Annotated in this window: 64 protein-coding genes (1 of these 64 only partly in view); 56 read left to right on the forward strand and 8 right to left on the reverse strand. The window is 70.2% G+C overall.

The annotated features are described in order from the left end of the window. Positions 1–222: 222 nt before the first annotated feature. The gene (locus ACQRUO_RS07445) at positions 223–843 is read left to right on the forward strand and encodes a response regulator (RefSeq protein WP_428315007.1); all 621 of its coding nucleotides are present in this window, start codon (positions 223–225) and stop codon (positions 841–843) included. A 64-nt stretch (positions 844–907) separates the two neighbouring features. Here ACQRUO_RS07445 and ACQRUO_RS07450 read toward each other — a convergent pair whose 3' ends face one another. Further along, the gene (locus tag ACQRUO_RS07450; RefSeq protein ID WP_428314948.1) at positions 908–2,698 is read right to left on the reverse strand and encodes a vWA domain-containing protein; all 1,791 of its coding nucleotides are present in this window, start codon (positions 2,696–2,698) and stop codon (positions 908–910) included. Further along, on the reverse strand, positions 2,695–3,759 hold the full coding sequence (locus ACQRUO_RS07455; protein ID WP_428314949.1) for an ATP-binding protein: 1,065 nt from the start codon (positions 3,757–3,759) through the stop codon (positions 2,695–2,697). The genes ACQRUO_RS07450 and ACQRUO_RS07455 overlap by 4 nt, the downstream gene beginning before the upstream one ends. Before the next feature lie 204 nt (positions 3,760–3,963). Here ACQRUO_RS07455 and galE point away from each other — a divergent pair, with 204 nt between their 5' ends. The 5 genes from galE (at position 3,964) to ACQRUO_RS07480 (ending at position 9,111) form a co-directional block, all read left to right on the forward strand. Next, positions 3,964–4,983 (forward strand): UDP-glucose 4-epimerase GalE, encoded by a 1,020-nt coding sequence (galE, locus tag ACQRUO_RS07460; protein WP_428314950.1) that lies wholly within the window; start codon positions 3,964–3,966, stop codon positions 4,981–4,983. Between the two features lie 204 nt (positions 4,984–5,187). Next, complete coding sequence (locus ACQRUO_RS07465) at positions 5,188–5,910, forward strand: SIR2 family NAD-dependent protein deacylase (protein WP_428314951.1); 723 nt, start codon at positions 5,188–5,190, stop codon at positions 5,908–5,910. Continuing rightward, a complete protein-coding gene (locus ACQRUO_RS07470; RefSeq protein ID WP_428314952.1) occupies positions 5,907–7,112 on the forward strand; it encodes a cytochrome P450 in 1,206 nt (401 codons plus the stop codon). The genes ACQRUO_RS07465 and ACQRUO_RS07470 overlap by 4 nt, the downstream gene beginning before the upstream one ends. Next, positions 7,109–8,110, forward strand: a complete 1,002-nt coding sequence (locus tag ACQRUO_RS07475; RefSeq protein WP_428314953.1) for an ADP-ribosylglycohydrolase family protein — start codon at positions 7,109–7,111, stop codon at positions 8,108–8,110. The genes ACQRUO_RS07470 and ACQRUO_RS07475 overlap by 4 nt, the downstream gene beginning before the upstream one ends. Before the next feature lie 23 nt (positions 8,111–8,133). Then, the gene (locus ACQRUO_RS07480; protein WP_428315008.1) at positions 8,134–9,111 is read left to right on the forward strand and encodes an ADP-ribosylglycohydrolase family protein; all 978 of its coding nucleotides are present in this window, start codon (positions 8,134–8,136) and stop codon (positions 9,109–9,111) included. Between the two features lie 38 nt (positions 9,112–9,149). On the opposite strand, the gene ACQRUO_RS07485 is transcribed toward ACQRUO_RS07480, so the two are convergent. After that, entirely contained in the window at positions 9,150–10,463 is a 1,314-nt protein-coding gene (locus tag ACQRUO_RS07485; protein ID WP_428315009.1) for a DUF2786 domain-containing protein, read from the reverse strand. 126 nt (positions 10,464–10,589) lie between these two features. Between ACQRUO_RS07485 and ACQRUO_RS07490 the strand changes: the two genes are divergently transcribed. The 5 genes from ACQRUO_RS07490 to tuf all read left to right on the forward strand — a co-directional run bounded on the left by ACQRUO_RS07490 (position 10,590) and on the right by tuf (position 15,970). Further along, a complete protein-coding gene (locus ACQRUO_RS07490; protein WP_428314954.1) occupies positions 10,590–11,195 on the forward strand; it encodes a DUF4190 domain-containing protein in 606 nt (201 codons plus the stop codon). A gap of 391 nt (positions 11,196–11,586) precedes the next feature. After that, complete coding sequence (gene rpsL / locus ACQRUO_RS07495) at positions 11,587–11,958, forward strand: 30S ribosomal protein S12 (protein ID WP_014144289.1); 372 nt, start codon at positions 11,587–11,589, stop codon at positions 11,956–11,958. Positions 11,959–11,960: 2 nt separating this feature from the next. Further along, positions 11,961–12,431 (forward strand): 30S ribosomal protein S7, encoded by a 471-nt coding sequence (gene rpsG, locus ACQRUO_RS07500; protein ID WP_035848142.1) that lies wholly within the window; start codon positions 11,961–11,963, stop codon positions 12,429–12,431. Between the two features lie 39 nt (positions 12,432–12,470). Then, positions 12,471–14,576, forward strand: a complete 2,106-nt coding sequence (gene fusA, locus ACQRUO_RS07505; RefSeq protein WP_428314955.1) for an elongation factor G — start codon at positions 12,471–12,473, stop codon at positions 14,574–14,576. A gap of 200 nt (positions 14,577–14,776) precedes the next feature. After that, complete coding sequence (gene tuf, locus ACQRUO_RS07510; RefSeq protein ID WP_030457430.1) at positions 14,777–15,970, forward strand: elongation factor Tu; 1,194 nt, start codon at positions 14,777–14,779, stop codon at positions 15,968–15,970. A 223-nt stretch (positions 15,971–16,193) separates the two neighbouring features. Here the strand turns inward: tuf and ACQRUO_RS07515 are convergent, their stop codons facing one another. Beyond that, a complete protein-coding gene (locus tag ACQRUO_RS07515) occupies positions 16,194–17,792 on the reverse strand; it encodes a DUF2142 domain-containing protein (protein WP_428314956.1) in 1,599 nt (532 codons plus the stop codon). A 76-nt stretch (positions 17,793–17,868) separates the two neighbouring features. Here ACQRUO_RS07515 and ACQRUO_RS07520 point away from each other — a divergent pair, with 76 nt between their 5' ends. Beyond that, positions 17,869–18,315 (forward strand): GtrA family protein, encoded by a 447-nt coding sequence (locus ACQRUO_RS07520; protein ID WP_428314957.1) that lies wholly within the window; start codon positions 17,869–17,871, stop codon positions 18,313–18,315. A 103-nt stretch (positions 18,316–18,418) separates the two neighbouring features. Here ACQRUO_RS07520 and rfbC read toward each other — a convergent pair whose 3' ends face one another. Both rfbC and rfbA read right to left on the reverse strand, forming a co-directional pair. Beyond that, positions 18,419–19,024 (reverse strand): dTDP-4-dehydrorhamnose 3,5-epimerase, encoded by a 606-nt coding sequence (rfbC, locus tag ACQRUO_RS07525; RefSeq protein WP_428314958.1) that lies wholly within the window; start codon positions 19,022–19,024, stop codon positions 18,419–18,421. Beyond that, positions 19,021–19,896 (reverse strand): glucose-1-phosphate thymidylyltransferase RfbA, encoded by an 876-nt coding sequence (gene rfbA, locus ACQRUO_RS07530; protein ID WP_428314959.1) that lies wholly within the window; start codon positions 19,894–19,896, stop codon positions 19,021–19,023. The genes rfbC and rfbA overlap by 4 nt, the downstream gene beginning before the upstream one ends. A gap of 81 nt (positions 19,897–19,977) precedes the next feature. On the opposite strand from rfbA, the gene rfbB reads away from it, so the two are divergent. The 6 genes from rfbB to ACQRUO_RS07560 all read left to right on the forward strand — a co-directional run bounded on the left by rfbB (position 19,978) and on the right by ACQRUO_RS07560 (position 25,486). Continuing rightward, positions 19,978–20,955: a dTDP-glucose 4,6-dehydratase gene (rfbB, locus tag ACQRUO_RS07535; RefSeq protein WP_428314960.1), complete on the forward strand. Its 978-nt coding sequence runs from the start codon at positions 19,978–19,980 to the stop codon at positions 20,953–20,955. Then, entirely contained in the window at positions 20,952–21,860 is a 909-nt protein-coding gene (rfbD, locus tag ACQRUO_RS07540) for a dTDP-4-dehydrorhamnose reductase (RefSeq protein WP_428314961.1), read from the forward strand. Before rfbB ends, rfbD begins: the two co-directional genes overlap by 4 nt. Positions 21,861–22,021: 161 nt before the next feature. Then, entirely contained in the window at positions 22,022–22,420 is a 399-nt protein-coding gene (locus ACQRUO_RS07545; protein WP_428314962.1) for a DUF2304 domain-containing protein, read from the forward strand. Next, on the forward strand, positions 22,417–23,223 hold the full coding sequence (locus tag ACQRUO_RS07550; RefSeq protein ID WP_428314963.1) for a glycosyltransferase family 2 protein: 807 nt from the start codon (positions 22,417–22,419) through the stop codon (positions 23,221–23,223). Before ACQRUO_RS07545 ends, ACQRUO_RS07550 begins: the two co-directional genes overlap by 4 nt. Positions 23,224–23,235: 12 nt before the next feature. Next, positions 23,236–24,126: a glycosyltransferase family 2 protein gene (locus tag ACQRUO_RS07555; RefSeq protein ID WP_428314964.1), complete on the forward strand. Its 891-nt coding sequence runs from the start codon at positions 23,236–23,238 to the stop codon at positions 24,124–24,126. A 25-nt stretch (positions 24,127–24,151) separates the two neighbouring features. Next, on the forward strand, positions 24,152–25,486 hold the full coding sequence (locus ACQRUO_RS07560) for a lipopolysaccharide biosynthesis protein (RefSeq protein WP_428315010.1): 1,335 nt from the start codon (positions 24,152–24,154) through the stop codon (positions 25,484–25,486). A 103-nt stretch (positions 25,487–25,589) separates the two neighbouring features. On the opposite strand, the gene ACQRUO_RS07565 is transcribed toward ACQRUO_RS07560, so the two are convergent. Beyond that, positions 25,590–26,792 carry an acyltransferase family protein gene (locus tag ACQRUO_RS07565; RefSeq protein WP_428314965.1) on the reverse strand — a complete coding sequence of 401 codons (1,203 nt, stop codon included), beginning with the start codon at positions 26,790–26,792 and terminating at the stop codon, positions 25,590–25,592. Between the two features lie 383 nt (positions 26,793–27,175). Between ACQRUO_RS07565 and ACQRUO_RS07570 the strand changes: the two genes are divergently transcribed. The 37 genes from ACQRUO_RS07570 (at position 27,176) to glmM (ending at position 52,007) form a co-directional block, all read left to right on the forward strand. Beyond that, on the forward strand, positions 27,176–29,011 hold the full coding sequence (locus tag ACQRUO_RS07570; protein ID WP_428314966.1) for an ArnT family glycosyltransferase: 1,836 nt from the start codon (positions 27,176–27,178) through the stop codon (positions 29,009–29,011). 505 nt (positions 29,012–29,516) lie between these two features. Beyond that, positions 29,517–29,825: a 30S ribosomal protein S10 gene (gene rpsJ / locus ACQRUO_RS07575; protein WP_012785157.1), complete on the forward strand. Its 309-nt coding sequence runs from the start codon at positions 29,517–29,519 to the stop codon at positions 29,823–29,825. A gap of 14 nt (positions 29,826–29,839) precedes the next feature. After that, positions 29,840–30,487 carry a 50S ribosomal protein L3 gene (rplC, locus tag ACQRUO_RS07580; RefSeq protein ID WP_110670513.1) on the forward strand — a complete coding sequence of 216 codons (648 nt, stop codon included), beginning with the start codon at positions 29,840–29,842 and terminating at the stop codon, positions 30,485–30,487. 4 nt (positions 30,488–30,491) lie between these two features. Further along, positions 30,492–31,169: a 50S ribosomal protein L4 gene (rplD, locus tag ACQRUO_RS07585; RefSeq protein WP_428314967.1), complete on the forward strand. Its 678-nt coding sequence runs from the start codon at positions 30,492–30,494 to the stop codon at positions 31,167–31,169. Next, on the forward strand, positions 31,169–31,489 hold the full coding sequence (gene rplW / locus ACQRUO_RS07590) for a 50S ribosomal protein L23 (RefSeq protein WP_428314968.1): 321 nt from the start codon (positions 31,169–31,171) through the stop codon (positions 31,487–31,489). The genes rplD and rplW overlap by 1 nt, the downstream gene beginning before the upstream one ends. A 40-nt stretch (positions 31,490–31,529) precedes the next feature. Then, positions 31,530–32,366 (forward strand): 50S ribosomal protein L2, encoded by an 837-nt coding sequence (gene rplB, locus ACQRUO_RS07595; RefSeq protein ID WP_428314969.1) that lies wholly within the window; start codon positions 31,530–31,532, stop codon positions 32,364–32,366. A gap of 11 nt (positions 32,367–32,377) precedes the next feature. Then, entirely contained in the window at positions 32,378–32,659 is a 282-nt protein-coding gene (gene rpsS / locus ACQRUO_RS07600; protein ID WP_110670521.1) for a 30S ribosomal protein S19, read from the forward strand. A 60-nt stretch (positions 32,660–32,719) separates the two neighbouring features. Then, entirely contained in the window at positions 32,720–33,067 is a 348-nt protein-coding gene (gene rplV, locus ACQRUO_RS07605; RefSeq protein ID WP_428314970.1) for a 50S ribosomal protein L22, read from the forward strand. After that, the gene (rpsC, locus tag ACQRUO_RS07610; RefSeq protein ID WP_184937216.1) at positions 33,067–33,900 is read left to right on the forward strand and encodes a 30S ribosomal protein S3; all 834 of its coding nucleotides are present in this window, start codon (positions 33,067–33,069) and stop codon (positions 33,898–33,900) included. Before rplV ends, rpsC begins: the two co-directional genes overlap by 1 nt. A gap of 4 nt (positions 33,901–33,904) precedes the next feature. Further along, a complete protein-coding gene (rplP, locus tag ACQRUO_RS07615; RefSeq protein ID WP_030232476.1) occupies positions 33,905–34,324 on the forward strand; it encodes a 50S ribosomal protein L16 in 420 nt (139 codons plus the stop codon). Next, the gene (rpmC, locus tag ACQRUO_RS07620; RefSeq protein ID WP_035848170.1) at positions 34,324–34,548 is read left to right on the forward strand and encodes a 50S ribosomal protein L29; all 225 of its coding nucleotides are present in this window, start codon (positions 34,324–34,326) and stop codon (positions 34,546–34,548) included. The genes rplP and rpmC overlap by 1 nt, the downstream gene beginning before the upstream one ends. Next, positions 34,548–34,820, forward strand: coding sequence for a 30S ribosomal protein S17 (rpsQ, locus tag ACQRUO_RS07625; protein ID WP_014136278.1), 273 nt, complete (start codon positions 34,548–34,550; stop codon positions 34,818–34,820). The genes rpmC and rpsQ overlap by 1 nt, the downstream gene beginning before the upstream one ends. Positions 34,821–34,925: 105 nt before the next feature. Further along, complete coding sequence (gene rplN / locus ACQRUO_RS07630) at positions 34,926–35,297, forward strand: 50S ribosomal protein L14 (protein ID WP_030300391.1); 372 nt, start codon at positions 34,926–34,928, stop codon at positions 35,295–35,297. Between the two features lie 15 nt (positions 35,298–35,312). Continuing rightward, positions 35,313–35,624, forward strand: coding sequence for a 50S ribosomal protein L24 (rplX, locus tag ACQRUO_RS07635; protein WP_428315011.1), 312 nt, complete (start codon positions 35,313–35,315; stop codon positions 35,622–35,624). Further along, the gene (rplE, locus tag ACQRUO_RS07640) at positions 35,624–36,193 is read left to right on the forward strand and encodes a 50S ribosomal protein L5 (RefSeq protein ID WP_428314971.1); all 570 of its coding nucleotides are present in this window, start codon (positions 35,624–35,626) and stop codon (positions 36,191–36,193) included. Before rplX ends, rplE begins: the two co-directional genes overlap by 1 nt. Before the next feature lie 4 nt (positions 36,194–36,197). After that, complete coding sequence (locus ACQRUO_RS07645) at positions 36,198–36,383, forward strand: type Z 30S ribosomal protein S14 (protein ID WP_030393303.1); 186 nt, start codon at positions 36,198–36,200, stop codon at positions 36,381–36,383. 282 nt (positions 36,384–36,665) lie between these two features. Next, on the forward strand, positions 36,666–37,073 hold the full coding sequence (rpsH, locus tag ACQRUO_RS07650; protein ID WP_428314972.1) for a 30S ribosomal protein S8: 408 nt from the start codon (positions 36,666–36,668) through the stop codon (positions 37,071–37,073). Between the two features lie 22 nt (positions 37,074–37,095). Beyond that, the gene (gene rplF / locus ACQRUO_RS07655; protein ID WP_428314973.1) at positions 37,096–37,635 is read left to right on the forward strand and encodes a 50S ribosomal protein L6; all 540 of its coding nucleotides are present in this window, start codon (positions 37,096–37,098) and stop codon (positions 37,633–37,635) included. A 3-nt stretch (positions 37,636–37,638) separates the two neighbouring features. Then, positions 37,639–38,022, forward strand: a complete 384-nt coding sequence (gene rplR / locus ACQRUO_RS07660) for a 50S ribosomal protein L18 (RefSeq protein WP_101381392.1) — start codon at positions 37,639–37,641, stop codon at positions 38,020–38,022. A gap of 48 nt (positions 38,023–38,070) precedes the next feature. Then, positions 38,071–38,715 (forward strand): 30S ribosomal protein S5, encoded by a 645-nt coding sequence (gene rpsE, locus ACQRUO_RS07665; protein WP_428314974.1) that lies wholly within the window; start codon positions 38,071–38,073, stop codon positions 38,713–38,715. Continuing rightward, complete coding sequence (gene rpmD / locus ACQRUO_RS07670; protein WP_030300409.1) at positions 38,715–38,897, forward strand: 50S ribosomal protein L30; 183 nt, start codon at positions 38,715–38,717, stop codon at positions 38,895–38,897. Before rpsE ends, rpmD begins: the two co-directional genes overlap by 1 nt. A 2-nt stretch (positions 38,898–38,899) precedes the next feature. Next, on the forward strand, positions 38,900–39,352 hold the full coding sequence (rplO, locus tag ACQRUO_RS07675) for a 50S ribosomal protein L15 (RefSeq protein ID WP_428314975.1): 453 nt from the start codon (positions 38,900–38,902) through the stop codon (positions 39,350–39,352). Positions 39,353–39,673: 321 nt separating this feature from the next. Beyond that, positions 39,674–40,981, forward strand: coding sequence for a preprotein translocase subunit SecY (gene secY, locus ACQRUO_RS07680; protein ID WP_428314976.1), 1,308 nt, complete (start codon positions 39,674–39,676; stop codon positions 40,979–40,981). Then, positions 40,981–41,640 carry an adenylate kinase gene (locus ACQRUO_RS07685; RefSeq protein WP_428314977.1) on the forward strand — a complete coding sequence of 220 codons (660 nt, stop codon included), beginning with the start codon at positions 40,981–40,983 and terminating at the stop codon, positions 41,638–41,640. Before secY ends, ACQRUO_RS07685 begins: the two co-directional genes overlap by 1 nt. A gap of 139 nt (positions 41,641–41,779) precedes the next feature. Then, positions 41,780–42,619 carry a type I methionyl aminopeptidase gene (gene map / locus ACQRUO_RS07690; protein ID WP_428314978.1) on the forward strand — a complete coding sequence of 280 codons (840 nt, stop codon included), beginning with the start codon at positions 41,780–41,782 and terminating at the stop codon, positions 42,617–42,619. A gap of 65 nt (positions 42,620–42,684) precedes the next feature. After that, on the forward strand, positions 42,685–43,119 hold the full coding sequence (gene mscL, locus ACQRUO_RS07695; RefSeq protein WP_428314979.1) for a large conductance mechanosensitive channel protein MscL: 435 nt from the start codon (positions 42,685–42,687) through the stop codon (positions 43,117–43,119). A gap of 166 nt (positions 43,120–43,285) precedes the next feature. After that, positions 43,286–43,507 carry a translation initiation factor IF-1 gene (gene infA, locus ACQRUO_RS07700; protein ID WP_003956442.1) on the forward strand — a complete coding sequence of 74 codons (222 nt, stop codon included), beginning with the start codon at positions 43,286–43,288 and terminating at the stop codon, positions 43,505–43,507. 37 nt (positions 43,508–43,544) lie between these two features. After that, complete coding sequence (gene rpmJ / locus ACQRUO_RS07705) at positions 43,545–43,658, forward strand: 50S ribosomal protein L36 (RefSeq protein ID WP_003956441.1); 114 nt, start codon at positions 43,545–43,547, stop codon at positions 43,656–43,658. Between the two features lie 176 nt (positions 43,659–43,834). Further along, a complete protein-coding gene (gene rpsM / locus ACQRUO_RS07710; protein WP_428314980.1) occupies positions 43,835–44,215 on the forward strand; it encodes a 30S ribosomal protein S13 in 381 nt (126 codons plus the stop codon). Between the two features lie 73 nt (positions 44,216–44,288). Then, the gene (gene rpsK, locus ACQRUO_RS07715; protein ID WP_014136257.1) at positions 44,289–44,696 is read left to right on the forward strand and encodes a 30S ribosomal protein S11; all 408 of its coding nucleotides are present in this window, start codon (positions 44,289–44,291) and stop codon (positions 44,694–44,696) included. A gap of 126 nt (positions 44,697–44,822) precedes the next feature. Beyond that, complete coding sequence (locus ACQRUO_RS07720; protein WP_101381400.1) at positions 44,823–45,845, forward strand: DNA-directed RNA polymerase subunit alpha; 1,023 nt, start codon at positions 44,823–44,825, stop codon at positions 45,843–45,845. A 134-nt stretch (positions 45,846–45,979) separates the two neighbouring features. Beyond that, complete coding sequence (rplQ, locus tag ACQRUO_RS07725; RefSeq protein ID WP_428314981.1) at positions 45,980–46,462, forward strand: 50S ribosomal protein L17; 483 nt, start codon at positions 45,980–45,982, stop codon at positions 46,460–46,462. Positions 46,463–46,622: 160 nt separating this feature from the next. Next, complete coding sequence (gene truA / locus ACQRUO_RS07730; protein ID WP_428314982.1) at positions 46,623–47,534, forward strand: tRNA pseudouridine(38-40) synthase TruA; 912 nt, start codon at positions 46,623–46,625, stop codon at positions 47,532–47,534. A 42-nt stretch (positions 47,535–47,576) separates the two neighbouring features. Then, positions 47,577–49,241, forward strand: coding sequence for an ABC-F family ATP-binding cassette domain-containing protein (locus ACQRUO_RS07735; RefSeq protein WP_428314983.1), 1,665 nt, complete (start codon positions 47,577–47,579; stop codon positions 49,239–49,241). Positions 49,242–49,463: 222 nt separating this feature from the next. Further along, positions 49,464–49,907: a 50S ribosomal protein L13 gene (gene rplM, locus ACQRUO_RS07740; protein WP_428314984.1), complete on the forward strand. Its 444-nt coding sequence runs from the start codon at positions 49,464–49,466 to the stop codon at positions 49,905–49,907. A 42-nt stretch (positions 49,908–49,949) separates the two neighbouring features. Further along, entirely contained in the window at positions 49,950–50,465 is a 516-nt protein-coding gene (gene rpsI / locus ACQRUO_RS07745; protein WP_428314985.1) for a 30S ribosomal protein S9, read from the forward strand. A 177-nt stretch (positions 50,466–50,642) separates the two neighbouring features. Then, the gene (gene glmM, locus ACQRUO_RS07750) at positions 50,643–52,007 is read left to right on the forward strand and encodes a phosphoglucosamine mutase (RefSeq protein WP_428314986.1); all 1,365 of its coding nucleotides are present in this window, start codon (positions 50,643–50,645) and stop codon (positions 52,005–52,007) included. 74 nt (positions 52,008–52,081) lie between these two features. Here the strand turns inward: glmM and coaA are convergent, their stop codons facing one another. Continuing rightward, on the reverse strand, positions 52,082–53,080 hold the full coding sequence (gene coaA / locus ACQRUO_RS07755; RefSeq protein WP_428314987.1) for a type I pantothenate kinase: 999 nt from the start codon (positions 53,078–53,080) through the stop codon (positions 52,082–52,084). A 120-nt stretch (positions 53,081–53,200) separates the two neighbouring features. Here coaA and glmS point away from each other — a divergent pair, with 120 nt between their 5' ends. Next, a protein-coding gene (gene glmS / locus ACQRUO_RS07760; protein ID WP_428314988.1) for a glutamine--fructose-6-phosphate transaminase (isomerizing) crosses the window boundary here: on the forward strand, positions 53,201–54,291 show its 5' portion. It continues 766 nt past the right edge of the window; only the first 1,091 of its 1,857 coding nucleotides appear in the window; its start codon is at positions 53,201–53,203; the stop codon falls past the right edge of the window.

The raw sequence follows: 54,291 nt of genomic DNA on the forward strand, positions 1-54,291 counted from the left end.
GGCCTGCGGCGGGCGCGCGGCGGCCGGGCCGGGGCCGGACGGACGGGGCTTCGAGGTGACCGCCCGGCTGCCGATCGGCGCCGGGAGCCGGTGAGGCCGGCCCGGCCGGCGGTCGGGTGCGCGCGGGGCCGGGCAGCAGAACGGGACGACAGGTAGGGGAGTGGGTTCGTGATCCGTGTGGTGGTGGCCGACGACCAGGAGCTGGTGCGGGCCGGGTTCGGGATGATCCTGGACGCCCAGCCGGACATCGAGGTGGTGGCCGAGGCGGCCGACGGCGCGGCGGCGATCGAGGCGGTGGCCGAGCACCGCCCGGACGTGGTGCTGCTGGACGTCCGGATGCCGGTGCTGGACGGCCTGGGGGCCGCGCGCCGGATCTGCGCCGAGTACCCGGAGACCAAGGTGATCATGCTGACCACCTTCGACATCGACGACTACGTCTACGACGCGCTCTACGCCGGGGCCAGCGGCTTCCTGCTCAAGGACGTGCGCCGGGACGACCTGGCGCACGGGGTGCGGCTGGTCGCGGCCGGCGAGGCGCTGCTCGCGCCGTCCGTCACCAGGCGGCTGATCGGCGAGTTCGCCGCGCGCCGGCCGGCCGGTCCGAGCGCGGCGCTGCGGGCGCCGGCCAAGCTGCTGGAGCAGCTCACCGGGCGCGAGCAGGAGACCCTGCGGCTGCTCGCCCGCGGGCTGTCCAATGCCGAGATCGCCGCCGAGCTGACGGTGAGCGAACACACCGTCAAGACGCACGTCAGCAACGTGCTGAGCAAGCTCCAGCTGCGCGACCGGGTGCACGCCGTGGTCTTCGCCTACGAGGCCGGCGCGGTGGTGGCCGGCGAGGCCTGAGCGGTCCGCCCGGCGGCCAGGAAGCCCGGCGGCCAGGAAGCGCGGCGATCAGGCCGCCCGGCGGTCAGGTCACCCGGAAGACCGGGCCGCGCGCGGTGAACGGCAACGAGCCGCCGCGCGGCAGCAGGTAGGCGTGCTCGCGGCGGATGCGCAGCACGTCGCAGTCGCCGTCGGTGATCAGCAGGATCGGCGCCCCGGCCGGGAAGTCCTCGGCCCGCTCCAGCAGGTCCACGCCCGGCTGCAGCACCGTGCCGCCACGGCCGCGCACCCGTACCCGCCCGGCGATCTGCTCCGGCGGCAGGTAGCCGGCGTCGTAGGCGGCCGCGTCGCAGTAGACCACCCGGGCGGCCGGTACGTCCCGGGCCGCCGCGTAGGAGGCGATCGCCCCGAGCGCCTTGCCGAGCAGCCGGCCGTCCATCGAGCCGGAGGTGTCCAGCACCACGCCGAAGGTGCAGCGGGCCACCTCCTCGGGCGGGGTGTAGCGCCCGGCGCGCGGGATGTCGGGGGTGGCGGCCTGCCGCCGGGCGGGCCGCGCGTAGCTGCGCACCGGCACCGGCGAGGGGACGAACTCGTCGAACCAGCGGGCCAGTCGGGCGTCCCAGGGGAGCGGCGGGTGGGCCAGCGCGCGGATCTCCTCCTCCAGCCCGGCCGGCAGCAGACCGCGCTCGCGCCGGTGCAGCTCGAAGCCCTGCTGGAGACCGCGCCGGTAGAACTCGTCCAGGTCCACCGAGTCGCGCACCCGACCGATCGGTTCGCCCAGCACGTCGGGGCGACCCTTGCCGGCCAGCGTGGCCAGCCGGCGGATCCGGCGCTGGTCCCGGACGATCCGGTCGTACACCTCCTCGGTCGACAGGCCGGCCAACGCCGGGTCGTACAGCAGCCCTTCGGGCATCGCCCCGACGTCCATCGCGACCAGCCAGCCGTTGATCACGAAGTCGGCGGCGACGTTGAACAGGTACGGATCGCGGCCCCCGCAGCGGTCGCCGTGCCGCAGCGCGGCGTGCAGCATCTCGTGGGCCAGGATGAAGCGCCACTCCTCGTCGCTGAACCGCAGCAGCGGGTTGAGGTAGATCTCCCCGGCCGCCGCGTCCACCGCCGCGATCGCGATGCCGTGCGCCCGGGCCAGCTCGGCGTCGGCCACCAGGGTCAGCCCGGCCGCGATGCCGCCGAGCAGCGGGTAGCTGGAGACGAACCAGTTGAGCGCGCGGTCCCACGGCCGCTGCGGCAGCCGCGGGCCGGTCAGCACCTCGCGGCGGCCGCCGGCCAGGTCCATCGCGGCCGACATGGTGCGGGTCAGCGCGGCGGCGAAGGCCACCGTCCAGTCCTCGGGGGTCTTCTGGTACTTGCCGCAGCGGTGCAGGTCCGACTCCCAGCCGGCGGTGCCGGCCACCTCGGGCAGGCCGTCGCGGCGCCAGCGGGCGGCCAACTCCTCCTCGTCCCCGCCGACGTGGGTCGGCGGCAGCTCGAACGGGCTGCGGCCGACCGGGAAGGTGGCCAGGAAGCGGTTCACCACGTGGCAGCGGGCGGCGCGCCGGTACGGGTCGGGCTCCTCGCGCGGGCCGTCCAGGTGGCCCAGGCCCAGGTGCAGCAGGCCGTGCGCGAGCACCCAGGCCCAGGCCTCCGGCTCGGCGCGGCGCTGCCCGTCCACGTGCAGCACGCCGTTGGAGTCCACCAGCGCCCAGCCGCCCGGCGGCACGCAGCCGGGCTCCCGGCAGAGCGTCACGTCCAGCGCGGCGAGCGCGGTGTTGCGGCGCAGCAGCGCCAGGCCCTCGGCGAGCGCCGCGGCCGCCGGATCGACGCCCGCGGCGGCGCCGCCCGGCTGGCCGGCCGCACCCCGGCGGGCCGCCCGGCTCACCGCCGGGCCTCGACCAGCCGGGGCATGTCCCGGGCCGCCTCGACCAGGAACCAGGAGGGCAGCACCGGGTTGCCGTCCGCACCGTCCGCGATCACCGTCTGGGCCACCTCCACCGAGATCTCGGCCAGCTGCACCAGCAGCGACTTGGCCCGGTAGGCGGTCTGCCGCAGGTGGTCCGAGGCGTGCTCCTTGCGGGCCGGCAACTCCTTGACCAGCCGGCCGCGGAAGGCGTCGGCCAGGTAGTAGAGCAGGTCGCGGTCCTCCACCCGGTGCGGCCAGCGGGCGTCGCCCTTGAGGATCGCGTCCAGGCCGTAGGAGTGGCGCACGATCTTGGCGTACCCGCCGAAGGCCACCGCGTGCTGCGGGGTCAGCAGGCCGTTCGCCACCACCTTGAGGTTCTGCTCGGACACGTCCGGCCCGAAGGAGTGCAGCGCGTCGGAGAGCATGTGCCAGGAGCGCGGGGTGGAGAACGGCTCCTCGGACTTGGGCGGGGTGGACCAGAGGTGGTCCGGCCGGTCGGTCAGGTAGTCCACCACCCAGGGGTGGATGCCGCTGCCGTGCGCCCAGGCCAGCCAGTCGGTGGCGCTGGCCCGCAGGTGCAGGTGGACCAGCCGGTTGACCAGCGCCGAGGCCATCGGCCGGGCCAGCGCGCCGTCGGTGGACCGGTTGCCGGCGCCGATCACGATGCTGCCGGCCGGCAGCTCGTAGGAGCCGATCCGGCGGTCCAGGATCAGCGAGTAGAAGGCCTTCTGCACGTCCGGGGTGGCCGCGTTGAGCTCGTCCAGGAAGAGGCAGTACGGCTGGTCGCGGGCGATCGCCTCCGGCGGGCAGAACCGCGACCGGCCCTCGGCGGTGATCTGCGGGACCCCGACCAGGTCCTCCGGCGCCAGCTGGGTGCCGAGCAGGCTCACGCACTCCAGGCCCAGCGAGTCGGCGAACTCCCGCACCAGCGAGGACTTGCCGATCCCGGGTGCGCCCCAGAGGAAGACCGGCCGGACGGTGGCCAGCTGGAGCAGCAACTCCGGTACCTGGGACGGCGATACGGTGACGGCACCCTGCACGGGGATCCTCTGCGGTTCGGGGTCGGGAACCCGACCAGTGTCCGGGCCCGGGCCCGGTGGCGCACCCGGTTTTCGCCCGGCGCAGCGGCGCCGCGGGCGGCCGCCCGGGTCTTGCCGGGCCCTGCCGGGGCTCGGCCTGGCCCCGCCCCGGCCCCGCTTCCGGCGGCCGCCGTCCGGGCGACATCCGGTTGGTAGGGTGCGGGCATGCGAATTCTCGTCACCGGCGGGAGCGGCTTCATCGGCTCCCACACCACGCTCCAGCTCATCGCGGCCGGCCACGAGGTCGTGATCGCGGACAACTTCAGCCGGAGCAAGCCGTCCGTGCTCGGCCGCCTGGAGGCGCTGGCCGGTGTGCCGATCAAGCACCACGTGATCGACCTCACCGACCGGGAGGCGACCGACCGGCTCTTCGCCCAGGGCGCGTTCGACGCGGTGATCCACTTCGCCGGGCTGAAGGCCGTCGGGGAGTCGGTGGCGCAGCCGCTGGAGTACTACGCCAACAACCTGGGCTCGACCCTGTCCGTGCTGGCCGCGATGCGCGCGCACGGTGTCCGGAAGCTGGTCTTCTCCTCCTCCGCCACCGTCTACGGCGAGGACGCGCCGGCGCCGATGCGCGAGCCGTTCCCGACCTCGGCGACCAACCCGTACGGCTGGACCAAGGTCATGCAGGAGCAGATGCTGCGCGACCTCGGGGTGGCCGACCCGGAGATGCGGATCGCGCTGCTGCGCTACTTCAACCCGGTCGGCGCCCACGCGTCCGGGACGATCGGCGAGGACCCGCACGGCGTGCCGAACAACCTGCTGCCGCTGGTCGCCCAGGTCGCCGTCGGCCGGCGCGAGCACCTGCAGGTCTTCGGCAACGACTACCCCACGCCCGACGGCACCGCCCGCCGCGACTACCTGCACGTCGAGGACCTGGCCGCCGGCCACGTCGCCGCGCTGGACCGGCTGGGCGAGACCACCGAACCGGTCTCCACCTGGAACCTGGGCACCGGGACGCCGACCTCGGTGCGGGAGATGGTGGCGGCGTTCGCCGCAGCCAGCGGCCGGGAGATCCCGACCGTCGACGCCCCGCGCCGCCCCGGCGACATCGCGGACTCCTACGCGGACCCGGCCAAGGCCCAGGCCGAGCTGGGCTGGGTGGCCTCCCGCACCATCCACGACATGTGCGCCGACACCTGGCGCTGGCAGTCGCAGAACCCGCAGGGCTTCCCGGAGGCCTGACCGCCGGCTGCGCCGGACTGCCGTGACGGGGCTCCCGCCGACCTCCTCGCCCGACGCGAGGCGGTCCGGCGGGGGCTCCGTTCCGCTGTCGCGCCAGGGCCAGGCCGTCGCACCCGGTACCAGGCCGTCGCACCGGGCAGCAGGCTGTCGTACCGGGCACAAAACGGAGTGCGGCCCCCGCGGGCGGGCGCCTACTGTCACCGTATGACCCGCACCCTCGTCGCCGCCCTGACCGGGGCCGGCATCTCCACCGACTCCGGCATCCCCGACTACCGCGGCCCGCGGGGCCTGTGGCAGCGCGACCCCGAGGCCCAGCGACTGGTCACCATCGGCCCGTACCTGGACGACCCCGAGGTGCGCCGGCGGTCCTGGCGGATGCGGCTGGAGACCGGCGCGCTGGACGCGCAGCCGAACGCCGGGCACCGGGCGCTGGTCGACCTGGCCGCCAGGCTGCCGGTCCGGGTGCTCACCCAGAACGTCGACGGCCTGCACCAGAAGGCCGGCCTGCCCGACCGCAAGGTGCTCGAACTGCACGGCACCGTGCACCGCACCCAGTGCGTGGGCTGCAAGCGCTACGGGGAGATGACCGAGGCGCTGGCCCGGGTGGCGGCCGGCGAGCCGGACCCGGCCTGCCCGCACTGCGGCGGCATCCTCAAGCCGGCCACCGTGATGTTCGGCGAGCACCTGGACCCTCAGGTGCTGCTGAAGGCCGACGCGATCGCCAAGGCCTGCGACGTGTTCCTGGCCATCGGCAGCTCGCTGCAGGTCCACCCGGCCGCCGCGCTGCCGCAGATCGCGCTGGAGCACGGCGCCCGGCTGATCGTGGTCAACGCCGAGCCGACGCCGTTCGACGAGCACGCGGCCGAGGTGGTCCGGGAACCCATCTCGACGGCGCTACCGGAGGTGCTCGCTAGGCTGACCGGGTGAGGCACTTCGATCCATGGTCGGCGGAGTTCGTCGCGTACCCCTACGAGGCGTACGCCGAGCTCCGCCGCACCGCGCCGGTGGTCCACCACGAGCCGACCGGACAGTGGTTGATCTCCCGTCACCGGGACGTCAGCGCGTTGCTCCGGGACCGCCGGCTCGGCCGCAGCTACACCCACCGGTTCAGCCACGAGGAGTTCGGGCAGCAGCCGCCCGACCCGGCCCACGAGCCCTTCCACACGCTGAACGACAACGGCCTGCTCGACCTGGAGGCCCCTGACCACACCCGGATCCGCCGGCTGGTCGCCAAGGCCTTCACCCCGCGCACCGTCGAGCGGCTGCGCCCGACGGTGGCCGCGCTGGCCGACGAACTCGTCGGCGAGCTGCTCGCGGCCGGCGGCGGCGACCTGATCGCCGCGGTGGCCGAGCCGCTGCCGGTCGCGGTGATCGCCGAACTGCTCGGGGTGCCGGCCGGCGACCGCGGGCTGCTGCGGCCCTGGTCGGCGGCGATCACCGGGATGTTCGAGCTCGACCCGACCCCGGCGGCCGCGCGGGCGGCGGTGGCCGCCAGCACCGAGTTCTCCGACTACCTGCGGGCGCTGATCCGGCTGCGCCGCACCGACCCCGGCGCCGACCTGCTCTCCGCGCTGATCGCGGCCCAGGAGGACGGCGACCGGCTGACCGAGCAGGAACTGGTCTCCACCTGCGTGCTGCTGCTCAACGCCGGCCACGAGGCGACCGTGAACACCACCGGCAACGGCTGGTGGGCGCTGTTCCGCAACCCCGACCAGCTGGCCCTGCTGCGCTCCGACGTCGAGCGCCACCTCCCCACCGCCATCGAGGAGTTGCTGCGCTTCGACACCCCGTTGCAGCTCTTCACCCGCTGGGTGCTGGACGACGTCGAGGTGGCCGGGGTGCCGATCCCGCGGGGCAGCCGGGTGGCGCTGCTGTTCGGCTCGGCCAACCGCGACGAGGCCCGCTTCGCCGACCCCGACCGGCTCGACCTCACCCGCACGGACAACCCCCACCTCAGCTTCGGGGCCGGCATCCACTTCTGCCTCGGCGCCCCGCTGGCCCGGCTGGAACTCACCGAGTCGTTCGGCGCCCTGCTGCGCCGGGCGCCCGACCTGAGCCTCGCCGCCGAACCCACCTGGCAGCCCGGATACGTGATCCGCGGCCTGAACGAATTGCTGGTGACTCCATGACCCGCGCCACCGGAGCGCTCCTCGGCCTGGCGCTCGGCGACGCCCTGGGCTACCCGACCGAGTTCGACAACATCCCCAGCCTCGACCGCACGCACGGCGGCTGGCGCACGCTGCCGCTGGCCGAGCCGGCCCGGATCAGCGACGACACCCAGATGACGCTCGCCGTCGCTCGCGCGCTCTGGCGCACCGAGGCGCAGTTCGGGCCGGAGCCGTTCGCCCAGCAGCTGCGCGCGGAGTACGTCGGCTGGCTCAACCACCCCGAGAACAACCGCGCCCCCGGCATGACCTGCCTGCGCGCCTGCCGCGAGCTGGAGGCCCACCCGGAGCAGCCCTGGCAGCAGGCCAGCCAGCTCGGCTCCAAGGGCTGCGGCGCCAACATGCGGGTCGCCCCGCTCGGCCTGCTCCGCTCGCTCACCATCGACCAGCTGGACGGTGCCGCCCAGCTGCAGGCCGCGCTCACCCACGGCCACCCGACCGGCCTGGCCGCCAGCGTGCTCACCGCCCTCACGGTCCGGCTGCTGGCCGAGGGCACCGCACCGGCGCGGCTGCCCGACCAGCTGCGCGGCTACGCCCTGGCCAGCCGCACCCGCTACCGCGCCGACTGGCTCGGCGACCTGGCCGACCGGGCCCGGGCGCGCTCCGGCGAGGCGTTCATCGCCGAGGGCTGGGACGAGTGCCTGGGGATGCTGGACCGGCTGGCCGCGGCCCTGGCCGCGCCCGACCGGGAGGCCGACCCGTGCCTGGCCACCGGCGAGGGGTGGATCGCCGAGGAGGCCTTCGCCACCGGGCTGCTCTGCTTCCTGCTCTTCCCCGACGACCCGGTGGCCGCGATCCGCCGGGCCGCCTACTCCGGCGGCGACTCCGACTCGATCGCCTGCCTGACCGGTGCCTTCGCCGGCGCCTTCCACGGCGCGGCCGCCTGGCCCGCCGACTGGGTCGAACGGATCGAGCACCGCGACGAACTCCGCGGCTTCGGCGCGCACTGGGACCAGGCGTGACCCCCCGCCGCGCCACCGGGGCGATGCTCGGCCTCGCGCTGGGCGACGCGCTCGGCTTCCCGACCGAGTTCCAGAAGATCCCGTACCTCGAACGCAGTTACGGCGACTGGCGCGAGCTCCCGCTGCGCAAGGTGGCGATCGTCACCGACGACACCCAGATGACCCTGGCGCTCGCCCGGGCGCTGCGCACCGCGCTGGCCCGCGGGCCGCTCGACCCGCTGCGGCTGGCGGACCCACTGCGCGAGGAGTACGTCGACTGGTGGCGCTCGCCGGAGAACAACCGGGCGCCCGGCCGCACCTGCCTGGTCGCCTGCGAACTGCTCAGTCGGCCCGAGCGGCTCTGGCAGGACGCCAGTCAGCTCGGGTCCAAGGGCTGCGGCGCCAACATGCGGGTGGCGCCGCTCGGCCTGGTCCGCGGGCTGACCGAGCAGCAGCTCACCGGCGCCGCCCAGCTGCAGGCCGCGCTGACCCACGGTCACCCGACCGCGCTGGCGGCCAGCGAGCTCACCGCCTGGACCGTGCGGCTGCTCACCGAGGGCGTGCGCCCGGCCGAGCTGCCGGCGCTGCTGCGCGCCCACGCGCTGGCCAACCGCACCCGCTACCGCGCGGACTGGCTCGGCGACCTGGCCGACCGGGCCCACGACCACTCGGTGGAGGAGTTCGCCGCCCGCGGCTGGGACGAGTGCCTGGGCGTGCTGGACCGGCTGGACGCCGCGCTGGCCGCGCCCGACCGGGAGGCCGACCCCTGCCTGGCCACGGGGGAGGGGTGGATCGCCGAGGAGGCGTTCGCCACCGGGCTGCTCTGCTTCCTGCTCTTCCCGGACGACCCGGTGCTGGCGATCCGTCGGGCCGCCTTCTCCGGCGGCGACTCCGACTCGATCGCCTGCCTGGCCGGCGCCTTCGCCGGCGCCCACCACGGCGCCGACGCCTGGCCGGCCGACTGGGCCGCGCGGATCGAGTACCGCGAGGAGCTGCTGGCCTTCGGGGCGCTCTGGGACTGAGGCGATGCCGGGGCCGGCGCGCACCGGCCCCGGCCGGCTCAGTGCCGGCCGCGCCCCTTCTCGACCCGCTGCCGCCCGTGCAGCGCGGCCCGGTCGGCGGCGGCCCGGCCGGCCGCCCAGCCCTCGCCGTCGCTGACCCGCACCCGCTGTGCGGTCAGCTTGGGGAACATCCGCTCGGTCGCCGAGGTCACCGCCTGCTCGCGGGCCGCCAGTGCCGGCAGCAGCCGCTCGTCGGGCACCAGTTGCTCGGCGGTGCCGTCGGGGCGCAGGTGCCGCCCGGCCGCCGCCTCCCGGGTGGTCCGCTCGGTCGCCTCGGTCAGCCGCTCGCGGATCCGGTTGGCGTAGGAGACCAGGAACGAGTGCCGGAACGCCCGGGTCCGCGAGGCCCCCTGCGCGGCCCGGCCGCCCCCGCCGCGCTGCCCCGCCGGCCGGTCGTGCTGCATCGCCGCGGTCGCCTGGACCAGCAGCGAGGTGTAGAGCAGGTCGACCGCGTCCAGGTCGGACTCGAAGCCGACCACCGTGCAGAAGCCGAACTCCTTCGACCAGACCACCCGGCAGCGGTTCGCCGCCGCGACCGCGTCCAGCAGCATCGCCTTCGGGCCCTCGTACGGGCTGTCCACCCCGATCCGCACCGCGTCCGGGCGGCTGTCCCCGCCGCTGCCGCCGGCCAGCAGCGCCTCGTCGATGCTGTGCTGCGCCATCAACTGCTGCGCCTTGCCGGTCAGCGCCTCGGCCTCCTGCGGGTACTCGGTGGACTCCGCCTTGGCCAGCAGCGCCCGGATCCGGGCCAGCATCCGCGGCTCGCCGGGCACCGGGACGGCGGCCCGGTGTTCGACCGGGCGGGTGCCCGGGGCCGGGCCGACCGGGGTGATCGGGGGCAGCCGGCCGAGCAGCCGCAGCAGCTCCAGCGCCGCGGTGGCCAGCGCGAACCGGTCCAGCCGGTGGCGCTCGGCGAAGCCGGGCAGGAACTGCTCGTCACCCGGCCACCAGACCTCGGCGGCCAGCTCGCGCAGCTGCTCCAGCCAGCGCCGGTCGAGCACCGCGGGGGAGTACCGGCGGGCCTCGGCGGCCACCAGGTCGACCAGCAGCGCCAGGTGCACCGCGGCCAGGTCGCGCCGGACCAGCCGGGCCAGGTCGGCCGGGCGCCAGCCGCGGGCCCACAGGCCGCCCAGCGCCCGGTCGGTGCTGACCAGCAGCGCCCGGCTCAGCTCGGGCCAGCGCTGCGCGGAGGCGGCCAGCACCGAGGCCCCGCCGTCCACCGCCTGCTCGACCCGGGCGTCGGGGGCGCCCAGCACCTCGTTCAGCGCCCGTTCCAGCAGCAACTCGACCGGTTCCTCGGAGGTCGCCCGCATTTCGTCCACCGGGCCATGATGCCGGAGGCCGGTCAGGCGTCATGATGGTGGAACCCGGCGGGCGCACCAGTCGTCCTCAGGGTGGCGGGGTAGAGCGTCGGGGAGCACGCGCGGGAGGAGAGCCGGATGGGTGACGTGCAGCCGTGGCCGTCGGCAGGGGGATTTCCCGGGCGGGGGCCGGGTGGGGGCTGGGCGCCGGCGGGCACGCCGGGGTCGTCCGCCCCGGGCTACGCGTCGATGCGGGCGGCCCACACCGACCGCGACCGCACCATCGACGTACTGAAGGCCGCCTTCGCCGAGGGCCGGCTCTCCGCCGAGGAGTACTCCCAGCGCTTCGACCTGGCCAACAAGGCGCAGACTTACGGCCAGCTGGCCCACCTGGTGGGTGACCTGCCCAGCGGCCCGATGCCGGGGCCGACCCTCGCCCCGCCGAGCGTCCCGATGGGCCCGCCGGTGCCGGCCACCTTCCTGCCGCCGCCGATGGCCCGCCCGGCCCCGAACAACGGCGCGGCGATCGCCTCCCTGGTCTTCGGACTGCTCAGCTTCCCCACCGTCGGCGTCGCCAGCGTGCCGGCCATCATCGCCGGTCACACCGCCCGCAGCCAGATCCGCCGCACCCAGGAGAGCGGGGACGGGATGGCCACCTTCGGGCTGGTCGTCGGGTACCTGTGGCTGGCGTTCTGGACGATGATGATCTTCTTCGGGGCGGTGTCGGTCCTCCACCACGGCTGAGTCGGGGCGGGTGTCCCGGCGGGCGGCCGGCGCCGGGTTGTGGTATGGCGTGTCGGGCCGGCGGCCGGCGCCCGGTCGGCGTGGCGCGCTCGCCCCTTTGGCGGCGCGACCTGCGGGTCTCCATTTGTTTTGACCGCGCCCGATGCGCTAGGTACGCTCTGACCTTGTGCCTGGGGTGTCCCCGGGTCCTTGTGCGTGCCAGCAGACCGGCCGCCGCGCCACTCGTGTGCGAGCGCCGTCGCTGCACAGGAGCACCATGGATTCCGCGATCTTCCTCAACTCGCCGCGCGAGACTGAAGAAGCCCAACACACCCGACCGCGTGGGTCGGCGTGAGCTGGGATGCCGCAGGTTAGTTTCACCCAGCCTTGGCACACAGAAAACGGAGAAACGGTGCCTACGATCCAGCAGCTGGTCCGAAAGGGCCGGCAGGACAAGGTCGAGAAGAACAAGACGCCCGCGCTGAAGGGTTCCCCGCAGCGTCGTGGCGTCTGCACGCGTGTGTACACGACCACCCCGAAGAAGCCGAACTCGGCGCTTCGTAAGGTCGCCCGTGTGCGCCTCACCAGCGGGATCGAGGTCACCGCTTACATCCCCGGCGAGGGCCACAACCTGCAGGAGCACTCGATCGTGCTCGTGCGCGGCGGTCGTGTGAAGGACCTTCCTGGTGTCCGCTACAAGATCATCCGCGGTTCGCTCGACACCCAGGGTGTCAAGAACCGCAAGCAGGCTCGCAGCCGCTACGGCGCCAAGAAGGAGAAGTAAGAATGCCTCGTAAGGGCCCCGCCCCGAAGCGCCCGGTCATCATCGACCCGGTTTACGGCTCCCCGCTGGTGACCTCGCTGGTCAACAAGATCCTGCTGCACGGCAAGCGCTCCACCGCCGAGCGGATCGTCTACGGCGCCCTCGAGGGCGTCCGCGAGAAGACCGGTTCGGACCCCGTCGTGACGCTGAAGCGCGCGCTGGAGAACGTCAAGCCGGCCCTCGAGGTCAAGTCCCGCCGCGTCGGTGGCGCCACCTACCAGGTGCCGGTCGAGGTCCGTCCGGGCCGTGCCAGCACCCTGGCGCTGCGCTGGATGGTCGGCTACTCCCGCGCCCGTCGCGAGAAGACCATGACCGAGCGTCTGATGAACGAGATCCTCGACGCCAGCAACGGCCTGGGCGCTTCCGTGAAGCGTCGCGAGGACACCCACAAGATGGCCGAGTCCAACAAGGCCTTCGCGCACTACCGCTGGTAGTCCGTACCCCGTCACTAGACAGAGAGAGAACGAGCCACCATGGCTGCAACCTCCCTTGACCTCGCCAAGGTCCGCAACATCGGGATCATGGCGCACATCGACGCGGGCAAGACCACCACCACCGAGCGGATCCTGTTCTACACCGGTGTCTCGTACAAGATCGGTGAGGTCCACGATGGCGCTGCCACCATGGACTGGATGGAGCAGGAGCAGGAGCGCGGCATCACGATCACGTCGGCCGCGACGACCTGCCACTGGACCCTCGACAACGCCGACCACACCATCAACATCATCGACACCCCGGGTCACGTCGACTTCACCGTCGAGGTGGAGCGTTCGCTGCGCGTGCTCGACGGTGGCGTGACGGTGTTCGACGGCGTCGCCGGTGTGGAGCCCCAGTCCGAGACCGTGTGGCGGCAGGCTGACCGCTACGGCGTCCCGCGCATCTGCTTCATCAACAAGCTGGACCGCACGGGCGCCGACTTCTACTTCTGCGTGCAGACCATCGTGGACCGCCTCGGCGCCACCCCGCTGGTCATGCAGCTGCCGATCGGCGCCGAGGGCGACTTCGCCGGTGTCGTCGACCTGGTGAAGATGAAGGCCCTGGTCTGGTCCGCCGACGCGCCCAAGGGCGAGATGTACGACACCGTCGACATCCCGGCCGACCTGGCGGAGAAGGCTGCCGAGTACCGCGAGCAGCTGCTCGACACCGTGTCGAACGTCAGCGACGAGGTGATGGAGCTCGCCCTCGAGGGCGAGGACATCCCCGAGGAGCTGCTGGTCGCCGCGATCCGCAAGGGCACGCTGAACTCGGACTTCACGCCGATCTTCTGCGGCTCCGCGTTCAAGAACAAGGGCGTCCAGCCCCTGCTCGACGCGGTCGTGAAGTACCTGCCGTCGCCGCTCGACATCACGGGCATCGAGGGCACCAAGCCGAACGACCCCGAGACCAAGATCATCCGCAAGGCCTCGGACGACGAGCCGCTCGCCGCGCTCGCGTTCAAGATCATGTCGGACCCGCACCTCGGCAAGCTCACCTTCGTCCGGGTCTACTCGGGCCGCCTGGAGTCCGGCACCTCGGTGCTGAACTCGGTCAAGGGCAAGAAGGAGCGCATCGGCAAGATCTACCGCATGCACGCGAACAAGCGTGAGGAGATCGACTCGGTGGGCGCCGGCGACATCATCGCCGTGATGGGCCTCAAGCAGACCACCACCGGTGAGACGCTGAGCGACGAGAAGAACCCGGTCATCCTGGAGTCCATGGACTTCCCGGCCCCGGTCATCCGCGTCGCCATCGAGCCCAAGTCCAAGGGCGACCAGGAGAAGCTGGGTGTCGCCATCCAGCGCCTCGCGGAGGAGGACCCCTCCTTCCAGGTCAACACGGACGAGGAGACCGGCCAGACGATCATCGCGGGCATGGGCGAGCTGCACCTCGAGGTGCTGGTCGACCGCATGCGCCGTGAGTTCAAGGTCGAGGCCAACGTCGGCAAGCCGCAGGTGGCGTACCGCGAGACGATCCGCAAGGCCGTCGAGCGGATCGACTACACCCACAAGAAGCAGACCGGTGGCTCCGGCCAGTTCGCGAAGATCCAGATCGCGATCGAGCCGATCGAGTCCGGCGAGGGCTACGAGTTCGTCAACAAGGTCACCGGTGGCCGCGTGCCGAAGGAGTACATCCCCTCGGTCGACGCCGGTTGCCAGGAGGCCATGGAGTTCGGTGTCCTCGCCGGCTACCCGCTCCAGGGTGTCCGCGTGACGCTGCTCGACGGTGCCTCGCACGACGTCGACTCCTCCGAGCTCGCGTTCAAGATCGCCGGCTCGATGGCCTTCAAGGAAGGCGCCCGCAAGGCCGGTCCGGCCCTGCTGGAGCCGATGATGGCCGTCGAGGTCACCACGCCCGAGGACTACATGGGCGAGGTCATCGGCGACATCAACTCTCGTCGTGGCCAGATCCGGTCCATGGACGAGCGTCACGGTGCCCGCGTGGTCAACGCGCTGGTGCCGCTCTCCGAGATGTTCGGCTACGTCGGTGACCTGCGCAGCAAGACCTCTGGTCGCGCGAGCTACTCGATGCAGTTCGACTCGTACGCCGAGGTTCCGCGGAACGTGGCGGACGACATCATCGCCAAGTCCAAGGGTGAGTGACGTCCCGCAATAGGGACGAACCACAGCCTTTAGGCTTAATTGGAGGCAAGCCCGGCGGGGTCGCACCCCGGCCCCGCCGGCGCCTCCAGCCCCCAATCCGCGGGACTGGCATGGAGTGCAAACCAGCACTCCGTACCACAACCCGATCAAAGACCAACTGACGTCGTACGGCGTACAGAACTGTCCTCAGGAGGACTGAAGTGGCGAAGGCGAAGTTCGAGCGGACGAAGCCCCACGTCAACATCGGCACCATCGGTCACATCGACCACGGTAAGACGACCCTTACCGCGGCCATCACCAAGGTGCTGCACGACGCGTACCCGGACATCAACCCCTTCACGCCGTTCGACCAGATCGACAAGGCGCCGGAGGAGCGGCAGCGCGGTATCACCATCTCCATCGCGCACGTCGAGTACCAGACCGAGGCGCGTCACTACGCCCACGTCGACTGCCCCGGTCACGCGGACTACATCAAGAACATGATCACCGGTGCGGCCCAGATGGACGGTGCGATCCTCGTCGTCGCCGCCACCGACGGCCCGATGCCGCAGACCAAGGAGCACGTCCTCCTGGCCCGCCAGGTCGGCGTCCCCTACATCGTCGTCGCCCTGAACAAGGCCGACATGGTGGACGACGAGGAGATCCTGGAGCTCGTCGAGCTCGAGGTCCGCGAGCTGCTCTCCGAGTACGAGTTCCCGGGCGACGACCTGCCGGTCGTCCGCGTCTCCGCGCTGAAGGCGCTGGAGGGCGACAAGGAGTGGGGCGAGAAGCTCCTCGGCCTGATGCACGCGGTCGACGAGGCCATCCCGACCCCGGCCCGCCTCACCGACCAGCCGTTCCTGATGCCCATCGAGGACGTCTTCACGATCACCGGTCGTGGCACCGTCGTCACCGGTCGTATCGAGCGCGGTATCCTCAAGGTCAACGAGACCGTCGACATCATCGGCATCAAGACCACCAAGACCACCACCACGGTCACCGGTATCGAGATGTTCCGCAAGCTGCTCGACGAGGGCCAGGCCGGTGAGAACGTCGGTCTGCTGCTCCGTGGCATCAAGCGCGAGGACGTCGAGCGCGGCCAGGTCATCATCAAGCCGGGTTCGGTCACGCCGCACACCGACTTCGAGGCCCAGGCCTACATCCTGTCGAAGGACGAGGGTGGTCGCCACACCCCGTTCTTCAACAACTACCGCCCGCAGTTCTACTTCCGCACCACGGACGTGACCGGCGTCGTGACCCTCCCCGAGGGCACCGAGATGGTCATGCCGGGCGACAACACCGCCATGACGGTCGCGCTGATCCAGCCGGTCGCCATGGAGGAGGGCCTGAAGTTCGCCATCCGTGAGGGTGGCCGCACCGTCGGCGCCGGCCAGGTCACCAAGATCGTCAAGTAATTGACGGCTTAGGGCCTGCCTGCACCACAGGCAAACCCGAAAGGTCCCGCAGTGCTTCGGCACTGCGGGACCTTTCGCGTTGTGCGGTAGGCCTTCGCCCGGTGCTACGGGTTGTGAGTGAGGGCTGTCGACCGGGGGGATCTGGTGCTACGCGCACACGACCCCAAAAGCGCCGACGTCCCCGGCCGGAGGGCTCCGGCCGGGGACGTCGGGTCGTGCTCGGTCAGGCGAGGCTCGGCTGGGGGTGGGCGGTTGCCGGCTCCGCACCGTCCGGCACGGGCGTCGAGCCCGGCCGGGTGGCGGACCGGACCCAGAACGCGAGCGCGCAGGTGCCGAGGACGGCCGCGCCCAGTGCCGTGGCGGAACCGACCATCGGGTGCCAGCTGCCGTGCAGCGGGTTCAGCGGCAGCCGGTCGGGGGCGTAGGTGAGGCCCGACTGCCAGCGGACCATGGTGAGGTCGAGGAAGACCAGCTGCAGCGGCAGCACCACCACGGCGACCCATCGGGTCAGCTTGTCCCCGTGGGCCGGCTGCAGGACACCGCGGTGCCCGAGCAGCCAGGCGGCGAGGATCGGCAGCCCCACCATCAGCGGCAGGATGTAGCGCCCCTGGGAGACGAAGCCGTAGGAGTTGACGTCGAGCGCGTCCGGCACGATGGCCACGGCCAGTGCCGCCGCCGGGATCAGGGTCAGCCGCCGGCGGTCCGCCCACGTCCCCAGGGCGAACGCCGGGAGCAGCACCGCGCCGAGCGTGATGTCCCAGACGGTGTAGGTCCAACCGGGCATCGGAGTGTCGAGCCAGGACGGCACGCCGACCATCTCGTCGAAGTACCCGGAGGTGCGCGTCACCACCTCGTACCGCAACGCCTGCAGCGTGGTCAGGTGGGTGCTGTGGGTGACCGAGCCGAGCTCGGAGGCCCGCATGACCACCGTCCACGCCGCGCCGAGCGCGCAGGCCGCGAGGAGCGCGGCGATGGTCCAGCGGATCGGGCGCGACCGGGCGAGCGCGGCCAGTCGGGTCCGCGCGATCGGCACCAGGAGGATCCCGAAGATCGCGACCAGCCAGAACGGGCCCAGCACCCGCAGGGTGCCCAACGTGGCTCCCGCGACGGCGACCTGGACGACGGCGCCGCGGCGGACGGACGTGTCCGTGCCCAGCACCAGGGGGACGAGTGCGCTGAAGAGGGCGACGGCGGCGGATATCTCCAGCCCGTTGGGATTGATCGACCCGGCGAGGTGCACGCTGATCGGCGTGACGGCGATCAGCACGCCGGCGGCCATCACCCGGTGCCTGCTCCAACGCACCGCGGCGTTGGCCGCCGCGGCCAGGAAGCCGGCGGTCAGCGCGGCCGAGACCAGACGGCCGATCAGGACGCCCTTCATGGTCGGCCACAGCGCGATCGGCCAACCCACCACGAGGTAGTACACCGGGTTGTAGCGACCGGCCCGGGTGCCGACCGAGGCCTTGGTGGTGTCGCCGCCCGGTGGCTGGGCGCACGCCGCCGACTTGTCGGTGTGGAACATCCAGCAGTTGTCCCGGACCAGGGACTTGGGCACGTGCTGGACGGCACCCGTCCCCATGTTCGCGGCGGTCGGCGCCGGAGCGATCTCCCCCTGGGCCACGCCGGCGGCGCGGATGATGTGCTCCATCTCGTCCGGACTGCCGTCGTACGGAGCTGCCAGGGCCCAACCGGCGCAGAGCAGGAAGAAGCCGACGAAGGCGATCAGCCAGGGGCGCCGGCGCAGCGGACCGGTGGACCGCGCGGGTCTGTGAGGGCGCGGGACTCTCGGGCGGGTCGGCGCGGCCTGGGTGGGGAGGTTCACGCCGAGGACGATATCAATGACGGGTAAGCTGCCAGGGCGTGCAATATGATCATCGGCCCATAGGTACAATCCGCGTGTGGATTCTGTGGACACCGCCATGAGCGAGGCGTTGGCGCCCTCGACCGTCAAGCGCGCCAAGCCTTTTGAGCTCCTCCGGCACAGCCTCTCGCGCTTCCTGGTGGCGGGTGGCCTCAGCACCGGCATCGACATCGGCCTGCTCTACTGCCTGCACGGAGTCCTCCACGTGCAGCTGTCCGTCGCGACCTTCATCGCGGTCCTGGTGTCCTTCACGGTCAACTTCACGCTGAACCGGGCCTGGTCGTTCGGCAGCGCCGCTCCGGTGGGCGGCCAGATGGTCCGGTACCTCGTGCTGGCCGGCTTCAACTGGGTCGCCACCGTGGTGCTCGTGAGCTGGTTGTCCGCGCTGGGCCTCAACTACCTGATCGCGAAGGTGCTGACGGTCGCCGTCAACTCGGCGGTGAACTACGTGCTCTACCAGCGCTGGGTGTTCAAGGAGTCCTGAGTCGGGACGTCCCCGGCCGCGACCGGGCGCTGCAACGCAAAATCGGTGGCACCGCGCCAGGAGGGCTGCGGTGCCACCGATTTCGCGTTCCGGTCCGGCGGGGTCAGTTCCCCTGGGTGCGCAGGGACTCGGTGTAGTCCCGGCACGCCTGGTAGTCGGGCAGCAGGCCGCTGGAGAGGGCCTCGGCCAGCGAGGGCGCCGCCTCGTCCCGGGCCGACAGCTGGGGGACGTCGGCCGGCCACTCGATCCCGAGGTCCGGATCGAGCGGGTGCACCCCGTGCTCGCCGGTCGGGTTGAAGGTGGCGGAGCACAGGTAGGAGAGCGTGGCGTCGTCGGTCAGCGCGCAGAAGCCGTGGCCGAGCCCTTCGGGGATGTAGACCGCGCGGCGCTCCACGTCGTCGAGCTGCACGCCCTCCCAGTGCCCGAAGGTGGGGGAGCCGACCCGCAGGTCGACGATCACGTCCAGCACCGCCCCGCGCACGCAGGTCACGTACTTGGCCTGGCCGGGCGGCACGTCGGCGAAGTGGATGCCGCGCACCACGCCGCGCGCGGAGACCGACAGGTTGGCCTGCGCCAGCTCGAGCGGATGCCCGACCACCTCGGCCAGCCGGTCGAAGCGGTACCACTCGGTGAACAGCCCGCGCGGGTCGCCGTGCAGCTGCGGCGTGACCGCGAAGGCGCCCTCGATGCCCAGCTCGGTGAACTTCACTTCGCGTCCTCCTCGTCCAGCAGGCCCAGCAGGTACTGGCCGTAACCGCTCTTGCACAGCGGCTCGGCGAGCTCGCGCAGCTGGGCGGAGTCGATCAGCCCGGCCCGCCAGGCGGCCTCCTCGATGCAGCCGATCTTGAAGCCCTGGCGCTCCTCGATCACCCGCACGAACTCCGAGGCCTGCACCATCGACACGAACGTGCCGGTGTCCAGCCAGGCGGTACCGCGATCGAGGATGGTGACGTTGAGCTCGCCCTTGCGCAGGTACGCGTCGTTGACCGCGGTGATCTCGAGCTCGCCGCGCGCACTGGGCTCGAGGCCCTTGGCGATCTCCACGACCTTGTTGTCGTAGAAGTACAGGCCCGGGACGGCGTACCGGGACTTGGGCTTGACCGGCTTCTCCTCGATCGAGATCGCCTGCCCGTGGTCGTCGAACTCGACCACGCCGTACGCCGTCGGGTCGGCCACCGGGTAGGCGAAGACCCGGCCGCCGGGCGTGTCGGTGTGCTCGGCGAGCCGGGTGCCGAGGCCGCTGCCGTGGAAGATGTTGTCACCGAGGATCAGCGCCACCGCCTGGTCGCCGATGAACTCCTCCCCGAGGACGAACGCCTGGGCGATCCCCTCGGGACGCTCCTGGACGGTGTACTGCAGCCGCAGGCCCCACTGCGAGCCGTCGCCGAGCAGTCGCTCGAACTGCTCCCGGTCGGTGGGCGTCGTGATGATCAGGATTTCGCTGATCCCCGCCATCACCAGCGTCGAGAGGGGGTAGTAGATCATCGGCTTGTCGAAGACGGGCAGTAGTTGCTTCGAGACTGCCCGTGTCAGCGGCCACAGCCGCGATCCGGTGCCGCCCGCCAGGAGGATTCCGCGCATACGAGCACCTTATGTGAAGAAGTCAACCGGCCGGACGTGCGGTCGGTGGCGTTCGAATCACGAAGGTAGACTGCGCGCACTATGCGCATCCTTGTGACCGGCGGAGCCGGCTTCATCGGTTCAGAGTTCGTCCGACAGCTGCTGGGCTCCGACGAGACGGCGCGCGTCACCGTCTTCGACAAGCTCACGTACTCGGGCGTCGAGGCCAACCTCGCTCCCGTCGCCGGTCACCGCGGGTACACCTTCGTGAAGGGTGACATCTGCGACGCCGAGGCGGTCGAGCGGGTGATGCCCGGCCACGACGTGGTCGTGCACTTCGCCGCCGAGTCGCACGTCGACCGTTCGATCGCCGGCGCCGGCCCGTTCGTGATGACGAACGTCGTCGGCACCCAGGTGCTGCTCGACGCCGCCCGCAAGCACGGCGTCGGCCGCTTCGTGCACGTCTCCACCGACGAGGTCTACGGCTCGATCAGCGAGGGCTCCTGGACCGAGGAGTGGCCGCTCTCGCCCAACTCGCCCTACTCCTCCTCCAAGGCGGCGTCCGACCTGCTGGCGCTGGCCTACCACCGCACGCACGGCATGGACGTGGTGGTCACCCGCTGCTCCAACAACTACGGGCACTACCAGTTCCCGGAGAAGGTCATCCCGCTCTTCACCACCAACCTGATCGACGGCAAGAAGGTGCCGCTGTACGGCGACGGTGGCAACATCCGCGACTGGCTGCACGTCTCCGACCACTGCCGCGGCATCGACCTGGTGATGCGCGGCGGCCGCGCCGGCGAGGTCTACAACATCGGCGGCGGCACCGAGGTGACCAACAAGGAGCTCACCGGCCTGCTGCTGGACGCCGCCGGCGCCGGCTGGGACATGGTCGAGCACGTCGAGGACCGCAAGGGCCACGACCTGCGGTACTCGCTGGACATCAGCAAGATCCGCACCGAGCTCGGCTACGAGCCCCAGGTCCGGTTCGAGGACGGCCTGGCGGCCACCATCGCCTGGTACCGCGAGAACCGCGCCTGGTGGGAGCCGCTGAAGGCGAAGGCGGCGCTGCAGAAGTGAGCGCCGACTCCTCGGGTACCACCCGCTGGCTGGTGACCGGTGCGGCCGGCATGCTCGGACGCGACGTGCTGGCCGTGCTCGCGGGCGACCCGCGGGCCGATGTCACCGCGCTCGGTCGGGCCGATCTGGACATCACCGATCCGTCGGCCGTGCTCGCCGCCGTCCGAGGCCACGACGTGGTCGTCAACTGCGCGGCCTGGACCGACGTCGACGGCGCGGAGACCGCCGAGGAGGCCGCCACCGCGGTCAACGGCACCGGGGTCCGCCACCTGGCGGCCGCCTGCGCGGGCGCCGGGGCGCGGCTGCTGCACGTCTCCACCGACTACGTCCTGCCCGGCGACGCCGTGGAGCCCTACGCCGAGGACGCGCCGACCGGTCCGGTCAACGCCTACGGCCGCTCCAAGCTGGTCGGCGAGCAGGCCGTGCTGGAGCTGCTGCCCGAGTCCGGCTACGTGGTGCGGACGGCCTGGCTCTACGGCGAGCACGGCGCGAACTTCGTCGCTACCATGCTCAAGCTGGCCGCCCAGCGGGACACCCTGGACGTGGTCGACGACCAGCACGGCCAGCCCACCTGGTCGTTCGCCCTCGCCGAGCGCCTGGTCGCGCTGGGGAAGGCCGCGCAGGCCCCGGCCGGCGTCTACCACGGCACCGCCTCGGGCCGTACTACCTGGTTCGGGCTCGCCCGAGCCGCCTACGAGTTCAGCGGTCTGGACCCGGAGCGGATCCGCCCCACCACCTCCGCGGCGTTCATCCGTCCGGCGGTGCGTCCGGCCTTCAGCGTGCTCGGCCACTCCCGGTGGTCGGCGGCCGGCCTCGCCCCCCTCGCGGACTGGCGGGCGCAACTCGCCGAGGCGCTCGAACGTCCGGCGTTCACCGGCCTGTTGGACGTGCCGCGGGCGTCCTGACGGTGCCGCGGGTCCGACGCTCCGAAAGAAGCGGTGGAACGGCCGGATGAACATCATCCGGCCTGTTGGGGCGGGACGTCCCGGAGTGAGCGGGGCCCCGTACGTACCATATGCTTTTCCCCAAAGCCGCAAGCCCCTGCGCGCGAAAGGCGCCATCCGCTGTGCAACTCTCCGTTCTGACCTCGATCACCGGCCTCCTGGTGCTCGGGTACATCCTCGAGCTGCTCCGCAGGCAGCAGCTGCGTGAGAAGTACGCCGCGATATGGCTCGTCATCGGGCTGCTCGTTGCGCCGATCGGGTTCGTCCCCGACCTCCTTGACAGTACGGCGAAGCGTCTCGGCGTGGCGTCGGGTGCCAGCCTGGTGCTCTTCGCCGGCATCGTGCTCATCCTCCTGGTCAGCCTGCACCTCAGCTGGGAGGCGAGCCGGCTCGAGGCCGAGACCAGGACGCTGGCCGAGGACGTCGCGCTGATCCGCGCGCACCTCGTCCAGCACGGCAACTTCCCCACGTCGCAGCGTCCGGAGGACTCCGGCGTCACCGAGGCACAGGTGAACTCATGAGTGACGAGCGTCGCGTTCTGATCATCCTTCCGGCCTGGAACGAGGAGGAGGGCCTGCCCTCCGTCCTGCGCGAGATCCAGGAGCAGCTGCCGTACGTCGACACCCTCGTGGTCGACGACGGCTCGTCGGACTCCACCGCCGCGGTGGCCAAGGCCGCCGGCTCGGCCGTCGCGCAGCTGCCGTTCAACCTCGGCGTCGGCGGTGCGATGCGCCTCGGCTACCGGTACGCGCAGCAGCACGGTTACGACGTGGCCATCCAGGTCGACGCCGACGGCCAGCACGACCCGGCCTACATACCGGCCCTGCTGGAGAAGCTCGCCGAGGGCGAGGCCGACCTGGTGATCGGCGCCCGGTTCGCCGGCGACGGCAACTACAAGGTGCGCGGGCCGCGCCAGTGGGCCATGAAGCTGCTCTCCGTGGTGCTCTCCCGGATCACCCGGACCAAGCTCACCGACACCACCTCGGGCTTCCGGGCGTGCAACCGGCAGCTCATCGAGTTCTTCGCCCGCTGGTACCCGGTCGAGTACCTCGGGGACACCATCGAGAGCATGGTCGGCGCGGCCCGCACCGGCTTCACCGTGCGCCAGGTGCCGGTCGCGATGCGTGCCCGCACCACCGGCCGACCGAGCGCCTCGCCGGTCAAGGCGATGATCTACCTGGCCCGCGCCGGTCTGGTCCTGCTCCTCGCGATGATCCGCCGGATGCCCAAGGAACTCAAGGAGTTCGCACCCGGTTCCCCGCTCTACGCCGAGTTCGCGGCACGTGCGCAGCAGAAGCGGCACCCCGAGCTCACCAGCGTCTAGGCGGTCGGCAAGATGTCGCGCTTCGAGATTCTCCTGCCGTACTACGGCGACGTTGCCCTGATGCAGAACGCGGTCCGCAGCGTGCTCGCCCAGGACGGCGACGACTGGCGGCTCACCGTCGTCGACGACGGCCGGGAGCCGGGCGTCCCCGAATGGTTCGAGTCGCTGGCGGACCACCGGGTCCGCTACTTCCGCAACGACCGCAACCTCGGAGTGACCGGCAACTTCAACCGGTGCGTGAAGCTCGCCGAGTACGACTACCTCGTCCTCATGGGCTGCGACGACATCATGCACCCGAACTACCTGCGGGTGATCCGGGCGGCCGCCGACCGCGAGCCCGCAGCAGCGATGATCCAGCCGGGCGTGACGGTCATCGGGAGCGATGGCCGTCCGTACGACACCCTGGCGGACCGCACCAAGCGCAAGCTGTACGCCCCCAAGGGCCCGGGGCAGGCCCTGTACGGCGGCGAGGCGCTGGCCGCCAGCCTGCTGCGCGGCAACTGGCTGTACTTCCCGTCGATCTGCTGGCGCACCGAGGCGGTCCGCCGCTTCGGCTTCCGGGACGACCTCGGGGTGATCCAGGACCTGGCGCTGGTGATCGACCTGCTGGTCGCGGGGGAGTCCCTCGCCACCACGCCGGAGGTCTGCTTCAGCTACCGCCGGCACGCCGAGAGCGAGTCCTCCGCGAAGGCCTTCACCGGCCACCGGTTCGAGGAGGCCAAGCGGTTCTTCCTGGACACGGCCGACCGCCTGGAGGCGCACGGCTGGCCGGCCGCCGCCAAGGTCTCCCGGTGGCACCTGTCGTCCCGGCTGCACGCCGTGTCGCTGCTGCCCGGCGCGATCAAGCACGCGGGTCGGCCCGGGGCCGGCGCCATGCTCCGCCACGCCACCCGCACTCGTTGAGAGTGCAATCGTCGAAAGCGTGTCCATGAACCCCATCGCGAAGCTGCTGAAGGCCCTGCCCCCCGGAACCCAGCTGGTCGCGGGGGGCACGGTAGTGCTGGGTGCAGCCTCCTACCTCCACCTGGCGGCGGCCGGGCACAGCCTGTCGAAGTCGGACATGGCCGGCGTCTCCGTGCTGTGGACCCTGGTCATGTCGGTGGGGATCGGGCTGTTCTTCCCGATCGAGCAGGAGCTGACCCGGATCGTCGCAGCCCGGGTGGTCCGCGGGGACGGCGCGGCCCCCGTGCTGCGCCGGACGGCCCTGCTCACCGTCGGGATCCTGGTCGTGGTGCTGGGCCTGCTGGCCGCCTTCGCCCGGCCGATCGCCGACCGGCTCTTCCACGGTGACCTGCAGCTCGTCGCGGCACTCGGCGGCGCCTTCGTCGGCATGGCACTGTGCTACGTCACCCGCGGCATCCTGGCCGGCACCGGCCGGTTCAAGGCCTACGGCGCCCAACTGGGCATCGACGGCACGCTGCGGATCGTGCTGGCCTTCGGCTGCTCCTTCGCCGGGCTGCACTCGGCGCTCGCCTTCAGCCTGATCCTCTCGGTGGCGCCGCTGGTCGCGCTCGCCGTCACCCTGCCCGCCACCCTGCGCGCGGCCGAGCCGGGCGGAGCTTTCCGGCTCCGCGAGCTGGTCGGCGGCCTCGGCCTGCTGATCGTCTCCACCTTGCTCGCCCAGGTGGTGGTCAATGCCGCGGTCATGAGCACGCAGCTGCTCGCCCCCGCCCGGACCGACCTGATCGCCGCGCTGCTCAGCGCCCTGGTGCTGGCCCGGGTGCCGTTGTTCGTCTTCGGCTCGCTGCAGGCGTCCCTGCTCTCGGGGCTGTCCAGTGCCGTCGCGGCCGGTGACCACCAGGGCTTCATGCGGATGCTCCGCAAGACCTGCCTGGTGGTGGCAGGCCTCGGGGCGGTCGGCGGTGTCCCGGCCGTCCTGCTCGGCCCCTGGCTGATCGAGATCCTGTTCGGTGCGACGCCGGGCCAGCTGGGCCACCTGGACTTCCTCTGGTTCTCGATCGGCACCACCTGCTACATGCTGGCGATGGTCCTCGGCCAAGCCCAGATGGTGCTGCACAAGCACCTCGTCCAACTCGCCTCCTGGGGGTTCGGCACCGCCGTGCTGCTGGGCGTCACGCTGCTGCCCGGCGACATCACCGTGCGGGTCGGCCTCGCTTACGCGGTCGGTTCTGCGCTCACGGCGGCCGCCATGCTCGTCAGCCTCTGGCGTGCCGTGCCCAGGGCGCCCCGCGGGACGCAGGGCGCCCCGGAGGTCGCCGCCGCGACGGACGACCGGACGGTCTCGGCCCAGTCCCACTCCTGAAGCCCCGGGCCGGATCGGCCCGACTCCAGTGAAGAGGCCGGCGGCCGGACGGTGAGCTCATCGGAGCTCACCGTCCGGCCGCCGGCCTCTTCGTTCCCCCGGGTCAGCCCCCGACGCCGACCCTGGGCGGCGGGACGGGCTGCGCGAGCGGGGTGCCGGGCTTGGAGGTCCCGAGGTCCTTCAGCCGAAGGGCCGGCTTCTCCACCAGGTACCAGGAGAGGAGGGCCGCAGCCGCGGAGACGGCGATCGACAGCGCCGTGTACGGCGCGTACCCCCAGCGGTTGAGGTGGAACAGCGAGAGGCACTGCTGCGCCGGGAAGGCGTAGATGTAGATGCCGTAGGAGAGATCGACCTTGGTGCCGATCCTGGTCAGCGGGCGGGGCATCCTGGCCGCGAGCCAGATCAGCAGGTAGGCGAAGGCGGGCATGCCGATCACCTGGAGGCCGCCGTAGTGGGCGGAGCCCAGGAAGAGCCCGAGCGCCAGCACGGCAGCGACCCCGTTCATCGGGAGCCGCTCGCGGTAGAGCTCGGCCAGTGCGCCGAGGCCGAACATCAGCACCAGGGGCACGAGCGTGCTGAGGTCCAGCGAGCCGAGGAGGGGGAACCGCCACCCGCCCAGACCGTTCGAGGCGTAGAGCGGGGCTTGCAGGTGGGGGTAGGTCAGGACGGTGGACATCAGGATGGCGTAGAGGCCCGCGACGGAGGCCGCGACCACCCAGCGGGCCCGCCGCAGGATGCCCAGCGCGGCGAACGCGCCGACCGCCAGGTAGCAGAAGACCTCGTAGGCCAGCGACCACACGGAGCCGTTGAACGCGGTCTTGTAGGGCGTGTGGTCCAGCAGCCCGGATATGCCCCACTGGTCGATCCCCAGGCCCCAGTTGGCCTTGACGTAGTCCCAGGGCCCCTGGGGGTGGGACCAGAATCCGTCCAGCCGCCCCTGGTGGTAGGCCACCAGCGGCGCCAGCACGAACACCGTCACCGCGAGGCAGGCCCAGTAGCCGGGCAGGATCCTGATCGCACGGTTCCAGGCGAAGCGGGCCGGGCTCAACCGCATGCCGCTTCGGGTGATCAGCAGACCCGACAGCACGAAGAACCCGCCGACCGCGATGCCGCCCAGGCTGCTCTGCCCGCGGGTCTGGGCCAGGCCGAGGTCGAGCTTGGCGAAGCCGAGCGGCTCCGCGTGCGCGAAGATCACCGAGAGCGCGAGCAGCAGGCGCAGCAGGCCGAAGCCGTTCTCTCTCTTCAGCGCTGTGGCCAGCGGCTCGCCGGCCAGCGGGGATGGCTTCTTGCGCAGTTTGCGGGGCATCGCTTACGGGTCTCCAGACCGGAACGGACGGGGTGGGCGTCACCGCCAGGGACCTTCGAACACCCTGACCGCACACGCATGTGTAGCAGCCCCACGGTAGGGCACGCCCGTTCGGCCGAATAGCATGAGCATGGGCCGGCAGCACCGGAAGGCCTTGCGGGCCCCGTGCAACAGGCTCGATCGCCGGCACCGGACCCGTTCCGAGCCGGTGCCGCGCGCCCGCCGAGGCGGTGGGACCCAGTGCCGTTCGCGCGAGCGGTCGACCGGGCCTGACTATCATCGAAGGAACTTTCGGCACCTCGTCCCGGCGACCGTGGCGCCGTCCACCCGACCGAACGCGGCCCTCGCCGGCCGGCCCGGTCCCACGAGGGGGAATCCACACAGTGCAGTCTTCACGCGGCGCCGCTGAGCCGTCCGCTCCGGTGAACGCCGAGCCGGACAGATCCGCCGAACGGCCGGATTCCCCCCGCGCCCGGCTCGCCGCACTCGCGGGCCGCCCCGGCATCTGGCCGCTTGCCCTGGTGCTCGGCTACGTGGCGCAGGTGGCGTTCCGGCTCTCGCTGGTCACCGGGCAGAACTACCCCGTGGTGCACCCCGACGAGGACATGTACCTCACCATCGCCCGGCTCTTCGCCGGGCGGGGCATCACCGAGATCCCCAGCCAGCAGGTCATTCCGGGCGGGTATCCGTTGCTGATCTCCCCTGCGCTGCGGCTCACCAGCGATCCGGTGTACGCCTACCACCTGGTCCTGGGCATCAACGCGCTGATCAGCTGCCTGGTGCTGCCGCTGGCGTACTGGGGACTGCGGCGGCTCGAGGTCTCCCGCCCGCTCTCCTACGTCTTCGCGATGGCCGCGGCCGTGCTGCCGCCGGTGGTCTTCTACTCGCAGTACGCGATGGCCGACACCGCGCTGCCGCCGCTCTTCCTGGCCTGGCTGATCGGCCTGCACGGCCTGCTGTCGGACGGCTCGAAGCGCCGCCGGATCTGGTTCGGACTGCTCACCGGGCTCGCCGGCGGCTACACCATGGTGGTGCACGACCGCGGCCAGGTGGTGGTCGCCGTGACGATCGTCGTGCTGCTCGCCGTGCTGGTGCTCAGGTGGGCACCCTGGATGGCGACCGCGGTGGCGCTGGCGGCCACCGGCGCGATGGTCGCCCTCAAGCAGGAGACGCTCTCCTGGCTGCTCGCCCACAGCGACGGCTCGCAGCCGAGCGCCGTCGGCAACGCCGTCTTCGACACGCTGAAGCAGAGCTCCCTGCTGCACCGGACCCTGATGCGGATGTTCGGTCACCTCTGGTACCTGGTGACCAGCACCTGGGGCATCGCGGCCATGGTCCTGCTGGTCTGCGTGATCTCGGTGTTCAACTCGAAGCGGTCGCGTGCGGACCGGGTGGTCGCCTTCGTCCTGGTGGCGATGACCGGTGGCATCGCGCTGGCCGCCGCGGCCGGCCTGCCGAACGACCACCGGATCGACACCATCGTCTACGCCCGCTACCTCTCGCCGCTGGTGCCGGTGTTCTTCGTGGTGGGCACGGCGGTCTTCGTCCGTCTGCAGGACCGCCGGAAGATGCTCTACCTGGCGGCGGCGACGGTCGTGTCGACCCTGGCGCTCACCGAGCTGGTCGTGCACATGGCCGGCAAGCAGTTCCACACCGGGTACTTCATCGTCTGGGGCCTGCCGGACGCCACCTTCCTCTCCACCCTCTGGACGGGCGGGAAGTGGACCAGCTTCCACGCGGCGCTGACCGCCCTGGTCGCCCTCATCGTCTTCGCGGTGGCCGTGCTGGTGCGGGTGGCCGGCGGCCGACGGACAGCCCTGGCGGCCGGCGCCGTGGGCGTCGGGCTGGCGGTGTTCGCGGCCTGCGCGACCGTCTCGATCACCGACAACCTGGTGAAGCCGAACACCAGCTGGCGGGCCGGTGACGCCACCCAGTTCCTGAAGGCGGCGTCCATCTCCACCAGCGACGACGTCGTCATGGACGTGGGCTTCAGCTGGGAGAAGCGGATGACCATGGGCTACGAGCTGATCAGCGGGCGGGTCTGGACCATCAGTCTGCAGCAGCCGGCGGTGGTGCCCGCCCAGGCGAAGGTCGCCGTCGTGATGTTCTGGGCGAAGGACGCGCCGGCCGACAAGAGCTGGCCGAACGCCCCGCAGGGCTGGCACGTGACCAAGGCCGACGCCCAGGACGGCTACGCGGTCTGGAAGCGCGACCAGTAGTCCGCCGGTCCGTCCCGCAGGACAGCAGCCCTGCCACCGTCGCGGTGGCAGGGCTGCTGCGTTTCGCCGTCGATTGGCGTCCGACCTGCCGGTTGTGGCAGGATGTCCAAGTTGCTCGGTTGAGTGCCGATGCTGCGCGCCTCCCGTCGGGAGGACTGGAAGCGAGTCCCAGGTACTCGTCGTTCCCGTGATGGCCGTTCATATGGTCCGTGCGTGCCCCCAGGGGTCGCATGTGGGCCGTAGTGGTGTGTAAGCGACACCGCGGCAGCTGCGGGGCGAAAGTACGGGAATCTTCCAGGAAGCGTGGGCGGGGCCTCGACCCGGCTTTCCACGGGTGCAAGACCGGCCCGACCCCCTGAGGTGCTTTGCACCTCGTTTCACGGCCCGGGCGCGACACGCCCGACCGCGGGGGTCGGAGGTAATCACCCGGGGAGGCCACCGGAGAAGTCCACCCGGACGACTTCGGCCGCAAGGCAACAAGGAGACAAAGGACTACTGAGTAGCCATGGCGGGACAGAAGATCCGCATCCGGCTCAAGGCCTACGACCACGAGGTCATCGACTCCTCGGCGAAGAAGATCGTCGAGACGGTGATTCGTACTGGTGCGCAGGTCGCGGGCCCGGTGCCGCTGCCCACTGAGAAGAACGTGTACTGCGTCATCCGCTCGCCGCACAAGTACAAGGACTCGCGCGAGCACTTCGAGATGCGCACTCACAAGCGTCTGATCGACATCCTCGACCCGACCCCGAAGACCGTTGACTCGCTGATGCGCCTCGACCTTCCGGCCGGCGTCGACATCGAGATCAAGCTCTGAGAGGCGCGACGAAGATGGCAAAGCAGATTAAGGGCATCCTGGGCGAGAAGCTCGGCATGACCCAGGTCTGGGACGAGAACAACCGCATCGTGCCGGTGACCGTCGTCAAGGCCGGGCCGAATGTCGTGACCCAGGTCCACACCGCTGACAGCGCTGCCGGCTACGACGCCGTGCAGATCGGCTTCGGCGAGATCGACCCCCGCAAGGTGAACAAGCCCCTCGCGGGCCACTTCGCCAAGGCCGGTGTCACCCCGCGCCGCCACCTGGTCGAGCTGCGTACCTCGGACGCCTCCGAGTACACCCTGGGCCAGGAGATCACCGCCGAGCTGTTCGAGGCGGGTGTCAAGGTCGACGTGACCGGCACCTCCAAGGGCAAGGGCTTCGCCGGTGTCATGAAGCGTCACAACTTCAAGGGCCTCGGCGCCGGTCACGGCACCCAGCGCAAGCACCGTTCGCCCGGTTCCATCGGTGGCTGCGCCACCCCGGGCCGCGTGTTCAAGGGCCTGCGCATGGCTGGTCGGATGGGCCACGAGCGTGTGACCACCCAGAACCTGACCGTGCACGCGGTCGACGCGGAGAAGGGTCTGCTGCTCATCAAGGGCGCCGTCCCGGGCCCGAACGGCGGCCTCGTCCTCGTCCGCACCGCGGCGAAGGGGCTGTGAGGAAATGAGCACCATTGACATCCTGTCGCCGGCTGGCGACAAGGCGGGCAGCCTCGAGCTGCCGGCCGAGATCTTCGACGCCAAGGTCAGCATCCCGCTGATGCACCAGGTCGTCGTGGCGCAGCTCGCTGCGGCCCGTCAGGGCACCCACAAGGTCAAGACCCGCGGCGAGGTCCGTGGCGGCGGCAAGAAGCCGTACCGCCAGAAGGGCACCGGCCGGGCTCGCCAGGGCTCGACCCGCGCGCCGCAGTTCGCCGGCGGTGGCGTCGTGCACGGTCCCGTGCCGCGCGACTACTCGCAGCGGACCCCGAAGAAGATGATCGCCGCCGCCCTGCGCGGTGCGCTCACCGACCGGGCCCGCCACAACCGCATCCACGTCATCACCGGCGTGACCGCGACCGAGGCGCCGTCGACCAAGGCCGCCAAGGGCCTGTTCGGCAAGATCACCGACCGCAAGAACGTCCTCCTGGTCGTCGAGCGCTCGGACGAGCTGGGCCTGAAGTCCGCTCGCAACCTGCCGCACGTGCACATCCTGGACGCCGGCCAGCTGAACACCTACGACGTGCTCGTCTCCGACGATGTGGTCTTCACCCAGGCCGCCTTCGAGCGTTTCGTGGCCGGTCCGGCCGCGTCCGCCAAGGCCGTTGCCGCTGAGGGCGAGCTCGAAGGGAGCGCCGCCTGATGTCGGCACAGATCACGAGCAAGACGTACACGGACCCCCGTGACGTCCTGGTGAAGCCGGTCATCTCCGAGAAGAGCTACGCGCTCCTCGACGAGAACAAGTACACGTTCATCGTGTCGCCGGACGCCAACAAGACCCAGATCAAGCAGGCCGTCGAGGCGGTCTTCTCGGTCAAGGTCGAGGCCGTCAACACGCTCAACCGGCAGGGCAAGCGCAAGCGCTCGCGCACCGGTTTCGGCAAGCGCAAGGACACCAAGCGCGCCATCGTGACGCTGGCCGAGGGCAACCGCATCGACATCTTCGGTGGTCCGGTCTCCTGACTTCAGGGGATCGCGATCGTCGATTAGGACGAGGACGAAAATGGGTATCCGCAAGTACAAGCCGACTACGCCGGGCCGTCGTGGCTCCAGCGTGGCCGACTTCGTCGAAATCACGCGGTCCACGCCGGAGAAGTCGCTGGTTCGCCCCCTGCACAGCAAGGGCGGCCGTAACAACGCCGGTCGTGTCACCGCTCGCCACCAGGGTGGCGGTCACAAGCGCGCCTACCGCGTGATCGACTTCCGTCGTCACGACAAGGACGGCGTGCCGGCCAAGGTCGCGCACATCGAGTACGACCCCAACCGCACCGCGCGCATCGCGCTGCTGCACTACGCGGACGGCGAGAAGCGCTACATCATCGCTCCGCGCGGCATCGCCCAGGGTGACCGGATCGAGAACGGCCCCGCGGCCGACATCAAGCCGGGCAACAACCTGCCGCTGCGCAACATCCCGGTCGGTACCACCATCCACGCGGTGGAGCTGCGTCCCGGTGGCGGTGCCAAGATGGCCCGCTCCGCCGGTGCCGGCATCCAGCTGCTCGCCCGTGAGGGTCGCATGGCGCACCTGCGCATGCCCTCCGGTGAGATCCGTCTGGTGGACGTGCGCTGCCGCGCGACCGTCGGCGAGGTCGGCAACGCCGAGCAGTCGAACATCAACTGGGGCAAGGCCGGCCGTATGCGCTGGAAGGGCGTCCGCCCGACCGTGCGTGGTGTGGCCATGAACCCGATCGACCACCCGCACGGTGGTGGTGAGGGTAAGACCTCTGGTGGTCGCCACCCGGTCTCGCCGTGGGGCAAGCCCGAGGGCCGTACCCGTCGCCCGAACAAGGCGTCGGACAAGCTCATCGTGCGCCGCCGCAAGACCAACAAGAAGCGCTAGGAGCAGGTCAGATGCCGCGCAGTCTTAAGAAGGGCCCCTTCATCGACGGCCACCTCATCAAGAAGGTGGACGCTCAGAACGAGGCGGGTACCCAGAACGTCATCAAGACCTGGTCCCGTCGCTCCGTGATCAGCCCGAGCATGCTCGGTCACACGATCGCGGTCCACGATGGTCGCAAGCACGTCCCGGTGTTCGTCACCGAGTCGATGGTCGGCCACAAGCTGGGCGAGTTCGCTCCCACGCGCACCTTCAAGGGGCACGTGAAGGAAGACCGCAAGTCGAAGCGTCGCTAGTCGCTTCGCGAGCTTGAGCGCCAGTACGACTAAGTGACTTACTCCATTAAGGGGACAACCATGGAAGCCAGGGCACAGGCGCGGTACATCCGCGTGACGCCCATGAAGGCCCGCCGCGTGGTGGACCTCATCCGTGGCATGAATGCCACGGAGGCCCAGGCGGTCCTGCGTTTCGCTCCGCAGGCCGCCACCGTGCCGGTCGGCAAGGTGCTGAACAGCGCCATTGCCAACGCCGCGCACAACTACAACCACTCCAACGTGGACGACCTCTACATCTCCGAGGCGTACGTTGACGAGGGCCCGACCCTGAAGCGGTTCCGTCCGCGTGCCCAGGGCCGCGCCTACCGGATCCGCAAGCGGACCAGCCACATCACCGTGGTCGTCAGCAGCAAGGAAGGGACCCGGTAATGGGCCAGAAGGTTAACCCGCACGGGTTCCGCCTCGGCATCAGCACGGACTTCAAGTCCCGCTGGTACGCCGACAAGCTGTACAAGGACTACGTCAAGGAAGACGTTGCCATTCGTCGCATGATGACGAAGGGCATGGAGCGCGCCGGCATCTCCAAGGTCGAGATCGAGCGCACCCGCGACCGCGTCCGCGTCGACATCCACACCGCTCGCCCCGGCATCGTCATCGGTCGCCGTGGCACCGAGGCCGACCGCATCCGCGGCGACCTCGAGAAGCTGACCGGCAAGCAGGTCCAGCTGAACATCCTCGAGGTCAAGAACCCCGAGCTGGACGCCCAGCTCGTGGCTCAGGGCGTCGCGGAGCAGCTGTCCTCCCGCGTGTCGTTCCGCCGTGCCATGCGCAAGTCGATGCAGGGCACCATGAAGTCCGGCGCCAAGGGCATCAAGGTCCAGTGCTCCGGTCGTCTCGGCGGCGCCGAGATGAGCCGTTCGGAGTTCTACCGCGAGGGCCGTGTGCCGCTGCACACCCTGCGCGCGAACGTCGACTACGGCTTCTTCGAGGCCAAGACGACCTTCGGCCGCATCGGCGTGAAGGTCTGGATCTACAAGGGCGACGTCAAGAACATCGCCGAGGTCCGCGCTGAGAACGCCGCTGCCCGCTCGGGCAACCGTCCGGCCCGCAACGACGCCCGCCCCGCGCGTGGCGGCGAGCGCGGTGGCCGTGGCGGCGAGCGCGGTGGCGCCCGTGGCGGTCGTCGTCCCGCGAACACCGAGGCCCCCGCGGCCCCGGTGAGCGAGGCGCCGGCTGCTGAGAGCACCGGAACGGAGGCCTGACCTCATGCTGATCCCCCGTCGGGTCAAGCACCGCAAGCAGCACCACCCCAAGCGTCGCGGCGCGGCCAAGGGTGGCACTGAGCTGGCGTTCGGCCAGTTCGGCATCCAGGCCGTGACCCCGGCCTACGTGACGAACCGTCAGATCGAGTCCGCTCGTATCGCGATCACCCGTCACATCCGCCGTGGTGGCAAGGTCTGGATCAACATCTACCCGGACCGCCCGCTCACCAAGAAGCCGGCCGAGACCCGCATGGGTTCCGGTAAGGGTTCGCCGGAGTGGTGGATCGCGAACGTGCACCCGGGTCGGGTCATGTTCGAGCTGTCGTACCCGAACGAGAAGGTGGCTCGCGAGGCGCTCACCCGCGCCGCGCACAAGCTGCCGATGAAGTGCCGGATCGTCCGGCGCGAGGACGGTGAGAGCTGATGTCGGCCGGCACCAAGGCTGCTGAGCTGCGCGAGCTGGACAACGAGGGTCTCGTTGCCAAGCTCCGCGAGGCCAAGGAGGAGCTGTTCAACCTCCGCTTCCAGGCGGCGACCGGACAGCTCGACAACCACGGACGGCTCCGGCTGGTCCGTAAGGACATCGCGCGGATCTACACCCTGATGCGCGAGCGCGAGCTGGGCATCGAGACGGTGGAGAACGCCTGATGACTGAGAACACCAACGAGACGCGCGGTTTCCGCAAGACCCGTGAGGGTCTCGTCGTCAGCGACAAGATGGACAAGACCGTCGTCGTCGCCGTCGAGGACCGCGTCAAGCACGCTCTGTACGGCAAGGTCATCCGCCGTACGAACAAGCTGAAGGCGCACGACGAGCAGAACGCTTGCGGCGTGGGCGACCGTGTCCTCCTCATGGAGACCCGTCCGCTGTCCGCGACGAAGCGCTGGCGCGTCGTCGAGATCCTCGAGAAGGCCAAGTAACGAAGCCGATGAGGTACGGCCGTATGTGCAGCGGGGCCCCGCAAGGGGTCGCCGGTGTGAGCAGCGGCCGGCCCGTCGACTCTCGTTGACGATCAGGAGAAAGCTGTGATCCAGCAGGAGTCGCGACTGCGCGTCGCCGACAACACGGGTGCCAAGGAGATTCTCTGCATCCGCGTTCTCGGTGGCTCCGGTCGCCGCTACGCCGGTATCGGGGACGTCATCGTCGCCACCGTCAAGGACGCGATCCCCGGTGGTTCGGTGAAGAAGGGTGACGTCGTCAAGTGCGTCGTCGTCCGCACCGTCAAGGAGCGTCGTCGTCCGGATGGCTCGTACATCCGTTTCGACGAGAACGCCGCGGTCGTTCTGAAGAACACCGATGGTGACCCCCGTGGTACCCGCATCTTCGGCCCCGTGGGCCGCGAGCTGCGTGACAAGAAGTTCATGAAGATCATCTCGCTGGCGCCGGAGGTGCTCTGACCCATGGCGAACAGCATGAAGATCAAGAAGGGTGACCTGGTTCAGGTCATCACCGGCAAGGACAAGGGCAAGCAGGGCAAGGTCATCCAGGCCATGCCGGCTGAGAACAAGGTCCTCGTCGAGGGTGTGAACCGGGTCAAGAAGCACACCAAGCCGGGCCAGGGCACCGCCGGCGGCATCATCACCGTCGAGGCCCCGGTGCACGTCTCCAACGTCCAGCTGGTCGTGGAGAAGGACGGCAAGAAGGTCGTCACCCGCGTCGGCTACCGCTTCGACGACCAGGGCAACAAGATCCGCGTTGCCAAGCGGACCGGTGAGGACATCTGATGTCTGAGACGACTGTTGAGAAGGTGACCCCCCGCCTCAAGGCGAAGTACGCCGCCGAGGTCAAGGGTCAGCTGCAGGAGCAGTTCGCGTACGAGAACGTCATGCTGATCCCCGGCCTGGTCAAGGTCGTGGTCAACATGGGTGTCGGCGAGGCTGCCCGTGACAGCAAGCTGATCGAGGGTGCCATCAAGGACCTGACCGCGATCACCGGTCAGAAGCCCGCTGTCACCAAGGCTCGTAAGTCCATCGCGCAGTTCAAGCTGCGCGAGGGCCAGCCGATCGGCACCCACGTCACCCTCCGTGGTGACCGCATGTGGGAGTTCGTGGACCGTCTGGTGTCGCTGGCGCTGCCGCGTATCCGTGACTTCCGCGGCCTCTCGCCGAAGCAGTTCGACGGCCGTGGCAACTACACCTTCGGTCTGACCGAGCAGGTCATGTTCCACGAGATCGACCAGGACAAGGTCGACCGTCAGCGCGGTATGGACATCACCGTCGTGACCACCGCCAAGACCGACGACGAGGGCCGGGCGCTGCTGCGCGCTCTGGGCTTCCCGTTCAAGGAGGCGTGAGCCAATGGCGAAGAAGTCCCTCATCGCGAAGGCCGAGCGCAAGCCGAAGTTCGGCGTGCGGGCCTACACCCGGTGCCAGCGCTGCGGCCGTCCGCACTCGGTGTACCGCAAGTTCGGCCTCTGCCGTGTCTGCCTCCGTGAGATGGCGCACCGCGGCGAGCTGCCGGGCGTGACCAAGAGCTCCTGGTAATCCGGAGCCCCTGGTAAACGCATAGCGAAGCAGAGGTGCCCGACTCCACACGTCCCGGATTTGGGACAGCCGTACGGCTTCCCGTAGGGTAGTGGGGTCGGGCCCCCTGCCGCGGTATCCCCATGGGTACACGCGGCTCTTCTTCTGAAGGGCTCGCACCCAGTCTTACAACGTCGCAGGTCCCCTGCGTCTGTGCCCCTCCCGAACTCGCCGGCCTGCGGCCCGAGTGCGGTAGGGGGACCTGGCGCGGAGAAACCACGGCGAGAGAGGCCTGAGGCCAACATGACCATGACTGACCCCATCGCAGACATGCTCACTCGTCTGCGGAACGCGAACTCGGCGTACCACGACTCCGTCGTGATGCCGTCGAGCAAGCTCAAGGCGCACGTCGCCGAGATCCTGCAGCAGGAGGGTTACATCTCCTCCTACAAGGTCGAGGACCCGAGCGAGAACGAGGTCGGCAAGAAGCTGACCATCGAGCTCAAGTTCGGCCCGAACCGTGAGCGCTCCATCGCCGGCATCAAGCGCATCAGCAAGCCGGGTCTGCGTGTTTACGCAAAGTCCACCAACCTGCCGAAGGTGCTCGGCGGCCTGGGCGTGGCGATCATCTCCACGTCTTCCGGTCTCCTCACCGACAAGCAGGCCGCCAAGAAGGGCGTAGGCGGAGAAGTTCTCGCCTACGTCTGGTAATTCGGGAAACGGAGGTACAGCAATGTCGCGTATTGGACGGCTGCCCATCCCGGTTCCCGCCGGCGTGGACGTCACCATCGACGGCTCCACCGTGGTCGTGAAGGGCCCCAAGGGCTCGCTCACCCACGTTGTTGCGGCGCCGATCGAGATCAGCAAGGACGAGGCCGGCACCGTTGTCGTCTCGCGCCCGAACGACGAGCGTCAGTCGAAGGCCCTGCACGGCCTGACCCGCACGCTGGTGGCGAACATGATCACCGGCGTGACCGCGGGCTACCGCAAGTCGCTGGAGATCAGCGGTGTTGGTTACCGCGTCGCGGCGAAGGGCTCCGACATGGAGTTCTCGCTCGGCTACAGCCACCCGATCCTGGTCCCCGCGCCGGAGGGCATCTCCTTCGTCGTCGACTCGCCCACGCGGTTCCACGTGGACGGCATCGACAAGCAGAAGGTCGGCGAGGTCGCTGCCAAGATCCGCAAGCTGCGCAAGCCCGACCCGTACAAGGCCAAGGGCGTCAAGTACGCGGGCGAGGTCATCCGCCGCAAGGTCGGAAAGAGTGGTAAGTAAGCGATGAGCGTCTCTGTCAAGATCGGCAAGGGCGACGGCTACAAGAACGCCGCCCGCAAGCGCCGCGCGATTCGCGTTCGCAAGCGCGTCGTCGGCACCGAGGTGCGTCCGCGCCTCGTCGTGACGCGCTCGAACCGTCACATGGTCGCCCAGGTCATCGACGACGCCAAGGGTCACACCCTGGCGTCGGCGTCCACCCTCGACGTGTCCATCAAGGGCGCCGAGGGCGACAAGACCGAGCTGGCCAAGAAGGTCGGGAGCCTGGTCGCCGAGCGCGCCAAGGCCGCCGGCATTGAGTCGGTCGTCTTCGACCGCGCGGGCAACCGGTACGCCGGCCGCATCGCCGCCCTGGCGGACGCGGCTCGCGAGGCCGGGCTCGACTTCTAAGCCGCTCGTCGACTCTGTCGGCGGACGTAATCGAGAGAGGTAATTCCAATGGCTGGACCCCAGCGCCGCGGTAGCGGCGCCGGCGGCGGCACCGGCGGTGGCGAGCGGCGTGACCGTAAGCGGGACGACCGGGGCAACGCCCCCGCCGTCGAGAAGACCGCTTACGTCGAGCGCGTCGTCGCGATCAACCGTGTCGCCAAGGTTGTCAAGGGTGGTCGTCGCTTCAGCTTCACCGCGCTGGTCGTGGTGGGCGACGGTGACGGCACCGTGGGTGTCGGTTACGGGAAGGCGAAGGAGGTTCCGGCCGCCATCGCCAAGGGTGTTGAGGAGGCCAAGAAGAACTTCTTCAAGGTTCCCCGTATCCAGGGCACCATCCCGCACCCCATCCAGGGCGAGAAGGCCGCTGGTGTCGTGCTCCTGAAGCCGGCTTCCCCCGGTACCGGTGTTATCGCCGGTGGCCCGGTGCGTGCCGTCCTGGAGTGCGCAGGCGTCCACGACATCCTGTCGAAGTCGCTCGGCTCGGACAACGCGATCAACATCGTGCACGCCACCGTGGCTGCTCTGAAGGGCCTCGTGCGCCCCGAGGAGATCGCCGCCCGTCGTGGCCTGCCGCTCGAGGACGTGGCTCCGGCCGCCCTGCTGCGCGCCCGCGCGGCCGGCACCGCTGCCGCTCCGGCTGGGGCTGGTGTCTGATGGCTCGCCTGAAGATCACCCAGACCAAGAGCTACATCGGTAGCAAGCAGAACCACCGCGAGACGCTGCGTTCGCTTGGCCTCAAGCGCATGCACGACGTGGTCGTCAAGGAGGACCGTCCCGAGATCCGCGGGATGGCCCAGACCGTGCGTCACCTCGTCACGGTCGAGGAGGTGGACTGATCATGTCCGACAACCCGATCAAGATCCACAACCTGCGTCCCGCCCCGGGTGCCAAGACCGAGAAGACCCGTGTGGGTCGCGGTGAGGGCTCCAAGGGTAAGACCGCCGGTCGTGGTACCAAGGGCACCAAGGCCCGCTACCAGGTTCCGCAGCGCTTCGAGGGTGGCCAGATGCCCCTCCACATGCGTCTGCCGAAGCTGAAGGGCTTCAAGAACCCCTTCAAGGTGACCTTCCAGGTCGTCAACCTCGACAAGCTGGCCGAGCTCTACCCGCAGGGTGGCGAGGTCACGGTCGAGGGTCTCGTCGAGAAGGGCGCGGTTCGCAAGAACTCGCTCGTCAAGGTGCTCGGCACCGGCGAGGTCTCGGTTGCGCTGCAGGTCTCGGTGGACGCCGTCTCCGGCTCCGCCGCCGAGAAGATCAAGGCCGCCGGCGGCACCGTCACCGAGCTCATCTGAACTCGCTGACCCCCGCCTGACGGTCGGCTGACGCCGCGTCAGCATCGGAGCCCCGTCCCTCTTTCGAGGGACGGGGCTCCGATCATTTATGTGCTGATCACCATGAGTTGCGCGCTCAAGCCCGGCCAAAACCGGGCATCTGGGCGCCCTGTGGCCAACCCCGCGCTCCGCGAGCTTCTTTCGAGTGGCTGCGCACTGTTAGAGTCCGTGGAGTTCCCTTGTAGCCTGCCCCCCGGGTTGCGCGGAACCGGAACAGAATCAACTCCCCACCATCAGGACCGACCCTCCCGCCGACGACGTGCGGGAGGCGCAGGAGGCACCGTGCTCAGTGCGTTCGCGCGGGCGTTCAAGACGCCCGACCTGCGCAAGAAGCTGCTGTTCACGCTGGGCATCATGGTGCTGTTCCGGATGGGTGCGCACGTTCCCGTGCCCGGCGTGAACTTCAAGGCCGTGAACGAGTGCGTGAAGCAGAGCAACAACGGCCTCTTCGGCCTGGTCAACCTGTTCAGCGGCGGGGCGCTGCTGCAGTTGACGATCTTCGCGCTCGGCATCATGCCGTACATCACCGCCAGCATCATCCTCCAGCTGCTGACCGTCGTGATCCCGCGACTGGAAGCGCTGAAGAAGGAGGGGCAGGCCGGCCAGACGAAGATCACCCAGTACACCCGGTACCTGACCATCGCGCTCGCGATCCTGCAGGGCACCGGCATCGTGGCCACCGCCTCGAACGGCGCGCTCTTCTCCACCTGCACCTTCGGCAACCAGGTCGTGCCGGACACCTCGGTCTTCCGGATCGCCACCATGGTCATCACCATGACCGCCGGCACCACGATGATCATGTGGCTCGGTGAGCTGATCACCGACCGCGGCATCGGCAACGGCATGTCGATCCTGATCTTCACCTCGATCGCCTCCGGTTTCCCGGGCAACCTGTGGACCATCAAGAAGCTCGGCAAGCTGGGCGGCGGCTGGGTCGACTTCTTCGCGGTGATCGCGGTCGGCGTCGTCGTGGTGGTCCTGGTCATCTTCGTCGAGCAGGCCCAGCGCCGGATCCCGGTGCAGTACGCCAAGCGCATGATCGGTCGGCGCGCCTTCGGCGGTACCTCGACCTACATCCCGCTCAAGGTGAACCAGGCCGGTGTCATCCCGGTCATCTTCGCCTCGTCGCTGCTGTACATCCCCGCGCTGGTCGCGCAGCTGACCAACAGCAAGTCGGGCTGGGCGGTCTGGATCCAGAACAACTTCACCAAGGGTGACCACCCGATCTACATGGTCTCGTACTTCGTGCTGATCGTGTTCTTCGCCTTCTTCTACGTCGCCATCTCCTTCAACCCCGAAGAAGTTGCCGACAACATGAAGAAGTATGGTGGCTTCATCCCGGGCATTCGGGCCGGCCGGCCGACGGCCGAGTACCTGAACTACGTGCTCACCCGTATCACCTGGCCGGGGTCGCTCTACCTCGGCCTGATCGCGTTGATCCCGATGATCGGCCTGGTCGCCCTGAACGCGAGCACCACCATCCCGTTCGGCGGCACCAGCATCCTCATCATCGTCGGCGTCGGACTCGAAACTGTGAAGCAGATCGAGAGCCAGCTCCAGCAGCGTAATTACGAAGGGTTCCTCCGCTGATGCGAATCGTCCTCGTCGGACCTCCCGGGGCCGGGAAGGGTACTCAGGCGCACGTGCTCGCCAAGACCCTGTCCATTCCCCACATCTCCACCGGTGACCTGTTCCGGGCCAACATCAGCCAGGGCACCCCGCTGGGTGTCGAGGCGAAGGGCTACATGGACAAGGGCCTCCTGGTACCGGACGAGGTGACCATCGGGATGGCCAAGGACCGGCTGCTCCAGGCCGACACCGCGGGCGGCTTCCTGCTGGACGGCTTCCCGCGCAACGAGGAGCAGGCCAAGGCGCTGGACGAGTTCCTCGCCGAGCAGGGCATCGCCCTGGACGGCGTGCTCGACCTGGAGGTCCCCGAGGACGAGGTGGTCAAGCGGATCGCCGGCCGCCGGCTCTGCCGCAAGGACGGCGCCCACGTCTACCACGTGGTCTACAACCCGCCGGCCGTCGAGGGCGTCTGCGACGAGTGCGGTGGCGAGCTGTACCAGCGCTCGGACGACACCGAGGACTCGGTGCGGGTCCGGCTGGAGGAGTACCACAGCAAGACCGAGCCGATCATCGGCTACTACCGGCAGCAGGGCCTGGTCACCACGATCTCGGCCCTCGGCAAGGTCGACGAGGTGACCCAGCGCGCCGTCGAGGCGCTGCGGGCGGGCACCGCGGGCTGACCGACTCCCTCATAAGACCCACGGCCGCGGTACCCGCTTCGGGTACCGCGGCCGTGGGTCGTCGTACGGTGGGGGAGTGCACACGCCGCCCGGCCCGGGCCGGGCGGACGCTTACATATCGACGAAAGGCACCGGCCAGATGGTGGAGATCAAGACCCCCGAGCAGATCGCCAAGATGCGGGTGGCCGGGCTGGTCGTCGCCGAGGCGCTCAAGGCCTGCCGCGAGGCGGTGGCGCCCGGGATCAGCACCCAGGAGCTCAACGACATCGCGGCCAAGGTGATCGCCGACCACGGCGCCACCTCCAACTTCCGCGCCCACCACGGCGGCCTCTGGTTCCCGGGGGTGATCTGCGCCTCGGTCAACAACGAGGTGGTGCACGGCATCCCCGGTGACCGGGTGCTGGTCGAGGGCGACATGATCTCCATCGACTGCGGCGCGATCGTGGACGGCTGGCACGGCGACGCGGCGATCACCGTGCTGGTGGGCGAGGTCAGCCCGGAGCACGAGATGCTCAGCCGGGTGACCGAGGGCTCGATGTGGGCCGGCATCGCGCAGATGAAGAAGAGCAACCGCCTGGTCGACGTCTCCAAGGCGATCGAGGGCTACATCCGCCGCCAGCCGCTGCCCCCCAAGGGCAAGTGGGGCATCACCGAGGGTTACGGCGGCCACGGCATCGGCACCGCGATGCACATGGAGCCGCACGTGCTGAACTACGTCGAGCGCGGCCGCGGCAAGGGCCCCAAGCTGGTCCCCGGCACCGTGCTGGCGATCGAGCCGATGGTCTCGCTCGGCACCCCGCACACCTCGGTGCTGGAGGACGACTGGACGGTCGTCACCAACGACGGCACCTGGGCCTCGCACTGGGAGCACTCGGTGGCGGTCACCGAGCAGGGTCCGCTGGTGCTGACCGCCTTCGACGGCGGCAAGGCCCAGCTCGCGGCCCTCGGGGTGACCGCGGCTCCGGACCCCCTCGGCTGAGCCGGTATCGTCTGGGGCGCCATCACCGGGCCGAACCGGACATACACCCGAACCTGGGGGAAACAGTGCTCAAGGGCTTCCGCGACTTCCTGACGCGCGGCAACGTCGTCGACATGGGCGTCGGCATCGTGATCGGGTCGGCGTTCACCGCCGTGGTCACCGGGTTCGTGAAGGCCTTCCTGACCCCGCTGGTCGGTGTGGTGGTCGGCGCCACCGGCGACTTCAGCCAGTACAGCTTCACGGTGCTCGGCGTCACCTTCCCCTACGGGCAGTTCCTCAACGTGCTGATCGCCTTCGTGCTCACCGCGGCGGTGCTCTACTTCTGCGTGGTGCTGCCGGTGACCCGGGCCGCCACGCGGTACCTGCCGAAGAAGCCGAAGGTGGCCAAGCGCCCCTGCCCGGAGTGCCTGACCGAGATCCCCGAGGCGGCCAGCCGCTGCTCGGCCTGCACCGCCCAGGTGGACCCGGTGCAGCCGGTCGGTGCAGTGGTGGGCCGGTGAATTTTTCGGTTCGGCGGTCGGTACCGTACGATGGACCGTCGGCTCTCTCGTAGCGTGCTCCGGCACGCCCTCATCACGTCGCGGTTCCGTGGCGGTGAGGTGAAGCCTGGTTCGCACGAGCGTTCCGCATACGGTAGCCGGACCCGAAGGGTGGATCTCGCAGTTCATGGCAAAGAAGCAAGGCGCCATTGAGATCGAGGGCACCGTGATCGAGTCTCTCCCGAACGCCATGTTCAAGGTTGAGCTGCAGAACGGTCACAAGGTCCTCGCGCACATCAGCGGCAAGATGCGGATGCACTACATCCGGATCCTGCCCGATGACCGCGTCGTCGTGGAGCTGAGCCCCTACGACCTGACTCGCGGACGCATCGTCTACCGCTACAAGTAAACAGTCCCGTCAGATCGAGACCCGGAGAACCTGAACCATGAAGGTCAAGCCGAGCGTCAAGAAGATCTGCGACAAGTGCAAGGTGATCCGCCGCCACGGTCGGGTCATGGTGATCTGCGACAACCTGCGCCACAAGCAGCGCCAGGGCTGATCGTCCCGCATTTCTCGTAGTACCTTCGCGCGACGCGCAACAACGTCATACACGGGCCGCCCGATCCGTTCCCCCCGGGGACGGACTGCCACCCCCGGTCAGAGGCCGGGGCTCCATCTGTGTGAACAGTAGGAGTGGCGGCGCGTAAGACCTCTGAAGAACCACAGGAGCCATGAATGGCACGCCTCGCCGGCGTTGATCTCCCCCGCGAGAAGCGGATCGAGATCGCCCTCACGTACGTCTACGGCATCGGCCGCACCCGCGCCCAGCAGACGCTGGCCGAGACCGGCGTGAACCCCGACATCCGCGTCCGCGACATCACCGAGGACGACCTCGTCAAGCTGAGCAAGTGGATCGAGGCCAACTACCGCGTCGAGGGTGACCTCCGCCGCGAGGTTGCCGCCGACATCCGCCGCAAGGTCGAGATCGGTTGCTACGAGGGCCTGCGTCACCGCCGCGGCCTGCCGGTCCGCGGTCAGCGCACCCACACCAACGCGCGTACCCGCAAGGGCCCGCGTCGCGCGATTGCCGGCAAGAAGAAGCCGGGCAAGAAGTAGTCCGCCCGTTAACCGGACATCCCTCCGGCCCGCGGGTTAGCGGACCGACCACCTCAGTAGGAGAAACAGACTTATGCCCCCCAAGGGTCGTCAGGCTGCCGGCGCGAAGAAGATCCGCCGCAAGGAAAAGAAGAACGTCGCTCACGGCCACGCGCACATCAAGAGCACGTTCAACAACACGATCGTCTCGATCACGGACCCCTCGGGCAACGTGATCTCCTGGGCCTCTGCCGGTCACGTCGGCTTCAAGGGCTCGCGCAAGTCCACCCCGTTCGCCGCGCAGATGGCCGCCGAGGCCGCTGCCCGTCGGGCGCAGGAGCACGGCATGCGCAAGGTCGACGTCTTCGTGAAGGGTCCGGGCTCCGGCCGCGAGACCGCGATCCGTTCGCTCCAGGCCACCGGCCTCGAGGTCGGCTCGATCCAGGACGTCACCCCCACCCCGCACAACGGCTGCCGTCCGCCGAAGCGCCGCCGCGTCTGACGCTGCCCCGCTCGTGTGACTGATTTACCCCTCGCGTCCGGCCTCCCGCTCCCTGCGGGAGGCCGTACGCTTGGTTTGTTCGGCATCAAATAGTGGGTGCCGAAGACAACTGGAGGATCTGAAAACATGCTGATCGCTCAGCGTCCGTCGCTGACCGAAGAGGTCGTCGACGAGTACCGCTCGCGGTTCGTCATCGAGCCGCTCGAGCCGGGCTTCGGCTACACCCTCGGCAACTCGCTCCGCCGCACGCTCCTCTCCTCGATCCCGGGTGCCGCTGTCACCAGCATCCGCATCGACGGTGTCCTGCACGAGTTCACCACCGTGCCGGGCGTCAAGGAGGACGTCACCGACCTCATCCTGAACATCAAGCAGCTGGTCGTCTCCTCGGAGCACGACGAGCCGGTCGTGATGTACCTGCGCAAGCAGGGTCCGGGTGTGGTCACCGCCGCCGACATCGCGCCGCCGGCCGGTGTCGAGGTGCACAACCCCGAGCTGGTCCTCGCCACCCTGAACGGCAAGGGCAAGCTGGAGATGGAGCTGACCGTCGAGCGCGGTCGCGGCTACGTCTCCGCCGTGCAGAACAAGGCTTCCGGCCAGGAGATCGGCCGCATCCCGGTCGACTCGATCTACAGCCCCGTGCTGAAGGTCACCTACAAGGTCGAGGCCACCCGTGTCGAGCAGCGGACCGACTTCGACAAGCTGATCGTCGACGTCGAGACCAAGCCCGCCATGCGTCCGCGCGACGCCATGGCCTCGGCCGGCAAGACCCTGGTGGAGCTGTTCGGCCTCGCCCGCGAGCTGAACATCGACGCCGAGGGCATCGACATGGGCCCGTCCCCGACGGACGCCGCCCTGGCCGCCGACCTGGCGCTGCCGATCGAGGAGCTGGAGCTCACCGTCCGCTCCTACAACTGCCTCAAGCGCGAGGGCATCCACACCGTGGGTGAGCTCGTCGCCCGCTCCGAGGCCGACCTGCTCGACATCCGCAACTTCGGCGCGAAGTCGATCGACGAGGTCAAGGCGAAGCTGGCCGGCATGGGCCTGGCCCTCAAGGACAGCCCGCCCGGATTCGACCCGACCGCGGCCGCCGACGCCTTCGGCGCCGACGACCTGGACGACCAGGGTTACGCCGAGACCGAGCAGTACTGACAGACTTGTGGCGGGGGTGGCCCCAGCGGGCCGCCCCCACCTCAATGCAAGGAAACTAAGCCGTCCGGGCACCTGCGCCCGGCCGCCCGTTCCGGTACCTGACACGGCCGGATTCGGAGATACAAGGAGCTACCATGCCCCGTCCCACGAAGGGTGCCCGCCTCGGTGGCGGCCCGCACCACGAGCCGCTGCTCCTCGCCGGCCTGTGCCGCGAGCTGTTCCAGTACGGCCGCATCACCACGACCGAGGCCAAGGCCCGTCGGATGCGCCCGCTGGCGGAGAAGCTGATCACCAAGGCGAAGGCCGGCGACATCCACAACCGTCGCATCGTCCGCAAGACGATCACCGACGTCGCCGTGCTGCACACCCTCTTCACCGAGATCGCGCCGCGCTACGAGAACCGCCCGGGTGGCTACACCCGCATCACCAAGATCGGCACCCGTCGTGGCGACAACGCCCCGATGGCCGTGATCGAGCTGGTCGAGGCGCTGACCGTCGCGCAGACCGCCGTCGGTGAGGCCGAGGCCGCCACCAAGCGCGCCGTCAAGGAGGCCGACGAGGCCAAGGTCGAGGCTCCGGCCGACGCCGCCCCGGCCGACGAGGCCGAGCAGGCCTGACGCCGGTAGGTGCAGCTCACCGAAGAACAGTGAGCACGGGCCCGTTTCCCCGCTTCGGCGGGGGAGCGGGCCCGTTCCCGTGTCCGGGCCAAGCCCGTGTCCAGGCCAAGCGAGTGTCAAGGCCCGTGTCCGGACCCGTCCCGGGTCCAGAGGAGTTGAAGTGGTGAACGACTGCGCCGAGCCGGCGCCGGTGAAGGACGGACCGGCCGAGGGGTACCGGCGGATCCGGCTCGACCTGGCCTACCACGGGGCCGAGTTCTCCGGCTGGGCCCGCCAGCGCGGGCGGCGGACCGTGCAGGAGGAGATCGAGAGCGCACTGCAGGTGGTCACCCGCAGCCCCGAGCTCTTCCCGCTGACCGTGGCCGGGCGCACCGACGCCGGGGTGCACGCCCGCGGCCAGGTCGCGCACGTGGACCTGCCCGAGGAGGTCTGGGCCCAGCACGGCGAGAAGCTGCTGCGCCGGCTGGCCGGGCGGCTGCCCGCCGACGTGCGGATCTACCGGGTGGGCGAGGCGCCGGCCGGCTTCGACGCGCGGTTCGCGGCGATCTGGCGGCGCTACGCGTACCGGGTGGCCGACCACCCGGGCGGGGTGGACCCGCTGCTGGGCGGGCACGTGCTCTGGCACGACCGGCCGCTGGACCTGGCGAGGATGAACGCGGCGGCCGAGCTGCTGCTGGGCGAGCACGACTTCGCCGCCTACTGCAAGAAGCGCGAGGGCGCGACCACCATCCGCACCCTGCTGGAGCTGCACTGGGACCGGGTGCCGGTGGACCCGTACGCGGCCCAGGAGGGCTCGCTCGCGGTGGCCACCGTGCGGGCCGATGCCTTCTGCCACAACATGGTCCGGGCGCTGGTCGGCGCGATGCTGCTGGTCGGCGACGGGCACCGGCCGGTGGAGTTCCCCGGCGAGGTGCTGCGCGGCGGGGTGCGCAACAGCGCGGTCAACGTGATCCGGCCCTACGGGCTGACCCTGGAGGAGGTCGGCTACCCGGCCGACGACCAGCTGGCCGAGCGCAACCGGCTGGCCCGCCGGATGCGCACGCTGCCCGGGCAGCAGCCGGTGCAGCCCTAATCCATTTGGTGGGCCCGGGGGGGCATAGGACAATTCCCACTCATGGGACACGTCGAGATTTCACACCTGGAGTACTACCTGCCGGACGGACGGGTGCTGTTCGACGACGCGTCCTTCCGGGTCGGCGAGGGCGCGGCGGTCGCGCTGGTCGGCGCCAACGGGGCCGGCAAGACCACCCTGCTGCGGATGATCGCGGGGGACGTGCAGCCGCACGGCGGCACCGTCACGGTCTCCGGCGGGCTCGGCGTGATGCGCCAGTTCGTCGGCACCACCGGTCGGGAGGACCTGCGCGAGACGCCGGGCGCGCTGCCGCCGGACGCCTCGGTACGCGACCTGCTGGTCTCGGTGGCCCCGCCGCGGATCGCGGCGGCCGCCAAGGCGGTGGACGCGGCCGAGCTGGCGATGATGGCGCAGGACGACGAGAAGTCGCAGATGGCCTACGCCCAGGCGCTCTCCGACTGGGCCGACGCGGGTGGCTACGACTACGAGACCGACTGGGACGTCTGCACCACCGCGGCGCTCGGCCTGCCCTTCGACAAGGCCCAGTTCCGCGGCCTGAACACGCTCTCCGGCGGCGAGCAGAAGCGCCTGGTGCTGGAGTGCCTGCTGCGCGGCCCGGACGAGGTGCTGCTGCTCGACGAGCCGGACAACTACCTCGACGTCCCGGGCAAGCGCTGGCTGGAGGAGGCCATCAAGGCCACCGGCAAGACCGTGCTCTACATCTCGCACGACCGCGAGCTGCTCTCCCGCACCGCCGACAAGATCATCAGCGTGGAGACCGGTTTCGGTGGCGGCGGCAGCTCGGTCTGGGTGCACGGCGGCGGCTTCGACTCCTTCCACGAGGCCCGCAAGGAGCGGTTCGCCCGCTTCGAGGAGCTCGGCCGCCGCTGGGACGAGGAGCACGCCAAGCTGAAGAAGCTGGTGGTCTCGCTGCGCCAGGCGGCCTCGGTCAGCCACGCGCTGGCCACCCGCTACGCGGCCGCGCAGACCCGGCTGAAGAAGTTCGAGGAGGCCGGCCGCCCCGAGGAGCCGCCGCGCGAGCAGAACATCACCATGCGGCTCAAGGGCGGCCGCACCGGCGTGCGGGCGCTCACCCTGGAGAACCTGGAGCTCACCGGCCTGATGCAGCCCTTCGACCTGGAGGTCTTCTACGGCCAGCGGGTCGCGGTGCTCGGCTCCAACGGCTCCGGCAAGTCGCACTTCCTGCGGCTGCTGGCCGGCGACGAGACGGTGCGCCACGGCGGCACGGTCAAGCTCGGCGCCCGGGTGGTGCCGGGCCACTTCCGGCAGACCCACGCCCACCCCGAGCTGTTCGGGCGCACGGTGCGCTCGATCGTCGAGGAGGAGCACGCGCTGGACCGCAAGGCGGCGATGAGCGCGCTGCGCCGCTACGAGCTGGACCGGCAGGAGGAGCAGAAGTTCGAGTCGCTCTCCGGCGGCCAGCAGGCCCGGCTGATGATCCTCAAGCTGGAGCTGGAGGGGGTCACCGCACTGCTGCTGGACGAGCCGACCGACAACCTGGACCTGGAGAGCGCCGAGGCGCTGCAGGAGGCGCTGGAGTCCTTCGAGGGCACCGTGCTCTGCGTCACCCACGACCGCTGGTTCGCCCGGACCTTCGACCGCTTCCTGGTCTTCGGCGCTGATGGGCGGGTCTACGAGTCGCCGGAGCCGGTCTGGGACGAGACCCGGGTGCGCCGCGACCGTTGAGCCGATCGTCGCCGGGATTTGGCCTGGCCTTGCCGAACCGGTAGGCTGAGCACTTGTTGTGCGTATTGGCTCGCTCCATCTCACGTGAGAGGTCGGTACGCCGGAGTCAAAACTGGTCGATGACCAGCGGCTCCGCTTGATTGCGTCCAAGCGGACCAGGCTGATCCTCTCGTCCCAAGTGCTCCTGTCAGACACACTCACTGAAAAGCGAAGGCTACGACCGTGCGTACGTACAGCCCCAAGCCCGGCGACGTCCAGCGTCAGTGGCACGTCATCGACGCGACCGACGTCGTGCTCGGCCGCCTGGCCTCCCAGGTCGCCAACCTCCTGCGGGGCAAGCACAAGGCGATCTACGCGCCGCACGTTGACACTGGTGACTTCGTCATCATCATCAACGCCGACAAGGTGCACCTGTCCGGGAACAAGAAGACCCAGAAGCTGGCCTACCGTCACAGCGGTTTCCCGGGCGGTCTCCGCTCGGTCCGCTACGACGACCTGCTGGCGAACAACCCGGAGAAGGCCGTCGAGAAGGCCATCAAGGGCATGATCCCCAAGAACAGCCTGGGCCGTCAGATGCTCTCGAAGCTGAAGGTCTACTCGGGCCCGCAGCACCCGCACGCTGCCCAGCAGCCGGTGCCGTTCGAGATCACCCAGGTCGCGCAGTAATTCCGGCCACCAAGCCCTAACGAAGAAGAGCTGAGGAACAACGTGGCCGAGAACGCTGCCATCGAGACCCCCCTGGACATCGAGCTCGACGAGGAGTACACCGAGTACACCTCCGAGGGCGAGGAGTCGTCCTACACCTCCGAGTCGCTGGCCGGCCGCTTCAGCGAGGCCATCCCCGGCGCCGGTCTGGGCCGTCGCAAGGAGGCGATCGCCCGCGTGCGCATCGTCCCCGGCACCGGCACCTGGAAGATCAACGGTCGCACCCTGGAGAACTACTTCCCCAACAAGGTGCACCAGCAGACCGTGAACGAGCCCTTCAAGCTCCTCGAGCTGGACGGCCGTTACGACGTCATCGCGCGCATCGCGGGCGGCGGCGTCTCCGGTCAGGCCTACGCGCTGCGCCTCGGCGTGGCCCGTGCGCTGAACGAGGCGGACGTGGACAACAACCGCGGCCCGCTCAAGAAGGCCGGCTTCCTGACCCGCGACGCCCGCGCCGTCGAGCGCAAGAAGGCCGGTCTCAAGAAGGCCCGCAAGGCCCCGCAGTACAGCAAGCGCTAGTCACCACCCGGGGTGCGTACCTCCCTTGGTGCGCACCCCCAGGTGGGACCCACGCCCCGGAGCACTTATCGTGCTCCGGGGCGTTGTGTTCCCCGGCCCGGTCAGGCGGCCGGGGACCCCTACCCACCCGGCGGCCCTCCCCCCTCCGCCCGGTGGCCGGCAACGAAGGACGGGACTGTGGCACGACTCTTCGGTACGGACGGCGTACGCGGCGTGGCAAACGTTGGGCTCACCGCCGAACTGGCGCTGGGCCTGTCGATGGCCGCCGCGCACGTGCTGGGCGACGCGGGCGGCGGACGGCGCCCGGTGGCGGTGGTGGGCCGGGACCCGCGCGCCTCCGGTGAGTTCCTGGAGGCGGCGGTGATCGCCGGGCTGGCCGGTTCCGGCGTGGACGTGCTGCGGGTCGGCGTGCTGCCCACCCCGGCGGTCGCCTACCTGACCGGGGCGCTCGGCGCGGACTTCGGCGTGATGCTCTCCGCCAGCCACAACGCGATGCCGGACAACGGGATCAAGTTCCTGGCCCGCGGCGGCCACAAGCTGGACGACGCGATCGAGGACGCGATCGAGGCCGACTACCGGCACCACGTCTCCGGCGCCGAGCCGCAGCGCCCCCGTCCGACCGGTGCCGAGGTCGGCCGGGTGCACGAGTACACCGAGGGCTTCGACAAGTACGTCGCCCACCTGGTGGCCGTGCTGCCCAACCGGCTGGACGGCGTCAGGGTGGTCATCGACGGCGCGCACGGCGCCGCGGCCCGGGTGGCCCCGGAGGCCTTCGCCCGGGCCGGCGCCGAGGTGGTCTACACCCTGGGCGCCGAGCCGACCGGCCTCAACATCAACGACGGCGTCGGCTCCACCCACCTGGACGGGCTGCGCCAGGCGATGCGCGAGCACCGGGCGGACCTGGGCATCGCGCTGGACGGCGACGCCGACCGCTGCCTGGCCGCGGACGCCGACGGCAACGAGGTGGACGGCGACCAGATCATCGCGATCCTCGCGGTCGCCATGCGCGAGGCCGGCACGCTGCGCGGCAACACCGCGGTCGGCACCGTGATGGCCAACCTCGGCTTCAAGCTGGCGATGGAGCGCGAGGGGATCGCCCTGGTCGAGACGGCGGTGGGGGACCGCTACGTGCTGGAGGCGATGAAGGAGCACGGCTACGCGCTGGGCGGCGAGCAGTCCGGCCACGTGATCCTGCTGGACCACGCGACCACCGGCGACGGCACCCTGACCGGCCTGATGCTGGGCGCCCGACTGGCCGCCACCAAGCAGCCGCTGGCCGACCTGGCCACCGTGATGACCCGGCTGCCGCAGGTGCTGATCAACGTCAAGGGCGTGGACAAGGGCCGGGTGGCCGGCTGCGAGGAGCTGACCACGGCGGTCAAGGCCGCCGAGGTGGAGCTGGGCGGCACCGGGCGGGTGCTGCTGCGGCCGTCCGGGACCGAGCCGGTGGTCCGGGTGATGGTCGAGGCGGCCGACCACGACCAGGCCGAGCGGGTGGCCGAGCAACTGGCCGGCGTGGTCCGCGAGCAGCTGGCGATCTGACGGTCCGAAGGCCCTGAAGGCCTGTGGGTTCGACGCCATGCGGTGCGTCGATCCCACAGGCCGTCAGCGTCTGCTCAGAGCTTGCGCAGCAGCGCGCGGCGGACCTTGTGGTCGGCGCCCTTCTGCAGGACCAGGGTGGCCCGGCCGCGGGTGGGCAGCACGTTCTCCAGCAGGTTGGGCTTGTTGATGGTGCGCCAGACCTGGCGGCCGTACTCCATCGCCTCCTCCTCCGGCACCTCGGTGAACCGGCGGAAGTAGGAGTTGGGGTCCTGGAAGGCGGTGTCCCGCAGCTTCTTGAAGCGGGACAGGTACCAGTTCTCGATGTCGTCGGTGCGGGCGTCCACGTAGATCGAGAAGTCGAAGTAGTCCGCCACCGCCAGCCGGGTGCGGCCGTCGGTGCCGGGCAGCGCCGGCTGCAGCACGTTCAGGCCCTCGACGATCAGGATGTCCGGGCGCTGCACCACCAGCCGCTCCTCGGGCACGATGTCGTACACCAGGTGCGAGTAGACCGGCGCGCTGACCTGCTCCCGGCCCGCCTTCACGTCCGCCACGAAGCGCATCAGCGCGCGGCGGTCGTAGGACTCCGGGAAGCCCTTGCGGGCCATCAGGCCGCGCCGGCGCAGCTCGGCGTTGGGCAGCAGGAAGCCGTCGGTGGTGACCAGCTCGACCCGCGGGTGCTCGGGCCAGCGGGCCAGCAGGGCCTGCAGCAGGCGGGCGGTGGTGGACTTGCCGACCGCCACCGAGCCGGCCACGCCGATGATGAACGGGGTCCGGGTGCGCTCGGTGTCCGGGGTGTCCAGGAAGGTGCCCAGCGCGCCGCGCAGCTCGTGGGTGGCGTGGATGTAGAGGTTGAGCAGCCGGGAGAGCGGCAGGTAGACGTCGCGGACCTCGTCCAGGTCCAGTGCTGTGCCGAGACCGCGCAGCTGCTCCACCTCGGCCGCGGTGAGCGGCAGCGGGGTGCGGTCGCGCAGGGCGCTCCACTCGGCCCGGGAGAGGTCGACGTACGGCGACGGCGACGGGCTGGGCGTCGAGGGGGCGCCCTGGCTACAGAGTTCGGTCAGCACGTGGTCCATTGTGGTCCGTCGACGACGGGGGCGGTGCTGTGGTGTCGGTCACTGGGGGTGGCCACCAGGACGGCCCGGGTGAAACTCTGGCGCACCTCTGGCCCGGGGCGCGCCCTTATGCTGACACATATGTGCGGAATTGTTGGCTACGTGGGCGCTCAGCCCGCGCTCGAAGTAGTGATCGCAGGGCTGCAGCGCCTGGAGTACCGAGGGTACGACTCGGCAGGTGTGGCCGTGCTGACGGCGGACCCCACGGGGCAGTGGGCTCTCGCCACCGACAAGCGAGCCGGAAAGCTCGTCAACCTGGAGAAGTCGCTCGCCGAGAACCCCCTCCCCGGCGGCACCACCGGCATCGGTCACACCCGTTGGGCCACCCACGGCGGCCCGACCGATGCCAACGCCCACCCCCACCTGGACGACCACGGCAAGGTCGCGGTGGTCCACAACGGGATCATCGAGAACTTCGCCCAGCTCCGGGCCGAGCTGACCGAGCGCGGCCACACGCTGCGCTCGGAGACCGACACCGAGGTGGTCGCCCACCTGCTCGCCGAGTCCTACCAGGGCGACCTGGCCGAGGCGATGCGCACCGTGTGCCGCCGGCTCGAGGGCGCCTTCACCCTGGTCGCGGTGCACGCGGACGCCCCCGGCACGGTGGTCGGCGCCCGGCGCAACTCCCCGCTGGTGGTCGGCCGCGGGGTCGGCGAGAACTTCCTGGCCTCCGACGTGTCCGCGTTCATCGCGCACACCCGCGAGGCCATCGAGCTGGGCCAGGACCAGGTCGTCGAACTGACCGCCGACGCGGTCCGGGTGACCGACTTTCACGGCAACCAGGCCGAGGTCCGCGAGTACCACGTGGACTGGGACGCCTCGGCCGCCGAGAAGGGCGGCTACGACTACTTCATGCTCAAGGAGATCGCCGAGCAGCCGAAGGCGGTCGCCGACACCCTGCTGGGCCGGATCGGCACCGACGGCCGGCTGACCCTGGACGAGCTGCGGATACCGGACTCGGTGCTGCGCGAGGTCGACAAGGTCGTCATCGTGGCCTGCGGCACCGCCTTCCACGCCGGCATGATCGCCAAGTACGCGATCGAGCACTGGACCCGGATCCCCTGCGAGGTCGAGGTGGCCTCCGAGTTCCGCTACCGGGACCCGATCCTGGACCAGCGCACCCTGGTGGTCGCGATCTCCCAGTCCGGCGAGACCATGGACACCCTGATGGC

The sequence above is a fragment of the Kitasatospora sp. LaBMicrA B282 genome, assembly GCF_050325825.1.
GTDB lineage: Bacteria > Actinomycetota > Actinomycetes > Streptomycetales > Streptomycetaceae > Kitasatospora.

Bases quoted from the DNA above. Each gene is read 5' to 3' on its own strand.
- coaA (WP_428314987.1), bottom strand. From the start codon at position 53,080: ATGGACCACGTGCTGACCGAACTCTGTAGCCAGGGCGCCCCCTCGACG.
- rplV (WP_428314970.1), top strand. From the start codon at position 32,720: ATGGAAGCCAGGGCACAGGCGCGGTACATCCGCGTGACGCCCATGAAG.
- ACQRUO_RS07735 (WP_428314983.1), top strand. From the start codon at position 47,577: ATGGGACACGTCGAGATTTCACACCTGGAGTACTACCTGCCGGACGGA.
- ACQRUO_RS07550 (WP_428314963.1), top strand. From the start codon at position 22,417: ATGAGTGACGAGCGTCGCGTTCTGATCATCCTTCCGGCCTGGAACGAG.
- rplP (WP_030232476.1), top strand. From the start codon at position 33,905: ATGCTGATCCCCCGTCGGGTCAAGCACCGCAAGCAGCACCACCCCAAG.
- rplW (WP_428314968.1), top strand. From the start codon at position 31,169: ATGTCGGCACAGATCACGAGCAAGACGTACACGGACCCCCGTGACGTC.
- rplC (WP_110670513.1), top strand. From the start codon at position 29,840: ATGGCAAAGCAGATTAAGGGCATCCTGGGCGAGAAGCTCGGCATGACC.
- ACQRUO_RS07565 (WP_428314965.1), bottom strand. From the start codon at position 26,792: ATGCCCCGCAAACTGCGCAAGAAGCCATCCCCGCTGGCCGGCGAGCCG.
- rpsS (WP_110670521.1), top strand. From the start codon at position 32,378: ATGCCGCGCAGTCTTAAGAAGGGCCCCTTCATCGACGGCCACCTCATC.
- rfbB (WP_428314960.1), top strand. From the start codon at position 19,978: ATGCGCATCCTTGTGACCGGCGGAGCCGGCTTCATCGGTTCAGAGTTC.
- rplR (WP_101381392.1), top strand. From the start codon at position 37,639: ATGAGCGTCTCTGTCAAGATCGGCAAGGGCGACGGCTACAAGAACGCC.
- rpsH (WP_428314972.1), top strand. From the start codon at position 36,666: ATGACCATGACTGACCCCATCGCAGACATGCTCACTCGTCTGCGGAAC.
- rplQ (WP_428314981.1), top strand. From the start codon at position 45,980: ATGCCCCGTCCCACGAAGGGTGCCCGCCTCGGTGGCGGCCCGCACCAC.
- ACQRUO_RS07485 (WP_428315009.1), bottom strand. From the start codon at position 10,463: ATGCGGGCGACCTCCGAGGAACCGGTCGAGTTGCTGCTGGAACGGGCG.
- rpsJ (WP_012785157.1), top strand. From the start codon at position 29,517: ATGGCGGGACAGAAGATCCGCATCCGGCTCAAGGCCTACGACCACGAG.
- rpsE (WP_428314974.1), top strand. From the start codon at position 38,071: ATGGCTGGACCCCAGCGCCGCGGTAGCGGCGCCGGCGGCGGCACCGGC.
- ACQRUO_RS07555 (WP_428314964.1), top strand. From the start codon at position 23,236: ATGTCGCGCTTCGAGATTCTCCTGCCGTACTACGGCGACGTTGCCCTG.
- rpmJ (WP_003956441.1), top strand. From the start codon at position 43,545: ATGAAGGTCAAGCCGAGCGTCAAGAAGATCTGCGACAAGTGCAAGGTG.
- rplF (WP_428314973.1), top strand. From the start codon at position 37,096: ATGTCGCGTATTGGACGGCTGCCCATCCCGGTTCCCGCCGGCGTGGAC.
- ACQRUO_RS07645 (WP_030393303.1), top strand. From the start codon at position 36,198: ATGGCGAAGAAGTCCCTCATCGCGAAGGCCGAGCGCAAGCCGAAGTTC.
- rpmD (WP_030300409.1), top strand. From the start codon at position 38,715: ATGGCTCGCCTGAAGATCACCCAGACCAAGAGCTACATCGGTAGCAAG.
- rplO (WP_428314975.1), top strand. From the start codon at position 38,900: ATGTCCGACAACCCGATCAAGATCCACAACCTGCGTCCCGCCCCGGGT.
- map (WP_428314978.1), top strand. From the start codon at position 41,780: ATGGTGGAGATCAAGACCCCCGAGCAGATCGCCAAGATGCGGGTGGCC.
- rpsQ (WP_014136278.1), top strand. From the start codon at position 34,548: ATGACTGAGAACACCAACGAGACGCGCGGTTTCCGCAAGACCCGTGAG.
- rplE (WP_428314971.1), top strand. From the start codon at position 35,624: ATGTCTGAGACGACTGTTGAGAAGGTGACCCCCCGCCTCAAGGCGAAG.
- galE (WP_428314950.1), top strand. From the start codon at position 3,964: ATGCGAATTCTCGTCACCGGCGGGAGCGGCTTCATCGGCTCCCACACC.
- rfbA (WP_428314959.1), bottom strand. From the start codon at position 19,896: ATGCGCGGAATCCTCCTGGCGGGCGGCACCGGATCGCGGCTGTGGCCG.
- rpsC (WP_184937216.1), top strand. From the start codon at position 33,067: ATGGGCCAGAAGGTTAACCCGCACGGGTTCCGCCTCGGCATCAGCACG.
- rpmC (WP_035848170.1), top strand. From the start codon at position 34,324: ATGTCGGCCGGCACCAAGGCTGCTGAGCTGCGCGAGCTGGACAACGAG.
- ACQRUO_RS07445 (WP_428315007.1), top strand. From the start codon at position 223: ATGATCCTGGACGCCCAGCCGGACATCGAGGTGGTGGCCGAGGCGGCC.
- ACQRUO_RS07685 (WP_428314977.1), top strand. From the start codon at position 40,981: ATGCGAATCGTCCTCGTCGGACCTCCCGGGGCCGGGAAGGGTACTCAG.
- ACQRUO_RS07560 (WP_428315010.1), top strand. From the start codon at position 24,152: ATGAACCCCATCGCGAAGCTGCTGAAGGCCCTGCCCCCCGGAACCCAG.
- rplB (WP_428314969.1), top strand. From the start codon at position 31,530: ATGGGTATCCGCAAGTACAAGCCGACTACGCCGGGCCGTCGTGGCTCC.
- ACQRUO_RS07490 (WP_428314954.1), top strand. From the start codon at position 10,590: ATGGGTGACGTGCAGCCGTGGCCGTCGGCAGGGGGATTTCCCGGGCGG.
- fusA (WP_428314955.1), top strand. From the start codon at position 12,471: ATGGCTGCAACCTCCCTTGACCTCGCCAAGGTCCGCAACATCGGGATC.
- ACQRUO_RS07465 (WP_428314951.1), top strand. From the start codon at position 5,188: ATGACCCGCACCCTCGTCGCCGCCCTGACCGGGGCCGGCATCTCCACC.
- rpsK (WP_014136257.1), top strand. From the start codon at position 44,289: ATGCCCCCCAAGGGTCGTCAGGCTGCCGGCGCGAAGAAGATCCGCCGC.
- rpsG (WP_035848142.1), top strand. From the start codon at position 11,961: ATGCCTCGTAAGGGCCCCGCCCCGAAGCGCCCGGTCATCATCGACCCG.
- infA (WP_003956442.1), top strand. From the start codon at position 43,286: ATGGCAAAGAAGCAAGGCGCCATTGAGATCGAGGGCACCGTGATCGAG.
- ACQRUO_RS07475 (WP_428314953.1), top strand. From the start codon at position 7,109: ATGACCCGCGCCACCGGAGCGCTCCTCGGCCTGGCGCTCGGCGACGCC.
- ACQRUO_RS07720 (WP_101381400.1), top strand. From the start codon at position 44,823: ATGCTGATCGCTCAGCGTCCGTCGCTGACCGAAGAGGTCGTCGACGAG.
- rplX (WP_428315011.1), top strand. From the start codon at position 35,313: ATGAAGATCAAGAAGGGTGACCTGGTTCAGGTCATCACCGGCAAGGAC.
- rplD (WP_428314967.1), top strand. From the start codon at position 30,492: ATGAGCACCATTGACATCCTGTCGCCGGCTGGCGACAAGGCGGGCAGC.
- ACQRUO_RS07480 (WP_428315008.1), top strand. From the start codon at position 8,134: ATGCTCGGCCTCGCGCTGGGCGACGCGCTCGGCTTCCCGACCGAGTTC.
- rpsM (WP_428314980.1), top strand. From the start codon at position 43,835: ATGGCACGCCTCGCCGGCGTTGATCTCCCCCGCGAGAAGCGGATCGAG.